This window comes from Candidatus Zixiibacteriota bacterium, assembly GCA_036397555.1.
Taxonomy (GTDB): Bacteria; Zixibacteria; MSB-5A5; order WJJR01; family WJJR01; genus DATKYL01.
Window position 1 is genome coordinate 1 of the sequence record DASWIS010000015.1, and the last position, 57671, is coordinate 57671.

Genomic DNA, 57671 nt, shown 5'->3' on the forward strand with positions numbered 1-57671 from the left:
TTCCCGGTCGCCATCGGTGAAGACGACGGCAGCGACTGGTTGTCGCCGCCGATGATTATGCCCGTTGAGGGCGAAGCGGCGTGGATGGCCGCCATCACGCGCAACGGCCGCGTGCATCGCTGGGAGATGATCGACCGTGACACTGATGGACTGTTTGATCTCTCGGAGGTCATCACGACATCGCGCGACCCGGTCGGCGCACCCATCATCTGGGACAACGCTGTTGTCGGTCCCAGCCGCATTTTGTTCGTGCCGTTGCAGGACGGGTCCTACGACCTGATCGGATTGCGCAGCACCTTCCACCAGTTCAACCTGACGGGCCGCGGCACGATTCGCGGCGCCGCCGGACGCAATCAGAACGAAGCGCGCGCCGTGTACCGTGACGGCGACGTCTGGCGCATCGGTAGCATCGGCGCGGGCGGACCGGTCGTTGATGTCACGGCCGACTCGCTGTTGATGCCGGTCTTGGGCGATCTGGATCGCCGTGACGATCCGGCGTCGCTCGAAGTGGTCGTCGCCGATGCCGGCGGACAACTCTTCGCGCTCGATCGCAATCTCGACCCGCTGGCGGGGTTTCCACAAGTCTTGCATTACCATCCGATCGCGCCGCCGATTTTAGCCGACATGGACCGCGATGGATACCTCGACATCATCGTTCTGGGCGACGACGGCATGACGTATGCCTATGCACACAATGGCGCCCTGGTCCCGAATTTCCCCATGCCGACCGGATTACCCTATCGGCCCGAGTTAGAATCGGTTTCACCGTTGGCGGTTGATTTTGGCGTCGAAGGATTCCTGTCGACCGTGACCGGAGGAGCCGAACGCCTGCTGTACAGTCGCGACGCTACGGGAGCCGAAACAGAGGGGATGCCGCGCGCCTTGGGAAACAGAGTGACCGGTTCAGCCGCCTGGGCGCAGAACACTGCAATAGATCAGTCCGGTGTTTTTGTGCGCTGTGCGGATGGGTTCCTCTACGGGTTTGCGGCGCCGACGCCGGGGCCATCGCCGTCGACGGCGACCTGGCCGATGTCGCGGCGCGACGCGCGCGCTGCCGCGACCGTCGATACCGATGATCTCGGGCCCATCGATTTGCCCGCCGGTTTCTTCCTGGAGGAACGCGCCTTCGTCTATCCCAATCCCGCGCGCGATGAGGCCATTGTGCGCTACTGGCTCGGCGACGATGCCCGGGTGACTATTTCGATCTACGACCTGGCGGGCAATCGCGTCAATGAGTGGAGCGGCAGCGGTTCCGGCGGCGTCTACAACGAATGGACCTGGGAATGTGCCGACGCCGCATCCGGAGTCTACTTCGCCCGATTGGAGGTCACGCCCAAAAACGGCGGCGCGGCCGAACAGGTGCTCTGCAAGTTGTCGGTGATCCAATAGTATGCAATGACAGGGGGCCGATCGAACGTGATGACAATGAGGAGGACATACGTGGGACATCGATTCTTTGTACGGCAACGCAGACTGATCATCGGCACGGCATGCGCCATCGGCATCATGCCCTGGGCCGACGGACACGGCGCGGCCGACGAGTCATCGGGAATCATGCTCGATGCGCTCGCCCCGCGCGTCACCATCAGGGACATGTTCGTCAATGGCCTGCCGTCCGACTCCGAACTGGCGGACGGTGGATTGCCCATGTATGCACAGGACGATCTCGGGCTGGGTGACGACGACGAAGCGATCGACGTCTTCGCCGTCCGGAAGAAATCCCCGCGCCGCGCCTTCCTGCAATCGTTCCTCATCCCCGGCTGGGGACAGTGGTACACCGGCAACCGCTGGAAACCATTCCTGTTTCTCGGACTGGAAGTCGCCGGCTGGTACGGCGTCAGCCACTTCCATGCCAACGGCAACGACATCGAAACCGAATACAAAGCGTTCGCCGATGAGCATTGGGACGACGAAAAGTATCTGTTCGGGCTCTACGAAGTCTATTATGACAACAATCCGTCCGTGATCGACCCCGACGATTCTCTCGATTATTACATGGATACGATCACCTACACCTTTGTCGATGAGGTCGGCGGCGACAGCGTGCTCATCAGCCAGGTATTCTCACACCACGCGTTCTTTAAGTCCGACGGCAGCAGTGTCGAGGAAGACGAGTACTACGAAAACATCGGCAAGTACCACCAATTTAACTTCGGGTGGGACGACTACCCGGACATCGGCGAGCCGGGATTCCCGGATGACTGGCAGGTGGACACCAGCGAAGTCCGCTACGAAAGTCCCAATCGCAAGGCCTACACGCAGCGTCGCGCCGATGCCAACCGCGAATTCGAAAAAGCGTCGAAATTTCTCATCGCCGTCGTGGGCAACCACCTCGTAGCGGGCATCGAGGCCGCGCTGTCGGCCCGACGGTACAACAGAACTGCCGACCATTTCGGCAGTCGGTTGGAGCCGAAGATGCGTTTGGTACGGTCGCCCGCGGACGGAAACTTCTACCCAAAATTCATTGTGACCTATAAATTCTGAGAGTGGGTATGCCGATCGCTCAGCGGACAAATCGCACCATAGCCGGAGTCTTGTGTGCCGTCCTCACTTTGGTCGTGTGCGGCCCGGCTTGGGCTGCCGGTACCAAGGAAGGGATTCGGGCGTCGGAGCCGCTCAGCGTCGCGCAATGGATGATGCAGATCCCCTCGGCCGACCGTTGGGCGCCCTCAGAACGCATGTGGGCGCAGAGCTTCGGAGAATTCGATGACGACTCCGACCGTGATGTCGTCAGCGTCTCCCGCGCCGTGCTCTATTCGGCGGTCCTTCCCGGGGCCGGGCAGTGGTATGTCGGCAGCAAACGGCGCGCGTCGATATTTCTGGCGACCGACGCTCTCGCGTGGACCATGTTCGGTTACTTCAAGACGGTCGAGGGCATCAAGGAGCGCGATCACCGGCGTCTGGCGCAGGTCCATGCGGGCGTCGATCCCTCCGGCAAAGACGACGAGTTCTACCGCACCATTACGTTTCATGCATCCCGCGATGAATTCAACGTCGATCGGGCGCCGTATCAGGATGCGCTGCCCACGACCGACGCATGGGATTGGCACTGGGACTCGGCGGAATCGATGAACCAGTACCGCACGTTGCGCAACCAAAGCAACGAGGCGAACAATCGCGCCACGTTTTCGCTCGGCGCGGCTCTGGTCACGCGCGTCGCCGCGGCGCTCGACGCCTGGCGTCTGGCGCGCAATGTCAACCGTCAGGCACGGATGGAACTCGGCTGGAAACTGCATGTCAAACCCAAGCCCAGTCTCGACGATCCCAGTCTCATCGTTCTGATCGGTCGAAAATTCTAAAGGCAGTTTCATAACCCGGAGATGCGGCGGCACCCGCCCTCGGGTGACGCCTCTTTTCGCCACGCGGGAGCACGCGGCAGGCACATACGAGTGCGGCGATACAGGGTTATGCAACTGTCTCCAATCTGTTCCGTCTGCGCTGTTCACTCCTGCGTCTCTCATCCTCCGACACTCAATACGTGATTTTCCCGGTTGCCAATCGGGCCGGCGGCAATTCACTTGGGGTGTCATGCCGCACCATCGGACCATCGCCGTCATGAGTTCGGCCTGCCTGATCGCCGCATGGGGGATGCTGTTGCACGGCTGCGCGACGACGGCGCCCGGTCAGGCCGGCGGCATCGGACCGCGCACCCAGTTGGCCGTGGTGACGATTATCGATGAACAGTACATACGTTCGCTCGCCGGCAGTGCCTCAACCGTCGGTAACGACTTAAGTCCGGACATGCGCCCGGTCTCGGTCGCGCCACACACCGACGGCGGCGCCGTGGTGTTAGATGCCGATGGACGCCTGCTGGTGGACATCCGCGATTCGGCATCCGCGCGCTCGACCGGCACTCCACTGCGGATCTCACCCGCGCAGAGTCGTGAGCCGGTCTGTGCGCGCATCGATGCGTTGGGTCATCTGTATCTCTGCGATGCCGCCGACCGCCGCATTCTGATCTTCGACTCACAACTGCGCCCCCTCGAACGCATGCCGGAACTTCCGTTCGATGCCCTCGGTCTGGCCGCTGGCCGTCTCGGCGGGCTGGCGCTGGGGCCGACGGGGGAGATGTACATCGCCGATCAGACCAATGGGCGCGTGTATGAACTGGATGCCGCCGGCGGCTTCGTCCGCACCCTCGGCGACGGCGAGCAATTGTGGGCGCGACTGCAGCGTCCGATCGGTCTGGCCGTCGGCCGACAGGATCGCGCCGTGTACGTCTGCGACGCCGCCCTGGGATGTATCGTTGTCTTCGAGTCGGATGGTTCGCCGCGCGCCGTGTTGGGGGGCGGTCACCTTAAGGAGCCGGTCGCCGTGACGATCGACGCGCGCGGCCGGTGCATCGTCGCCGACCGCAAGGCCATGACACTGGTTGTGCTCTCGCGTCATGGCGAGTTGGAGCGCACAATTGACGGCGCCGATCTGGATGTGTCCCCGTTCGGCGGCCCGACCGACGTTGTTCTGAGCGATTCGACCCTGTGGATTGCCGACCCGCCGACCGGACGCGTGCTGCAGGTCCGGCTGCGCGAACCGACCGGCGATTGAGACGCCGATGCAATTCATTCCCCGACGTCTGCGTGCACCGTTCTGGCGATGTCTTGTGCTGACGGTTGCCGCCTGCGCCGCCTCGTCGGCGGTGCGCGCTGCGATCGTGGACGACTCCGTGACGATTCACGGCAATGGCACCAGCGGCCCCTATTTGCTCAGCGGCTATTTCATCCTCGTCGGCAGCGACACAGTCCGGTCCGCCGATTCGATTCTGTCGCGCGATCGCGACTACGCCATCGACTACAATGCCGGCCGCATCACATTCGACCATCCCGTCAACGACACCGACTCGCTGCGGGTCGTGTTCCGGCGTCTGACATGGCGTGTCCCCACGCGGGTGCAGCTAAAACCGGACGAGCACAACGGCGCCGGAAACGTGCCGGTCAGCGCCGCACTCGCCTCCGCTTCCGATGTGCAATGGGCGGATCCTCCCGCTGCACGGCGAGCCGACAATCCGGCCGTACCGGGGGTGTCCCACATTGAGTGGGAGGGCTCCAAGTCGTTTGCCCTCAGCGCCGGAAGCAGCAATAACAACGGCATCCGGCAGGGACTTGAGCTCGCTGTCCGCGGTCAATTGACGCCCGGACTGCAATTGCGCGCCGGGCTCAGCGACCGCACGACCAGCGCGATCGGCCGATCCGGAACGAGCCGACGCGACACGCGCCTGGATGACCTGGAACAAATCTTCGTGGAAGCCCAATCGGAGCGATTCGAAGGGCGTTGGGGGGAACTGTCGTTACCGAGCCGCAACAACGGCCCCGGCGCCGGGCAACGTCGCGCGTCCGGCTTGCGCGCGTCGTACACGCCCGATTCGCATCGCATCGGCGGATACATCGCGCAGGCCCACGGTCGCCGCTCTGAGCACCGTCTCGCTTTGCGTTCCGGCGAATCGGGACCGTACCCTCTCTCCAGCCAGGTGTTCACTGGGCCCATCATCTCCGGCAGCGTCGTCGCGTGGCTCGATGGACGACGGCTGACCGAGGGACCCGGTGCAGACTTTGTCGTCGATCCGGAACGCGGCACACTCTCATTTTCACCGTTATTGGCCATCCGGTCGACTTCGATCGCGCTCGTCGAGTACGAGCAGGCGCTCGATGAGTATCAACGATTGCTGTCGGCGGCTGCCTGGGATTGGGAGGCGGGACGCAACCGACACTCACTTTCTGTTGCCTGGGAGGCGGAGAATGGCTCGCGCCCGCTGTTCGGTACGCTGAGCGATGCCGAGCGCCGAATGCTGGCCGAGAATCCCTCAGGCACCGTCACCAGCTCCGCCGCGCGCAACGTCGGCGCCAACGACGGCGACTACCGACTCGATGTGTCCGCCGGCGATTCGGTGTTCGTCTATGTCGGTCCCGAAAACGGCGACTGGACCGTTCAGTTCGAACGCGTCGGTCAGGGGACAGGACGGTATCGGCATGTTATCGGCGAAGTCTTTGAGTATGTCGGTCCCGGAGCGGGCTGGTACGAACCGACTGCGACTCGCTCCGCCCCGACCGGTCTGCTGCGTCTGGACGAATCGCTGTCCCTCTCCCTGAAGCAATGGGGTGCGGTTGCCTTCGATTGGCGCGGGGACGCGTTCGATCCGAATCGGTTCGCATCCGGCAACACGCAGTTTCGTTCCGATCATCGCCTCGCATGGACAGGAGGCGACACGCTCGGCCGATTTGGTGTTGCCGCCGAATGGCGGCATCGCGCCGATCACGCCGACGATGCCGAGTACACCGCCGGGGAGGCGCTGCGCCAGTCATCGGTCTGGCGGCTCGATCCGATGATCGGCCGCGCCGCCGGCGACGAGTATTCCGCCTCAACGACGATTCCGGTCGGGAAGCCGCTGCGTCTGGCCGGTGGCGGCGGACTTCTTGAGGGGCGAACAGTCGACGGCTGGCGCAGTTTTTTCAATCCACAACTCACACTCGGTACGGCGGTGACCGCCGACTATTCGGTTTCCGAGCGCCATCTCAGTGTGTCCAATCAGCAGCCGTCGGCTGACTGGGGACGCGATCAGCAGGCCGTGCTCAACCTGCGTCCCTCGGTCGCGCGCATCGAAGCCGGGTGGAAACAGCAGGATTACCGGACCGGCCGACAGCTCATGTTCCCCGGAGCCGACTACAGCGCGGCGCAGTGGGTCTCGCTGGCGCGCTGGGGAATCACCGCGACACGTCACTGGGACAAGACGCTCGACACCGTCGACGCATCCCCGCACTATGGCCGCGAGTGGCGCCTCAGTATGCCGCTGAACGTACTCGGCGCGGCCGCCGGAAGCGATCTGTCCGTCGCGCGCGGTTCCGAACAGAGTGGTGGGGAAGATGCGACGCCGTATTACCGCGGACGCATCCTGGGCCGATGGTCCGTGGCCGGCAATGCCGACATCCAAACCGACCTCGAGCTCAATCGCGGACGGGTCGGCACACAGCGCGAGGTGTTCATTCCCACGCGCCGGGGCGCAGGCGAGTACCGGCTCGAGCGCGGCGAATACATCCCCGATCCCAATGGCGATTACCGTCGTCTCATTGTCGAGGAGGAATCACAAACGCGGCGCGCCTATGAAAGCCGCCGCCGCTGGTCGGCGAATTGGCGCCCGCGAATCGGCACGGTCCGCCTCGATCTGCGCGCGCTCCGCGAAATCAACGCCCGCTACGCACCCAATCAGTTTCGTCCCGATGTCTGGCTGCTCCCGTGGCAGGAGATGTCCGACGCGGTCTTGCCCGGCGGATTCCGCTCGACGCTCGATCATCACGCGGTCACAGTCTATCCGGATGCGGCCAGTCAAATCGAGTGGCGGTTGTTGCGCGATCTGCGCACGACCGTCGCCGGCCCATCGGACAACGGGCCCGGATCACGAAGCCGCCGCACGACCGCGCAACTGGGTATGCGACGGCAGCTCGACCGCGCCTGGTACGCCGCGGGGCGAATAGAACTTGATAACACCCGTCGCTCCGGAAACGCCGGCCTCACGATCGATGCCGATGCCACGACCTTCGCGGCATCGCTCGGCTTGAAGCCCTCATTCTCATCCGCTCTCTCGATTGAAGGACGGCGACGGCTCGACAGCGACCATCACACAGAATCCGCAACCGGTTTGTGGGGCGTCATCCCCGAGGCGCGGCTGCGGTTTGGTCCATTCTCTGCGAATGCCATCGCCGATCTCACATGGGTCCGGGCGCGATCGGGCGACGCTCCCCTCTCGGCGCTGTTGGCACAGGGGCGTCCGTATGGATTTTCCGTAACGCACAATTGGGATGTTCGCTGCGAACTCCCGAAACGAGTAACGCTAAAATTGAAGGTCTACGGTGATCACCGTCCCCGCGATGCCGACCGCTGGGGCATGATGGTGGAATCAATCGCGCGCTTTTGAGCACCGGTGCCCGACTGAATGGCGGATGGCCGATGAAAGCAGTGTCGCAACATATTGTGGTGTTAGCTATTACAGCCGTCGTATCAACTGTTACTTTGATCGTGAACCCGGCGTTTGCCGGTACGATCTCCTCACGGCGAGCGTCGATTCACGACACGATGCGCGTGACAGAGATTCGATTGCTGTGGGATCGACCTGTGCATGAGTCCGTGCGGGATGACATCTCGGAGCTTGCGAGCGAAAGGATTCGTAAGCCGTTAACGAATGATGGCTTATCGGATCTCCTTCACGCAATCCTTTCATCACTCACTGACCGAGGATACCGTCGCGCTGCAATTGTCCCCCACGACTTTGTCGAGACAGGCGACGCGTTTGAGTTCTCCATGTCAATCAACCCGGGATCGATTCACACGATTGCCGCGTGGCGATTCAGCGGCTTGAACCGAACCGATACGACCTGGCTGGCGAAGGTGCTCGACCTGCCGTGTGGCGTGACATGGAGCAACTCCCTGCGCTCGCAAATCGAACGACGCATCCACCGCATCTCGCATCTGTATCTGTCCGGCGAGCCGGGAGTCATCGGCGACAGCGACGACACCTGCATCACCATCGAGCTTCCATTTGCCGAACGTGCGACGGCGCTGGCCGACGGCGCGCTCTCGCTCGGCAGTGGTTCGGCCAGTCAAGACCTCAATGGCAAACTCTCGCTTGAGATGCTGGGTCTTTTTGGGCGCGATCGTTCACTGGGACTCAACTATGAACATCCGCGGCCCGAGGAATCACTGTTGCGCTTCCGATTCTCCGAGCGCGGCATCTTCGGCTCACCCTGGTCATGGCGTCTGGCCCTTGAACAGCTCGACCGGCTTGATCACCGCCGCAGTATCGAACTGGGCGCCTCATACGGCGGAGTCGCCATGGACGGGTGGCGCATCGAAGGCGTCGGACGACTCGCCCAGATTACACCGGGGCGCACGGGTATCCGCGCGACCCGGACACAGGAAGCGACCTTCGGTTTGTCCAATCGTCCCGACCAGCGACTGCCGCTGATTTACGTCAGTCCCGGACTGTACGTCAGTGCTCATGCCACCTGGTCGCATGCCCGGAGCGGTTTGGGTGCCGGGACCCTCGATGAGCCGCAGTCGATCGCGCGGCTGCGCACCGATCTGCGGGCCGCCCAGGTCATCGCGCTCAATCGGAGATGGCGCCTGCGATTCGACGGCGTTGGCCGTTGGTGGCCCAGACACGAACAACTCGTTGCCGGCGACGAATGGTATCTTGGCGGCGAGGGATGGCTGCAGGGCTACAGCGACCGTGATGTCGTGGCCGCATCCGGTTGGGTGCTGGTCTCCGAGTTGATGTGCGACCTCGCGCGTGAGGTGGCCGCGGCCGCCTTCGCGGAGACGGGACTCCTGACCGGGTTCGCCGCACCGGACGGCAGGACCGTGCGCCCATCCTCCTATGGAATCGCGATCATGCTGCATTCGCGACAACGGTACGGTCGGCTCCAGGTCGCCTGGCGCGATGGCGCTGCCTGGGGCGACGGGCTCATCCGCTTGAATGTGTCCCACGGCTGGTGACAATGCCGACAGCCGATGCACGAATGTCACCCCGCAATACGGCAGCGGCCTGGTGGTCGCTCATTCGCGGCGGCAATGTCCTGATGGCGGGTGCGGCTTCACTGTTGGGTCTGGTTCTGGCTGCCCCCAATGACATTTGGCCCCAATCGCTCCCCGCCGTTCTCCCTCCCATGCTGATTTGTGCAGCAGGGTACATCGACAATGACATTTGCGATCGGGCCATCGACCGGCACATCAAGCCCGCGCGCGCGATTGTCAGTGGTCGTGTTCGGTTGTCCGCTGCACGCGCTGCAGCCGGAGCATTTACGATGGCCGGAGTGCTGTTGGCGTCGGTCGGAGGTTGGCCGGCGTTGGTCGCAGTGCTAGTCGTCGTCGCCTGCATCGCTTGGTACAATCGCGCGCTGTCGGCTCGGCCGCTCATCGGAAATGTGGCCGTTGCCGCCATCGGCGCATTCCCGATTATTTATGGCGCGCTGCATGCGCCCCTCATCCATTCCCTGTCGAGGAATGCGGTCCTGTTGGCGGCCCTGACGGCGTTTTGGCTGCATTGGGGGCGTGAGATTCTCAAAGATGTCGTCGATGTCGACGGCGACCGCGTCGTCGGACGGCGCACATTGCCGATCGTGCTGTCCCCCGATTCGGCAACCCGCCTCGCCGGGTTGCCGCTGTTGCTCGGCGCCGTGTCGGCGCTCTGGCTCGGGCTCGGCACGATTATGGCTCCGATTTATCTCTTCGGAGTCTGCGTCACGGTGATTCCGGCGGTATTGCTGGGCGCGGCGCAGTGTGCCTTGAATCCGTCCACGGCCACAGCGTCGCGCTGGGTGGCCGGCGCGAAACTCTCGCTGGCCGGAGGCCTGATCTGGATGTTTTTGGGCGCAACCTGAACGGATGGCCGGCGCTTCGAATCGCTTCGTTGACGCGCAGTATCGCATTCTCTTTCTTCAGCTTCCATGAGCGCCACTCTCCGAGCCGGATGGCCCCTCGCGGTCCTGACTCTCCTCGCCGGCACCCTGCTGTCTGGCGGCTGGCACGCACACGGTCAGAACGAAGACGTGGTCCGCGTGTTCTCTTCGCATGGACGAGTGAGTGTGGGAGATACCGTCGATATCACCATCGAAGCCGGCATTTCGCTGCTCCCCAAGGACGCCGTGTTCGTCGGCGCGGAAGTCTGGCCCGACGCTCACTGGAAACGTGGCGGACAGTCGGTCAGTACTGCCTATCTCCGTGCCATGCGAATGACCAAGTCCTGGACTTTCCGGCTGGTCGCGCAAAGCCCCGGGCTCACCCGCATGCGGCCGGTCGTCTATTACCGGCAGGAAGGCGCGGCGGCGGATCAGCCCCGCGATTCCATCGTGGCCGAATACCTGCGCGTCTCGATCGTCGAACGACCGTCCGGGGGCATCATCCCGTGGATGGCAGTCGGATTCGCAGCACTCATCCTCGCTGCAGCGGTCGGAGTGCTGGCCATGCGCAATCGCCGGGCCCGGACTCGGTCAAAGACCATCCTGACACCGCTGGAGGAGACGCGGCAAATGCTGACAACCGCCGCCGCCAACAGACGCGAAGACCGTGGCCCCCGATACATCGAAGACCTCGAACGAATCATCCTCGGGTATCTCTCGCGCCGTCTGGGGCACACAGTGACATCGGCCACGGCCTCGGATGTCGCCCGTTTGCTCTCAACAACCATCCGGGATCCGGCGCTGACGGCGCAACTCACCGCGCACCTGAAGCGATGCGGAGAACTCCGCTTCAGAGGCGCGCCTGTCGATCTGAATGAGATGGTCGACTTGGAGGAGCAGATCAGGGCCCTGTTGGAACAGCTCGATGCGGCCTGGGTATCATCTGGACCGACCCATGGTCCGTCCTGAGGGCCGGTTTCGTGCGTCACAACACACAGTAACAACCGAGGGTACTGCATGCATCCTGAGATCGAGAAGATTCAACGGGACGTCGAAGGGCAAAGCGCCTTCTGTCGGACGCTCAAGGACGCCATCGGGCAGGTCATTGTCGGCCAGAATCACCTGATCGACCGGCTGCTGATCGCGCTGCTGGCCGATGGTCACATTCTGCTGGAGGGGGTCCCCGGTCTGGCGAAAACACTGTCGGTTCGCACGCTGGCCGATGCCATCCGCGCCGACTTTCGCCGATTGCAATTCACCCCCGATCTGCTGCCCGCCGATTTGCTCGGCACCATGGTCTACCACCCCAACACCGGTGAATTCTCAGCGCGCAAAGGCCCGATCTTCGCCAACATCATCCTCGCCGATGAGATCAACCGCGCCCCGGCAAAAGTTCAGAGCGCCCTGTTGGAAGCGATGCAGGAACGGCAGGTGACGATTTCATCCAGCAGTTACCCGCTGCCGTCACCGTTTCTGGTATTGGCCACCCAAAACCCGATCGAGCAGGAAGGGACCTACCCCCTCCCCGAGGCGCAGGTCGACCGGTTCATGCTGAAGGTGATCGTCGGATACCCGTCGCGCGACGAAGAGCGCGCCATCATGGATCGCATGACCGGGGAACAGCTTCCGAAGGTCCGGCCGGTGGTCACGCCCGAAGAGATCATCGCCGCGCGCGCCGTCGTGCGACGCATCTACATCGACGACAAGGTGAAGGACTACATCGTCAACATCGTCCATGCCTCACGCAAGCCGGAAGCATACGGTCTCGACCTCACCGGGCTGATTGCCTACGGTGCGTCTCCGCGTGCGTCGATCTATCTGAATCTCGCCGCGCGCGCGCATGCCTTCGTCTCCGGACGCGCGTTCGTCACGCCCGAGGACATCAAGTCGGTCGGGCCGGACGTGTTGCGCCATCGCGTGATCGTCACCTACGAAGCCGAAGCCGAACAGGTGACATCCGCAACCGTCGTGCAGCGCTTGTTCGATCATGTCGAAGTGCCATAGGAAGTATCGGCCAGGATCGTGGATTTGATCGGATGATCGACTCTGTCAATCAAAAACCGGGAGGGCGAGGCTTCCGCCGAGCCTGTTCTTGAACCCATGAAGCCCGTTGGCTGGAACCAACCCCGCAAGCGGCCGGCGCACGGCGTGATTCATTCATCCGCCAAACCGACGGTTGTCTTCCTGACGGTTTGCACACGAGGCCGCGCAAAGTGGCTCGCAGACGACCAGGTTCACGATCACGTGCTCACGGCATGGGGCAGTGCGAGTGGCTGGCGCGTGGGACGGTACGTGTTGATGCCCGATCACGTTCACCTGTTCGCAGGATGGGTTGGCGGGAGGTGGACTCTGGAACAATGGACCAGATACTGGAAGGCCATATTCTCGAGAATTCATCGCAATCCCGATCATCGTTGGCAGACCGATCACTGGGACACGCGCATGAAGAGCCGCAATCAGTTTGAAGCGAAGTGGGAGTACGTCAGGAATAATCCGGTCCGCCACAATCTGATAGCACGGGCAGAAGAGTGGCCGTATAGCGGCATCGTGTGCGAGTTCGGACCGTGGTGAAAAGGCAGGCTCGGCAGAAGCCTCGCCCTCCCATGCGCAATCCATCGTCTATGTGTTACATTTGCATCCGACAGTTATTGGAGTCTCTCGATGTTACTTTGAGTCACGTTGCCTGAGGAGGAGAGGGAGAGGCACCCCCGCCTGAATCATGAATCGACATCCAACCATCGACCGGGAGGGCGGGGCTTCTGCCGAGCCTGCCCCACGAACCGCAATCACGCACGATCGGGAGGGCGAGGCTTCTGCCGAGCCTGCCCCACGAACCGCTATCGCGCACGATCGGGAGGGCGAGGCTTCTGCCGAGCCTGCCCCACGAACCGCAATCACGCACGATCGGGAGGGCGGGGCTTTCGCCGAGCCGGTCTTATGATTGGGAGACAAGACGACACTCGGGAGGGCGGGGCTTCTGCCGAGCCCGCCTTTCAATTGTCCGGTCGATAGCCATGCTCCCCAAGGAACTCATCGCCCAAATCCGACGGATCGAGATTCACACCAATCGTTTGGTCAACGATTTGTTCGGCGGCGAATACCATTCGGTCTTCAAGGGGCAGGGCATGGAATTCGAAGAAGTGCGCGAATACCTCCCCGGCGATGATGTCCGCCTCATCGACTGGAATGTCACCGCGCGCACGGGCACGCCCTTCATCAAGAAGTTCCGCGAGGAACGCGAGCTGCTGGTCATGCTGCTGGTCGATTTGTCGGCGTCCGGACGTTTCGGCACAATCAACCGTGCCAAAAACCAGGTGGCCGCCGAGACGGCGGCCGTCCTCGCGTTCTCCGCGATCAAGAACAACGACAAAGTCGGGATGATCGTGTTCACCGATCAAATCGAACTCTACATTCCGCCGAAGAAGGGCCGGTCGCACGTCCTGCGCCTGATTCGCGAGATTCTCTATTTCGAGCCGCAGGGAAGGGGGACTAATCTCACGGCCGCGCTGGAGTTCTTCGGACGCGTGACCCACCGCAAGTCGGTCGCCTTCCTGATTTCCGATTTTTTCGATGCCCACTATGAGCACCGGCTGATGGTGGCGCACCAACGCCACGATGTCATCGCGGTCGTTGTCGAAGACCCGCGCGAGCGCACCTGGGCCGATGTCGGGCTGATCGAGTTGGAAGACTTCGAAACCGGACGGCGTACCGTCGTCGATACGGCCGACCGCGCCGCGCGGATGGCCTTCGAGAACCAGGTCAACATGCGCGCCGCGCGCCGCCGCAAGCTCTTCGATTCGATCCGGCTCGACAATGTGGCGCTGTCGACCGACAGGCCGATAGCCGACGGATTGATCGCATTCTTCCGCCGCCGGGAACGGCGGCGTCGATAGGAAAGGCGGTCGCAATGCTGGGCACTCAAGAGTTGCTGCTCATCCTGGGCGCCGGAATCCTGCTCTTCGGAGCCAAACGCATTCCGGAGATCGCGCGCGGGCTGGGACGCAGCGTCCACGAATTCAAAAAGGGACTGCGCGAAGAGCCGGCGGAGGGGGACAAAGAGCGGAAGGTCGATCAGGAGGACCGCAAGGAACCGCAACCGTGACGTCTTCGGGCATGGGACATCCGCGGCGACGCGGATCCATTGGAGTCAAGCGTATCTCGACGAAACGGGGGCTTCCCCCGGGCTCGGCGGTCTATGTCGGTGAGAAGACCGATGCGCCGATCACCGTCTCGGTCATCGACTACGATGCCGACAACCTGCAGGAGCGCACCGAGATCGCAGCCGATCGGCCGGCAGCGTCGCGCGCGCCTGGAAACGTCACGTGGATCAACTGCGACGGGATCCACGATCCCGCGCTGATCACCCGCATCGGCGAATCGTTCGGCCTGCATCCGCTGGTGATCGAAGACATCCTCAACACCGATCAACGACCCAAGATCGACATCTCCGAGCACTATGTCTTTGTCGTCGTCAAAATGCTCTACCCGGCGCCCGACGACGGGCTGACGGTCGAGCAGGTGAGTCTCGTCTTCGGGGAGGGGTTTCTCCTGTCGTTCCAGGAACGGGCGGGCGATGTGTTCGATCCCGTGCGCAAGCGCCTGCGCGAGGGACCGCGCCGCCGATTCATCCACTCCGACTACCTCGCCTACGCGCTGATTGACGCCATCGTCGATGGTTATTTCCTCGTGCTGGAACAGATCGGCGATCGCGTCGAGTCGATCGAGCACAAGCTCGTTGCGCATCCGACCGCCGAGGACCTGGAAACCATCCACCGCCTCAAACGCGAGCTGGTGGTCCTGCGCAAACCGATCTGGCCGCTGCGCGAAGTCATCGGCGGCATGAGCCGCTCCGAGACGCCGCTGATCGATTCCGCCACCGGCGTCTACATTCGCGATCTCTATGAGCACGCCGTGCAGGTGCTCGATACGGTCGAGACCTACCGCGATATGGTATCGGGTCTGCTCGATGTCTACCTGACCAGCGTCAGCAACCGCATGAACGAGGTGATGAAGGTCCTCACCGTCATAGCGACCATCTTCATTCCGCTGACCTTCCTGGCGGGAGTCTACGGGATGAATTTTTCTCCTGAGGTCGGCGGCCTGAACATGCCGGAATTGCGCTGGCCGTATGGCTACGTAACTTTCTGGGGCGCATCCCTGGCACTGGGCATCGGACTGTTGGTCTTCTTCCGCCGCAAGGGATGGCTGTGATGGACGGCAATCGCACACGCACACGCGGCGTGTGTATAATCCCGTGAGGCCCTCGACAGCTCAATCTGCCGACCGGGTCTCGTTTTGTCGTATGCACCAGACCCTGAGAATGAAACCGTGTCGGCTGCCAATGGCGCTATCCCTGATGGTCGCCGTCCTCGGCCCCGCCGGCGGGGCCGCCGCAGACGCCGATCCGGTCGTCACCCTGTCGATCAGCCGCACCGAGGGCACTGTCGGCGACCAAATCGACCTGACCCTCAAAGTCCGCTATGATCCCGCGCTGCGCATCGTCTCCGTACCGACCGGCCCGTCGCTGGGCGGACTCGATGTGCTGCGCGATTCGCTGGTCTCCGAGGACCGGCTCGCAGACAGCAGCAAGCTCTACGAACGCCGCTGGCGGTTGGCGGCATTCGCCCTCGACACGTTCTGGATTCCGGCGTTGGCCGGAGAACTGGTCGACTCGTCGGGGCAGCGCCATCCGTGGCGTTCCGATTCGCTGCAAGTCGTTATTCACAGTGTGCTGCCTGCCGAAGCCAATCCCGACTCACTTGATATCAGCGGACTAAAGGGTCCCTATGAGGCGCCGGTCCCGATCAGCGCCTGGTGGTATGCCCTCGGCGGATTGCTCCTGACGGCGATGATGGCGTGGCTGGTGTGGCGCAAACTCAGGCGCCGCCCGTCGGAGGCAGATCAACCTGCCGCGCCGCCATGGGAGATCGCGTTTTCCCAATTGAAGGCGTTGCGCACCGGTGTCGACCCCGACGACGACGGTGGGCGCATTTGGTACTTTGGACTCTCCGAAATCCTGCGCCGATATATCGATGCGCGCTACGGCTGGAACACGATCGACCAAACGACGACCGAGATCGCGCGACGTCTCCCCGTGGCCCCCTTCAATGGTCAGCATCGCGAACGCGTCCAGGAATTCCTGCGCCACGCCGACCTGATTCGCTACGCGCGCACCCCCGCCCAACGCGGGCGACCCGAAATCGATTGGGAATGGATGCGCGAGTTTGTCGAGTACACGCGACCGCGAGCGGCCGCTGAGACGACTGTTTCCGGGGCCTCAAGCGAAGGGCAATCGGATGCGACCACCGATCAGCCGAGAGGGGGACCGGCGTGATCGGCATCGACCGCTTTGCCAGTCCCTGGTTTCTCACCGGCGGCGTCATCGTGCTGTTTCTGATCTGGTGGGAATGGCGAGCGTGGCGGCATCGCCCCGCGGCGGCATTCTCCGATCTCGGTCTGATCGAAGGCACGCGTCCGTCGCTGCGCGCACGACTGCGACCGTTGCCGTCGGTGTTGCGCGTCCTCGTCCTGCTGCTGCTCGTGGTGGCTCTGGCCCGGCCGCAGTCGGGGACCGCATCCCGTGAAATCACCTCCGAAGGGGTCGATATCGTGCTGGCGCTGGATGTCTCCGGCTCGATGAAGGCCGAAGATTTCCAGCCGCACAACCGTCTGCACGTGGCCAAAGAGGTCATTCGCGATTTCGTCGAGAATCGCGCCAACGACCGCATCGGATTGGTCGTGTTCGCGGCACAGGCATTCACGCAGTGCCCGTTGACCCTCGACTATGAGGTCCTGCTCAGCTTCCTCGATCAGATCGATTTCGGCATGATCGAGGACGGCACCGCGATCGGCACCGGCTTGGCGACCGCGGTCGCCCGCCTGCGCGATTCGGATGCCAAGAGCCGCATCATTATTCTGCTGACCGATGGGGTCAACAATCGCGGACAGATCGATCCGGTGACCGCCGCCGAAGTGGCCAAAGCGTTGAATGTGAAAGTGTACACCATCGGCGCGGGCAAACCCGGCTCGGCGCGATATCCCGTAGATGATCCGGTCTTCGGCAAACGCTATGTCACATTGCCGAACGAACTCGATGAGGACGTGCTGCAACAGATCGCCGACGCGACCGGCGGCAAGTACTATCGCGCACACTCCGAGCAGATGCTCGAGCGGGTCTATCAGGAGATCAGCACGCTGGAGAAAACCGAAGTGAAGATCAAGGAGTATATCCAGTATCATGACCTCTTCAGCCGGTTCGCCCTCGCGGCGCTGGCGGCCGCGTTCGTGGGAATCGTTCTGGGAGGAACCTGGCTGGGGTCGTTGCCGTAGCATGGATAGATGATCCGATGAGATTCGCCGCACAACATTGGCTGTGGGGTCTGATGGCCGTCCCGATCCTCGCTGTCATCCTGGCGTGGGCGTGGCGTATGCGCCGGCGTCTGGCGGCTCGGTTCGCCGAGAAAGCGCTCTGGACGCGCCTGGCGCCCGATGTCAATTACGCCGTCCGTGGCTGGAAGCTGACCTGCGGGCTGTTGGCGATTGCCCTGATGATCTTCGCCGTCGCCTCTCCGCAGTGGGGGGCCAGCGCGGTGATGTTGCAACGACGTGGTCTGGATATTGTCGTGGCGCTCGATGTCTCCCGTTCGATGCTCGCCTCCGATGTCAAGCCGAATCGTCTGGATCGGGCCAAACGCGAAATCGTCGAAATCTTCAATCGCCTTTCCGGAGATCGCATCGGGCTGGTCGTGTTCGCCGGCGACGCCTATGTCCAATTTCCGTTGACCATCGACGCCGCCGCGGCGCGCATGCTGCTGGACGCGGTCGACTCGCGGTCGGCCGGACGTCCCGGCACCATCCTGGATGTCGCCATCCGCAAGGCGGTCGCAATGTTTGAAACCGATGAACGCAAGTTCAAGGTGCTCGTGCTGATTTCCGACGGCGAAGGTCTGGAAGGCGATCCCCTGGCCGCCGCCCGGGAAGCGGCCCAAACCGGGGTGCGCATCTACACCGTCGGCATCGGCACGCCGGGAGGCGAGCCGATTCCCGAATTCGATGACAACGGCCGGCAGACCGGGTTCAAAAAGGATCAAAGCGGGCAGGTCGTGCTCTCGAAGCTCGACGAGGTGACTCTGCAAAAAATCGCGCTGGCGACCGAAGGGCGCTACTTCCGTGCCGGACCCGCGCAAATGGAGTTAGACGAGCTGTTCGCCGAGTTGGCCAAGCTGGAGAAGAAGGAACTCGAGGGGCGGCTGTTCACGGAATTCGAGGAACGCTACCAATACTTTTTGGTGCCGGCGTTCCTGCTGCTGGGCCTGGAAATGGCACTCGTCGAACGGCGCCGACGTCGCCGAACCGGGACGAACGCATGAGACTCCCGATGAACAATGCGACGCTTGCCGTCCTGCGCATCTGCGCATGCGCCGGATTGCTGCTTGTCCCGACATCGGCCAGAGCCGATCAATTCGCCGAGTTCATCAACACGGGAAACAGACTCTACGAACAGGGCCATCTTGACTCGGCGCTGGAACGATACCGCGCGGCCCAATTGGAACGGCCCGATGCGAAGGAGGCCGAGTACAACATCGGCAATGTCATGCACCACCGTGGCGCACTCGATTCCGCGCTGGCCGCGTATCAGGATGCCGCCCATGCGTCCGACAGCACGCTCCACCCACGCGCCCACTACAACATGGGCAACACGCTGTACCGCGGCAGCCAATACGCACCGGCGGTCGAGGCGTATCGCCAGGCGCTCATCGCCGATCCCGACGACCTTGATGCCAAGCACAATCTCGAATTGGCGCTCCGGCAGATGATCGATGACTCGACGCAAAAGAAACCGGAGCAACAGCCGGACGATCAGCAATCCGATTCGACACAACAGCAACAGCAGCAACAGCAGCCCGACTCGTCACAACAGGAACAGAATCAGCAGCAACAGCAGCAAAACACCGATCAACAGGACAACCGGCAGCAGGATGCCCCATCGACCGAGCAACAAGGCGACCAGCAGCAGCCCGCCGAGCAGAGGCAGTCGCAGGCGCAACAGGAAGGCATGACGCCGCAGGACGCGCAGCGGCTGCTCGATGCCCTCAAACAGGATGAGCTCAATCTCCAGAAGCAACGCACCCAACGCAGCGCCCGGGGCGTGCCGGTGCTGAAGGACTGGTAAAATGTCCCGTGCCCGCATCACCATCCTCGCATGCCTGCTGGCGGCACTGCCACCGGCGGCGCGGGCCGACATCCGTTTCACCGCGTCGGTCGACACCGACAGCATCCCGCGCGACGGCGTTGTCCACTTCACGCTGACGCTGCAGGCGCCCGAGCAGTCGCTGCCGAATCCGACGCTGCCGGATCTCGGCGCATTCGAGGTATTCTCTTCGGGACGAGCGCAGAACGTCTCGTACGTCGATGGGCGCGTCACGACATCGATTGCCTACAACTACGCTCTCGTGCCGCGGGGCCCGGGCAACTACACGATCGGCGAAGCGAAAGTCACGATCGACGGTAAAGAATACACCACCCAGCCGATCGCCATCGTCGTCACCAAGGAGGGTGCGGGCTCCGTCACGCAACAACAGCGTCAACAGCCGCCGCCTGAGACTCCGGACCGCGAAAAACCCGGCGGCAAACGCGAAGGAATCTTCATCACCACCTCGCTGGACAAGGACACCGCGTTGGTCAACGAGCCCGTGACCTTCATCTTTCGGTTCTACCGGGCGCAACGGCTGCTCTCCAGCCCGGAATACAATCGCCCCGAGTTCCCCGGATTCTGGGTCGAAGAGCTCTCGCCGCAGCGGCGATACCGCCGAACCATCGACGGCGTCGAATACGACGTCACCGAACTGCGGACGATGCTCTTTCCCACCGACGCCGGGGTCAAGACGATCGAACCGGCGCGCCTGAAGATCGCGATTCCGAATCGATCCCGCGGTTCCGCGCTCGATCCGTTCGGTCGCGACATCTTCGGGCTGATAGGCGGGGAGGACCGCGTCCTGCAGTCCGATCCGCTTTCACTGATTGTTCTCGCGCCGCCCGCGCGGGGACGTCCGGAGAACTGGTCGGGCCTGGTGGGACGCTTTCGAATGAAGTCGTCGGTCAGTGCACGTGAAGTCGCAGTGGGCGACCCGATCACCGTGACCGTGACGATTGAAGGAGAAGGGAACATCAAATCGATTGCCCGGCCGCAATTCGACTCGATTCCCGATTTCCGGACGTTCTCTGCGGGCACATCCGAGACCGTTTCGAAAGAGGGCTACCGAATCGGGGGGATGAAATCCTTCGAGGAAGTGTTCGTTCCGCAGCGCGCCGGTGTCTATGCGCTCCCGGTCTTCTCCCTGTGCTATTATGATTTGAACAGTCAGCGCTACGCAACCCTCACAAGCGACACGATCACCGTCACCGTGACCGGCGCGTCGACTGACTTCTCTCTGCCGTCGCTGCGGCTCCAGCCCGATGAGCTCTCCGACCTCGCCGCCGATGTGCGCTTTCTGAAGACCGATGGAACCGATCTGCGCACGGTCGCCGGACCCGGCCTGTTCGGTCCGGCATTCTGGGCCGGGCATCTCGTGCCGCTCTGCGGCCTTCTGGCATTCGTCGGATGGCGGCGACGGATTCTCAGGGACCAGGCCAACCCGGCGTCGCGCCGACGCCGACTGGCGTATCGCTCGGCCCTGCAGCGTCTCCGCAACGGCGAGTCGGCGCGCGTCTCGACCGCGGATGTCGCATCGGCGCTCGAACAGTTCTTTTCCGACCGCTACAACTGCGCCGCGCGCGGGCTGCGTCGCAATGACATGCGCGACCTGCTCGCCAAAGACCGTGTGCCCGAATCGACTTTGAATGAGTACATGGACCTGTTGGATTGGTGCGACCGCAGCCGCTACGTTCCGGCCGATTCCGACGGCGCCCCGTCGGAGTTGATCACGCGTGCCATATCGCTTCTCGCCGAATTCGAGCAGTCACGATGATCCGACCGACGATCAACCCGCGCCGCGCCGGGCATTGGACTATCGCCGCCTGGGCGCTGGCGAGCATCGGGCTGTTGTCCGAATCGGCGCACGCGCAGACGCCCGAAGTCATCTTCGATGCCGCCGTGTCGGCGTATCAGCGGGGCAGGTTCGACTCGGCGGCAGTGGGATTTCTTTCACTGGCGCGCGCCGGAATCGATGACGCGCGCGTCTGGTACAACCTCGGCAATTCGCACTTTAAGGCCGGGCGCATCGGCTCGGCGCTGGTTGCGTACCGGCGCGGACTGCGATTGCATCCGCGCGATGCCGATTTGCAGGCCAATCTGCGCTACGTCAGTCTCTTCGCCGTCGACAAGATCGAGCCGGTCGGCGTATTCTTCCTGGAAGAATGGTGGCGCGCCGTGGCCGACCGCATCTCCTTCAGCGAGGCCCGTACACTTGCCGCGCTGGCCATGTGGTGCGCGGTTTTGCTGACAGTCGGTCGGCTCTGGCCCGGCCCGCGACCGCGCGTGGCCCTCTGGTTGGTGATTGCCGGCTGGGGTCTCTGGCTGAGCGCAACCGGCGCCGCAGCATCGCGCTATGCGCGTGATGTTCAGCGACGCGACGGCGTGATCGTGGTCGCGCGCGCCGATGTCCGCAGCGGTCCCGGCGACAGCTACGCGCTCCAGTTTACCGCCCATGACGGGCTTTCCGGCACGATTCAGCGTACCGATTCGGCGTGGCACTTCGTGCTGTTCCCCAATGGGCTGAAGGGATGGATCGCCGCCGCGGATTTTGAGCTCATCTGAGCGCCTGGGCCGCCCGCTGATAGTGGTTGATTCCTGTGCAAACGGCCTCGATTTTCACAGCAGGCATGTCATGGCTGTTGGTCGCGCGCGACATGTCGCGCGACGGCGCTGAGCGATGAATCCGCGTACGCGACGCACCAGGTTGCTCCGCATCGCACTGTTTGTGGCGGCGCTGGCGGCGCTCGTCTACATCCTGCGCGACATCGATCCTGCCGCGGTCTGGCACACGCTCCTGAGGATGAATCCGTGGCTCTTGCTGCCGGTGGCGATCGGCGTTCTGGTCATGCCGCTGGTTCGGGCCATGCGGCTGCGGCTGATTATGGAGCCGCAACAGGCCCTGGCGCCGATGCGTGTCTTTTCCGCCTACAACATCGGGCAACTGCTCAATGTCATGCTGCCCGCGCTGACCGGACAGGTCGCGCGGGTGCTGTTTTTCTCCCGGACATTCCCCATCACCAAGACCTTCGCGTTCGCCTCGGTCATGCTTGAAGTGCTATTCGACGGGCTGGTGCTGGTGGTGATGATCTTTGCGGCATCGTTTCTGGTCGTCATGCCCGACTGGATGGTCAAAGGCGAAGTGGTCGTCTTCATCGCCTGCCTGCTGCTGTTGGGATTTTTCTACCGCATTCTCCACCGACACCGCAATCCGAACCGTCGCCCCAGTCTGCTGCGCAAGAAACTCCCCGCCGGGGTGTTGCGCCGCTGGGACAACATGAAAGAATCGTTTCTGGCGGGGCTGGATATGCTCACGTCGCGCCGCCATCTGACGCTCGTCGTGCTGTTGTCGATCCTGTCGTGGGTGTCCCATGCTCTGATCGTCATGTTCCTGCTGCAGGCGTTCGGATTCTCGGTGCCGTTTTGGGGCGCCATCGTCATCCTTATCGTCAACACATTGGCGATCATGATTCCGGTCAGTCCCGGCAATCTGGGTGTGTTTCAAGTGGCGTCGGTGGTCGGGTTGGCGTTTTTTCATGTGCCCAAGGATGAGGCGCTGGCGTTTTCGATCGTCCTGCATGTCGCCGAACTGGGACCGATCTTCGCGCTCGGGGCGGTGTCGTCGCTGACCGGCCACGTACGCATCCGTGAGTACACCGACGCCGATCTGCTCAGCGAAGAAGAGCGACTCAAAGAATCGCTTGACGACTCCCGCTTGCAGCCCACGCCTCAGACGGCACAAGATGAATCAGTTATTGCTCCCGGGACGGAGCCGCAATCCGGCGCTCCGTAGTTTCACTGTGTGCGATACCCGGCACATTCCTCACGATGAATGACGATTCCCGACAGCTTCAGGGCCGGGTGATCCAAAGCTACGGAAATCGCTATGTCGTCCAGTCCGTTGCCGGAACCTACGATTGCGGGCTGCGCGGACGGCTGCGCCTCAGCGATCAACCGACCCGGACGCCCGTGGCCGTCGGTGATCATGTGATCTTTGCGACCGAAGGTCCGGGTATCGGAATGATCGAGGAGGTCGAGGAACGCCGCAATCGCATCTCCCGCCCCGATGTCATTAAGCCGGGACAAGAACAGGTCCTGGTGGCCAATTGCGACCAGCTCGTCGTCGTCGCCTCGGTCAGCCGCCCGAAGCTCAAGCTCGGCGCCATCGACCGCTTCCTGCTCATTGCCGAGCGGGAGAGGATGACCGGCGTGGTCGTCATCAATAAGTCGGATCTGGCATCAAAGGCCGAACTCGATCACGCGCTCGGCGTGTACAACTCCGCAGGGTATCCCGCGCTGGCGACATCGGCCGTGACCGGAGATGGGCTCGAAGAATTGCGCCGGATGTTGACCCTGAAGACCTCGATTCTCGCCGGACATTCCGGTGTCGGAAAGTCGTCGCTCGTCATGGCCCTTGATCCCACCTTGAATCTGCGCACCGCCGCGGTCTCCGAGGCGACCGGGAAGGGCTCGCACACGACGACCACTGTGCGCCTGTTCCCGTTGCGCGCCGGCGGTTACATTGCCGACATGCCGGGTCTGCGCGTCATCGGGCTGTGGGGGCTGACCCCCGAGGAACTGCCGGGCTTGTTCCCCGAGTTTGCCTCCCGCGCTCATGGGTGCAAGTTTCATAATTGCATGCACATCGGCGAGCCGCAATGCGCCGTGGCCGCAGCGCTGGCGTCGGGCGAAATCAGGCCCGAACGTCACCAGGGGTATCTTCGCATTCGGGAGTCGCTCATAATGAAGGGCTGAGCCGGGCGTGAATGACCCTCACACAAAACCCCCGCAACAGTGGACGACTCCACCGGGGATGACGGCAATACTCATGGCGGTGCTGTTCGCCGTCTTCGGCTGTCGTTCCGCTCCGACTGACCCCATCGAGGAAGTCAAGGCCATGATCCCGAAGATCGAGTCGGCACTGAATCGGCGCCTCATCGGGGATTTGCAGCGGATGGGAACCGGAGAGTTTGAGGCCAACAGTTTCATCATGGACATGGTTGGCCAGCGGGTGGACGCCCAAGCGACCCTGTCATTGCGGCGCGCCCAGCTCACTGGGAATGAGATTCACATGGCGCTCGATGCGAAAATGGTTGATAACGCCGGGACATGGACGCAACGTCTATTCCTGACGATGCTTCAGGACGGACGCTGGAAGATCGCCGCTTATGAGATCGGGACGCCTGATGACGAACTGCCGCCTCTTGACGGCGGGATCGACTCACTGTAAACGCTCAACCGCGAGGATTCCGGACTTATGAAGCAGTCAACATCCAGGCAGATTCTGTTTTTGCTGAGTGCGGCCGTGGTGCTCGGGCTGCTGCGCAATGCCGTCGCGCCCGGGAGCATCCCCTGGCGCGGACAATGGGGGCCGCCCCAGGTCGCGCCCGGCGATTCAACCGGCGTACCGCAGTCCGCCCAGCCCGATGATCCGCCCTTCATCACTCTGCAAAAGGCGGCCGAAATGCACGCAGATCCCAACGTGGTCTTCATCGATGCCCGCGATCCCGAGGATTTCGAGATGGGCTGTATCCCCGGCTCGATTCTGTTGCCGTTTGAGATGTTCGATGACTATTGGCCCGCGGTGAGCGAACGACTCTCGCAAGATCGTCCGATCGTCGCCTACTGTTCCGGTTCCGAGTGCGAAGCGTCGCTGATGCTGGCCCGTCTGCTGGTTCAGGAGCACGGATACGAGCATGTCTACGTCTTCTTCGGCGGCGCGACGATGTGGGAGGATGCGGGTATGCCGATGGACACCATCCCGGCGCCGCCGCCGGGGGTGTAAAGCGTCACACAACAACGAGGGAACGATGAGTATACTGAGAAATGATGCCGTGGCGCTGTTGGTCCGACTCCTCGTCGGGGGGGTCTTCGTCTATGCCTCGCTCGACAAAATCATCCACCCGGCAGGATTCGCCAAGGCGGTCAACAACTACCACATCCTACCCAACGATCTCATCAGCATCTTCGCCCTGATTCTGCCATGGCTGGAGCTGCTCTGCGGTATGGCGCTGATCATGGGCACAAAAGTGTCCGGGGCGGCGCTGATCCTGCTGGGGATGAACTTCATGTTCGTGATCGCGATCGCCAGCGCGCTCGTTCGCGGGCTCAATATCGACTGCGGATGCTTTTCGACGTCCACACGCGCGCGCACGATCGGTCTGACGACACTCTTGCTGGATATCGGACTGGTTGTTTTAATTTTCTATACGGTGCGTTTCGGTGCGGGACGCTGGTCGCTGGATCGCCGGACCGTCGCGGCCTGAAACCGATCCTACCGAATCGTTGCGACCGCTCGGATCATCCGCCCGCAATCAAAAGGACCCTCTCCCCGCAGAGGGCCCTTTCCGCACTGACCGCGCTGAGCGCAGTCAACGTGTGACTGCTTGCGACGGGCGTCATCGAGACGCCCGCCTGTATCACGTCAGTAGTGCGAGTAGTCGTTGGGATTGGTGCGCGTCCATGATGGGATGCCGTCGATTCTTGGCCATGGCATGCGTCCGTGCAATTCGCTTGTGGTGAGCGCAACCGAACCGCTCACCGCTGGTGCTGTGTCGCCCCAATCCCAGTGTCACGACGAGAGTCGCTCAGGTCCTACCACAAAAGCAACAATTCCCATGCCAATTCGTGATCACGATTCCGCGGGCCGTAAGTGTCTGATTCTCAACGCACCTGATCCTCACCACGGTCGGCGTGGCCATGATTCAGGGGCTCGTCGCGCAGCGTCTGCGCCGCCGCGGATTCGATGACGGCCGATTCCATCGCGCATCTGCTTTAATCTCACTCAGATGCGCCAACCCGCAATTCCTGCGCAGACGTTGCGGGTCCTTTAACTGCCGGGAAATGAGAATGGGATCGGAGTGAAGCAGATGATGAATACGACGAACGAAATGCAGCCGAGAACAAATCGCGATCGTCCGACTGGAAGCTCATCTACGATCGTCGGCGGATGGTGCGGCCTCAGAAAAAATCCGATGCCGGCCCACACGATCCACCACGGCCACCAGAACGCGGCGATCAGCAAACCGGCGATTGTCGCCAGCGCGATCGGGCGCTGCGCGCGCCGCCATAGCGCGTACGCGATATGCCCGCCGTCCAACTGCCCCATCGGCAGCATATTAAACATCGTCACCAGCAGTCCCGCCCATCCCGCGAACGCCACCGGGTGCAATATGATCGTTTGTTCGTCCGTCACCCCCGGCAAGACCACCGCCGCCACGGCGCGAAACAACAGCGATTCGCCGAGCAAGAGCCCGTCGCCCGCCGCATCGCTTGGTGCGACGTCCGACCCGGCCAGCCCGACGGCCAGCGCCACGACCGAAACGACAAATCCCGCCAGCGGTCCCGCGACCGCCATATCGAACAGCCCGCGCCGGTCGCGGATCGGCGAACGCAGTTGGATGAAGGCCCCGAACGTTCCCAGGATGTTCGGCGCCGGAATGAAATACGGCCAGCTCACATCCATGCGCCGCAGCCGCGCAAAGATGAAATGCCCAAACTCATGAAACAGCAGGATCGCCAAAAACCACGCGGCAAAGCTCGGCCCGCCGAATAACACCGTCGTCATGACCGTCGCCGCAAACAGCGCGATGTTCACCAGCGGAATGGCATGCCCCGCCCGTTCGGTCAATGGCACGCTGACGATGGCCGTTTCCGCAGGGCTGCCCGGCGGCGCCAGCGTTTCAACTTCGACCGTCAGTCCCGCCGCGCGAAAGCGCGCGTCGATCACCGCGCGAAAGTCATCGGCCGGGAGTCTCGGCGTGCCGCGCACGACGATCGTCGACCGCGTTGTCAGCACCGTCTCGATGGCGAGCACGTCTTCGATCAGCCCGTGCACCACGCGTGCCTTATCGACAATTTCGTCGCGCTTCATGCGTCTCTGAGTCAGTCTAACCCGCCGCAGCGCCCCGGACAAATGTGTTCTCAAAAAAAGGGAGGAAGGCGAAATGCCTTCCTCCCTTAAGGTGCGTTGGATACGTCACCCGATTACAGTGGGAACCTCCAGGCGCCGACCGGCTGTGCCGCGAGATTGCCGGACACATAGTCGACCAACTGGACCACATCGAGGTTGTCAACGTTGCCGTCGTTGTTGACGTCACCCGAGTACGTATCGGGATAGATGAAATTCCCCACGTCGATCCACAACGCGTCGCCAAGGTCCACGAAGCCGTCATCGTTGACGTCGCCGCGGGCAAAACCGCCCCAGCGCGCCGCGCGAGCCGCCAACGCGGTCGCATCGGCGTCGATCAGAGCCACATCGGGAGCGCCGTTGTATCCATCGACCGCAAATAGCGCCTGATGGACCGCATGCGAACCCAACGGATCCAGCGTGAACGGCTGATGGACAAGGACCGCGGCACGATCGATGAGGAAGCCGATGCCGCCGTCGATCAGACGCGTCGGTAGTTCGTTGACGATGTCGTTGTAGATCAACGCGTCGTCTTCGATGAATCCACGGTTCCAGCCGCGTGTCGTCTGACGGTCCGAGTTGTTGTAGACCATGATGCGATACGGCGAATTGGCCGACGGATCGACACCGCTGTAAACCGACGGCTGATCGGGATCCAGCATGCCGAACGCGTTGCGCGGACTGGCTGCTGCGTCATCCCAAATCGCATACCCGTTGTAGTTATCCGACGGGCTGCCGGTATTGGTGGCGTAGCCGGACCCACCGCCAACGTCCCAGTCAAAATACGTACCGGCATAGATCGGTCCGTTCGGGGCGTTGTTACGGTTGATCAGCTCCCAACGAATCAGCTTGAAGTCTCCATACAGCGGGTCGAAGGCGCCGACCTCGGTCTGGAGAACGTTCACGCCGATTGCCGCGGCCGCACTGGCACTGACAACCTCAAAGTTGGTGTCAGAATAGTGCGACTGAATCCACTGGCCGTTGATCGCTTCGGGAACTCCCACGCCTGCCCCGGTGCGCTTGTAACCCAGGACGATATCGTCCATGCGTTCGAAGCCGCACAAACCATCAGACAGCTTGGGGTTCGGCACATAGTCGGCCGGGACGTGTCCGAACAGTTCGAAGCGCGCATTCGCTGCGTTGGGAATCGCTTCGCCCGTTCCGGAGTCGCCGACCAGAACCAATGTTCCGTCATAGATGTTGTCGTCACTGTTGTGTGGATCATCCGGCCAGTGCAACGCCGTATTGGATGCGCCCAGCGTGCCCCAGTTCCACATCGTCTCGGAGCGCTCGCTGCCGCCGCCCGGGGTGTCGTTGAACACCAACGTCGCGGTGTCTCGCGAGCAGCCGCCAACGTAGGTGATCTCGAGGGTTGCCTGTTGCGGATCGCCTGCCTGGAATGCCAGCACGTCAAAGTCGGGATCGTCGTGATCGAAGATCAGATACTCGACTTCGGTGTTGCGCTCCAGCCCGGCGCCGTTGAAGTCCCAGGCCACTTCGCCCAGATCATCCGGAGCCAGTGTGACCGGCAGACCGGACGCGTTGATCGTGACGCTCGCCGCAATCGTCCGTCCGACCGCGGAACCGGCCGCACGGATGATCTGATTGCGCACGCTGTTGCCGTAACGAGCATCTTCCTGTTCCAACGGCAGCATGTAGCGATTGTAATACCGCTCGCTCCACTCGCCATTGAGAACCTTGCGGTCGGCTGCGCCGATGCCGCGGACCATATCATCTTTCGATATGTCTCCGTCGGCATAACGCGCAAAACGATCCGCGGCCTGAGCCACGCTCGGCAATTCGCGCTGGAAGCGGCGAACCGTCGGCGAGGTCGAGGCCAATGCGCTCGGACCCGCATCCACGGCAACAACCGCCGTGAAGTTAAGGTCTTCGCAACCGTCGTTACGGAACACATCGGGCTCCGAATGCGATAGAGGACCGGAACCCAGGGGCACGATGACCTGCACTTCGTCGATCAGTTGCGTCAGACGCGGACGGGTACCGGCATTCAGCTTGTAAGCCGAAACGATGCCCTGATTCAACAGCGCACCGCCGCCGAGGCGGGAGGATACGACCGCGAATTGGTCGCCGCTGGAATGCTGAACGAGCGCCGTGCCGTTGACGACCTGCCCGACGAGCACCGGGTACTGCCTGTACCACTCGACATCGAGCGTGTTCGCATTCAGCACCCACCAACGCGCTGAACGCGTCCCGGCAAACAGGTAGTTGTCGCAGGTGAGCGTGACATTGCTGGTCACGAAATCTACGCCGTTGAGACCGAAGTTGTGCACGCCCAGACCGATGACCTTGTCGACCATGACGATGCCGCCGGCGTTCCCATCCTGGCCCATGTACAGGAAATTGCGGCCGATGGTCGGCGCGCCATAGAGACTGGCCTCTTGCGCCGCATCCCAGGCGATGTCCGGGGCGCCGCTGGAGACATCGAGAGCATAACGACGCCCGGCAACGTCCCCATTGTGTGCCGCGGCATAGACAAAGTCACCCTCGGCCGAGACACCGCCGGGGAAGCCGAGCAGAGGATCGGCCGGCACAAACTGCCAGTTGGCCGAACCATCAGATGGGTCGATCGACCAAATCGAGCCCGAACCCAGATCCGAATCGGCAGTACCGACCAACAACTCGGTACCGTTCCACGTCGGCCCGTGACGAGCCGCTTTGTCGAGCGTGATCGGGTTGGTCGTCCAGGGGCCGTACAAGCACCCCGTCGCCGCCTCATACGCATGCACCTGGCCCAACTGGCCGGGGGAGGCGATCGGCTCGGTCAGGACAAAAAGCACGTCCGTGCCACCGACGTCGACAACCACCGATGCATTAAAGCGGTTCTGGGCGCCCAGAATGCCCGGAGGCGCTCCGCACGCAGGACCGGTATGGCCCAACGACGTGTTCGACCAGATCGGCGAACTTAAGTCGTGCGGGTACTTGTTGATCGAACGGAACGTGCCGCCGGTGACATAGACCCCATCCGGACCGATCGTCGTGTTGCCACGATTCGATCCGCCCATGATCAGGTTGACGACCGAGGAGGTGATCGAATCGACGATCGCGCCGGTCAGCAGATTGCGCGCCATCAGTGACGACGACGCCGACTGGTACACGATGTCGTTGGCCGCTGTCGGGTTGCAGAAGTCCGCCGTTTGCGGCACCAACTCCGACCATTCGAGATTCACCTGGCAAGGATCGCCGATGTTCATGTTGGAGGCCGAGGTACGGCGCTCATCGCGCCCGTACTCGTTCCACACATCTGCGCCGGGAACCGCGCAGACGTCCTCAACGACCGGCACGACTTCCTTGCAGATCAACGCGTCCATGAACATCTCGGCGTGATGGAACCCGGCGCCGATGTCGGTGGCGTACTCGCCTACGTAGCGCCATGTCGGCAAGCCGGCGTTGGGTACGTACGCGTCAAAGAACACAATCGAGCGCGGGTAGTCCGGCGGGACACAGCCCGGATTGGGCCACAAGAGGGGCTCGCCGCAGCTTCCACCGCCGTACACGCCCGCGAAGGACGTGCCAACTAGCGGCGATGCGGCGCTACGTTCGACTGTGACAAAGAAGTGCTCCGGAATTCCCCCGTTGAGTGTCCCAAATGTCAAATCCGGGATGGGAACAACCGTCTCCATAGGATAGAAACTCCCGGGGACGTCCACCGAGTAGAGCGGCGCCGCGCCCGGAGTCGGTTCTCCGCAAATACTGGAGGGCGGACCACTCGCATCCCAAACTGATACGGTCATGATAATTCCCGGCGCCGAGACAATCAGCAGGAACCGGACCTCTTTGAGAGTGTCCAGCCCGACTGCGGAGTAGCGGACTCCGAACTTCGTGCGCGGCCCCGTCGAAGGGGGGGCAGCCGGAAGTCCGAAGTGGATGTCCCAGTCGTCGTTGCCGTCAGCATAGCGCACCGGCTGCCCGTAATTAAAGAAGGTTGTCCCATCCAGATGTGACGGGTAACACCCGGTCGCCAAGTACCAGAAATCGTACACGCAATCACCCGCGGTGCAGTGCGTGGCGACATCGTCGGGAGTGTAGCCCTCCGACCACAGCAGGTAATTCAGCATCACCGAGCTGTACCCAGTCGCCGGGTAGATCCCAAACGCACCGTCCAGGTCGGCTTCAAAGTAGTTGGCCATGTCGTCCCAGCCGAACCCGTAATCGTTGAGAACGGCGCAGTCCGGGCCGCCGCCAGCCGCATCAGGGGCAGTGTCCTGGCTTCCGTCGTCCACAAAGAGACGCAGGGCGCCGACCGCAATGAAGTTCGGGGCGTAGTAGCCCGCGAAATACGGACCGGTCACGCAGCATTCGATCGGGAACGCCAGGTTAAACAGAAAGCTGCCGCCCGGGCTGGGGAGATTGAAGGCATTCAGGTTTCCGACGCAGAGAATGCCGCCGGGCAAGTGGCCCGTACCCGAGGGGCTGCTGCCGCAAAGCACCTCAACGTCAGCGTCCCACACGACCGGTTGCAACACCAGCGGGTTGTTGGCGGGCCAGAAGGCGGCCGCCGGCCCCGTGTTGTTCAGGATCGTGTTGACCGCTGTAACGTCGAAGGTGTAGTTCGACGGGGCGCCGCAGACATCATGCCAGTCCGGGTCGTCGAAATCCTGGTAGGCCGCGTAAAACTCGCCGCCGGCCCACCAGCCGCCGAACACAAGATTAATTCCGAAGTCGGTCGACTGCTGCCAGAGACCGTCGCAGAAAGTCCCGGGGACTGTACGAGTCTGACCGCCCTGCATTAAGACGGTCGGATCGCCCCAGACCTCCGCTTGCGAGGCATTCGGCGACACACCCGACTTGTCGTGCTGACCCGTCTGAATTCGCGGGTAAGCCTCGTTCGTCAAGGCGTCGTCGTACGCCAAGGCCGCAGTTGACCCCATCAAGAACAGCAGTCCCGAACAGAGAACTGCAATGAAGGGTTTTTTGTGCATTTAGATACTCCTCCTAAACAGTTGAAGAATTCGGACTCGCCGCAGGCAACTCAGATTGCCGGTTCTTTGCTGTCGTATTGCCCATGACGTTCCTTGATCTTCTTTCATCAAGCTCCAGGATTGACTCTCTCTTGCTTAACTTCGGCACAACCGCCTCTCCGTGGAGCCCGCTTTGTAACGATGTCTTAGACAGACGGTTGACACTTGTTTCGCGAGGACGAAGGCGCGTTCCGATGCGGGCTCGGAGGAAAGATAAAACCAACCCGCCCGGTCTCTGCCTTCCCTCTTGAAAGGGAGTACCGTTGAGTGGATATCTAAACTTGAAGAGTCACAGTCGCTTTCTGCAAAGCGACCTTTGAAACGCTCGACAGTGAAAATACAATCTTTTCCGCCCCTGTCAACATTTTTCGCAGAAATTTTGACCGCAACGCCAACAGGTTCGGTGATGAGCCGCTCCCATCGGCGCCGGTATCGCACACCGAAAGCTTGCCTCGGAAATCCTTAAAGAATGTCACCCCGAGTCCCGACCCGACCGCCGCAGGCGGGTGAGGGAGGGCGAGGGGTCTCTGTGCGCACCGGATTGCCCACAGCCCCAACACCCCGGTGGAATTACGACTTGGTAAGAATCTTGAGCAACTTCCGCAAATCCCCCATCGCATTTTCCGCCCCGATTGCATATAAGAGATTGAACCACCCCGTCGATCTGTCCGACTATGGCGCTCCTTCCCCTAATCGCACTCATCACGGCGCTGCTCGCCCAGGTCGCGCCGCCCAAGGGTGTTCCCCTGGGAATCCGTTGGTTGCCTTCCGCAACGGTGGAAACCGGACTGACCAATCTGGCCGGGATCGCGATCTGCCCGACCCCCGATCGCACCGGCCCGCAAATGGTGGCCGTCGACAGCGCCGGCAACGCGGTCGAGCTCCTGTTTTCCGAAGGCAACTGGAAGACCGCCAGGAAGTTTCGTGTCCCCGGGCCGGTGGCGATAGTGACCGGCGCGCACACCGCCGGGGCGCAGACAGACGCACGCCTGATTGTCGGGACTTTGGATGGACGACTGTTGGCAGCCCGGCGCGGCCCGCTCGGCTGGACCCATAACGACATCGCCGAGCTTCCCGGGCCGATTCGCGCCATCCAGGCAACTGCCGCCGCCTGGGGAGGGGCTTCCTCCAGTGTTTTTGTGGCGGATGGCGCCGGTTCGGTCACGGAGTTCGTTGAAGATGAGCACGGGGAGTGGCGGTCCGGACGGCTGCCGACAATCCCGGGCGGCGCCCGCTTTATAACCTTCGATTACGATCAACGTGGTCTGCGGGTCGGCCTCGTCAGCCCAGCGGGCGCAATCTACCGCGTGACCACCGACTCGCTGGGCAATTGGGGCGCCGCCGAATGGGCGGTCATGCAGGCGCCGCCCAAGGATGTGGTCGCATCCGCCGATCCCACCATGCGCGACATGGCGTTCTTCTACTCCGGCGAAGATGGCTATCTGCGTTACCTGTTCCTGGGCAGTACGATCGACACGCTCTCCCGTCTCGTGGTCGGGGGAGGAGCCACGCACCTGATCGGAAAAGGGGACCAGCGACGCTTCAACGAGTTCTTCGGGATGCGCAAGGGGACCTTCAGTCTGTTCGAATATGACGCCGTGTTGCTCGACTGGCAGGAGATCCCTATCACAAAGATTGAAGGGACCACAGTTGCCACTTGTTTTGGACCGGGGCGCGGTGAATTGTTACATCAGATTTACGTGGTGACCCTCGAGGGCCGGGCTTACGAGTTTGTTCGCGGACCCTACGAGGGCGAGCATTAGACAACTTGATGCGGGGGCAGCTCTTAGGGCCACATGCGCCTCCGCTTACTCACGCTGACTCTCCTCACATTCGCAGCCGCCGGTCACAGCGCCCAAGCGGTTTGCCCAATTCTGTTCTGGGTTGACGCGCAACCGACTCCCGGCTCAGGCGCATTAGTCCAATGGACCTCGGCACAGCCCTCCGGCGAGACACACGCGGCTTATGGTGGTCTGACCTCCGGCAAGTTCTTCATCGGTTTCGGCTTGGAAAGTCAGCGCGTCGGACTCCAACTCCCGGGAGTCGTGGAGGGCGGCGATCACCTGTTGGTTCGCGCCAGGTTCATCGGAGACAGCTCGGTTAACTCGGAACAATGGCAGGATTTGGCCGGCTTCACTTGGTCGATCTGGACAGACATAAGCGGCTCTCCGGGGACGCCGCTTTGCGATGAAGTCGAGGTTCCCCTCGCCGAGGATCCACAAGGGTATCAGGGGCAATGGTTTGAGACGCTCGTCCCATGCTCCTTGTCGTCCGCGTCGACCGCTCTATGGCTAATAGGCCGCTGGCCGGATGACGCGGTCCCGGTGGTTCGTTTATCCTCAGCCAACGCCAACGGCCTGATCCCCACAGTCGCCGGGTTTGAGTCGCAGCCCGGAGTGCCTGAATGGCAAGCGCTGTCAAACTACCAGCTTGCGGTCGAGGCCACTTTCCTGACTCACGCATTCAACTGTGAATCCGGCAGCGGCTTATCGCGATTGCCCGTGACCCCGTCGCCAGCCTTCGCGTCAACTCTGAGCTATGAAGTCCTGCGACGGGTGGTACTGTCGACTCCTTCCGCCGAAGTACTGACCGAGCTCGGACCATTCTCGGATCTCAATTGCCTCGAAGACACGTCATGCCCGGTCGGCGTCAACGTCAGCTACGGCATCACACCCATAGGGTCTGATCCCTGTCCGCAGGTGTGGACCGGGACTTTTACCTTGGCCGCCGCCAACAACGTGGATGTCAGTCCGATCTCAATCGACCAAGCCGTTAATCCGCTTGATATTGAGCCGATTGTAGTTTTGGTCTTCAATCACCACCTGACCGATACCATGAAAGTTTGCACGGATCCCGCGACCGTGTTGAGCCCCGATGTGTCCCTGCGGCGATACGCAGAGGAGGGCCTGACCCTGTCGGCGCAAACGACCGAAGTGCTCATACCACCGGCACATTGGCAGTCATTGACGTTCTCGCCAGTCGTCGGCGCCGGTGGTCCCTTGGGGTGGTTTGCCGGCACTGTTCCGTTGACTGTGGAGTCGATGTCGACCGGCAGCAGGGACGTTCATCTGATTCATATGCACCTGCAAGTCGATATCTCGCTGGACGTTGCCGATGGGTCGACGCAATCAGCTCCAGATCGGCAACGCCTGCGTGTCAGCCCATCTTCCGGCAGCAACGACGGCGACTTCGCTGTGCGCATCGATATCGCCCCGCTCTCAACCGGCGCCTCCACTGAACCCGCTGTCAGTGACTGCCTTGGTCGGTGTGACAGAATCGAGATCGTCATCGTCAATGCCTTGGGTCAGATATGCTCGCAGCGATCAATCGACGGATACGAGGGTCTGTCAGCATCGCTGACGATTCCCGGGAGCAGAAGCTGGCCCTCAGGCGTATACTTCTGTCGGGTGAATTGGGCCGGGCAAGTTGCCGCTACCAAACTGATGCGCCTCAAGTGACAATGCGATCACACAGCGAATCCCGAATCCGGATGTCGACGATCCCGCGACAGATCGCCCTGACGCTTATCGTCATACATCTCATTGCTGGATTGTCAGTTGCCGGAGAGCCCAAAATTCGGCTTCCCGAGGTGACCTTTGATTTCGGCTATACGCCGTCCGGATTGAAGGCCTACCACCGCTACTGGCTGGTCAACGACGGCGACGACACGCTCAAAATTCAGCGCGTCAAGCCGGGATGCGGTTGCACGACTGTCCCGCTTCCCAGCAATGTCATCAGCCCCGGAGATTCAGTTCCACTCGATCTGGAATTCGACACCCAGAAATTCAAGGGGAAGGTCCACAAGTCTGTTTCCATCTACAGCAATGAAATGGTCCGTGTCGACACCGCCACCACCAACGTGCGCAAGATTTACTTCACGGGGATGATTGAGGATTCCTATGGCCCCGTGAAGGTTACGCCGACAACCGCTTACCTGGATACGCTCGGAAAAACCGAACAAGTTATCACGATCGCCAATTCATCAGCCGATCCCCTCACGCTGAGTGTGACATCGCCCCCGCCCGATTACCTGCTTCTGCAGATCCCCAACGCCGAAGTTCCGGCCGCTGGCAAGGCGCAGCTTGTTCTAAAGCCGGGACCGCAGACCCCGATCGGTGCCTACAACGGGTCTTTGACCCTTCGCCTCGAGGGGAAAGAGACATTCTCGCTGACCATCCCGATTTATGGGATGGGGTACTTCCAATAGCATTCTGAGCCCGACGACAGCAGATTGTCATCGATGTCCCTGCTCCGACATTCGGAGGGCCGCACAGGGGAGGGCAGGTGCCTTACTCATATAAGTTTCTGGAAGATGTCGCTTTGGCAGACTCGGCCTTTGAGGTCGAGGCCGACAGTTGGGGCGAGTTGTTCTCCGGCGCGGCCGCGGCTTTAACGGCCGTTATGGTTGATGGCGGCGGTCTTGCCCCCAGCACTCAGCGTCACCTGGATCTCTCTGCCGGCTCAGTCGAGGACCTGCTCTACGACTGGCTCTCCGAGATCGTATATCTGAAAGACACAGAAAGTCTAATCGTCGCGTCGGCGCACGCCGACGTGGCCTCGGCTCCGCTTTGGGGAGTTCTCGGGACACTGGAGTGCGACCGGATCGACCCCAAACGGCACCAGATGGGCCAGGATGTCAAAGCGGTGACGTACCATTTGTTCTCAGTGGAGCAGATTGGCAACAAGTACAAGGCCCGCATCGTATTGGACATCTGAAATGTCGATCCGCGAATCGGCGGTCCAAGTCAAGCCCTACGTCTGGGAGATCCCCCCCGATGCCAAACCGGGTATGCGTGTCCCCGCGCGCATTCTCGCATCACCGGTGCTCTTTGAATCGATGGATGATGGTGTCTTTGAGCAGGTTACCAATGTCGCGACCCTGCCCGGCATTCGCCGCCACGCGCTTTGCATGCCGGATGGACATTGGGGATATGGCTTCCCGATCGGCGGTGTGGCGGCTTTTGATCTCAAAGAAGGTGTCATCTCACCCGGTGGAATTGGCTTTGACATCAATTGCGGGATGCGTCTGCTGCGCACAAATCTCACGCTCGACGAAGTCCGACCGAAGCTCACGTCGCTGATGGACACTCTCTACGCTCTGGTCCCCTGCGGAGTCGGCTCAAAAGGGGTTTTAAGGCTCTCTGACGCCGAGTACAAGGAGATGACGACGTTGGGTGCGGGTTGGTGCGTTCGCCGCGGTATGGGACGCCCTGACGATCTCACGCACATCGAAGAAAACGGCTGTATCCCCGGAGCCGACCCGGATGCGTGTTCGGAGAAGGCGATTACACGCGGGCTGTCCCAACTGGGCACTCTCGGGTCAGGGAATCACTATCTCGAAGTCCAGGTGGTCACCCCGGACAATGTCTTCGACCCGGCTGTTGCCCAACAGCTTGGCATTGATCGCCCCAATCAGATCTGCGTGATGGTCCACTGCGGTTCTCGCGGCTTCGGCCATCAGGTCGGGACCGATTATCTGCGGATCTTCGCCCCAGCGATGCGTCGCCACGGAATCACGACCGCCGACCGTGAACTTGCCTGCGCCCCATTCGACAGCGATGAAGGGAGAAGTTACTACAAGGCAATGATTTGCGCGGCAAACTCGGCCTTCGCCAATCGACAGATGATTACCCATAAGATTCGTGAGGGCTTCGCAAAGACCTTTGACAAGCCCGATTCCGCGCTCGGATTGGAACTTGTCTACGACGTTGCGCACAATATCGCCAAGATTGAACGTTATGACATTGATGGACAACCAGTTGAACTCCTAATACACCGTAAGGGTTCAACCCGCTCTTTCGAGCCGGGCCATCCCGAAGTCCCGGAGGTATATCGTTCTGTTGGGCAGCCCGTTATCGTCGGCGGATCGATGGAGACAGGGTCATATCTCCTCGTTGGTACACGCACGGCGATGCAGGAAACATTTGGATCGACACTGCATGGCTCCGGCCGCACCATGTCACGCACCAAAGCCAAGAAGCTTGTTCAGGGCGAAAAACTCCGTAAGAGCATGCTTGACAGAGGGATAGTCATCCGAGCCGCTTCGCTGAGCGGGCTGGCCGAAGAAGCCGGATTTGCCTATAAAGACATCTCCGAAGTGGTCGAAACAGTCCACGCCTTGGATATATCTCGCCGCGTTGTTCGCCTGTTGCCGATCGGCAACATCAAGGGCTAAATCCGCTCTTCAGAAGCGATGGATCACAAAGACTCAGCCCCTCCGGTCGACTGACCGGAGGGGCTGAGGTGTTTCGCGTGGTGCTGAAGCGTGGGACTACTTCATCAACGTCATCTTGCGGCTGGCGACAAATTCGCCGGCATTGACGCGATAAAGGTACACACCTGACGCAACGGAATTGCCGTTTTCATCAAGTCCATCCCAGGAGACTTGCTGCGGACCGACGCCGTTGCCCGCAAATGTGCGGACGGTCTGGCCGGCGACGTTGTACACCCGCAAGGTCCAGTCACCCTCGTTGACCAGGTCGAACGGAATCACCGTGCCCGCGTTGAACGGGTTCGGGTAGTTCTGGTGCAACGAGTATTCGGTGGGACGATTGATGGCCGCCGCCGAGGTCGACAGCAGTTGGCCTTCCGCATCCGAGACCTGGTTGTCCACCAGCTCGATGCGTCCGGTGCCCTCGAGGGGCACGCTAAACAGCGCCTGTGTGCCGGAGGCAACGCTGGTCGGGTTGTTCGCGTCGGGAGAAACCAACACGCGCAACTCGCCATTGCGTGCCGATGAACTGATGTTCATCCCCTGGGTCGCGGCGGTGAGCACGGGCTCGCCGATCGCGACTCCGGAATAGCGGAAGACGAACATCGCGCCGCCCAAGCCGTCCGGCGTGGTGGCGGATACGTTCATGGCACTGTTGTCCACAGAATAGGACACGCTGCCGGCACTGGCATACGGCGACATTCTCGGATTGCCGCCCGGCGGGAACGGCTGCGCATCACCGGTGATGATGCGAATCAGGTACACCAGGTCCGCGACCGTCAGGACGACACCGTCGTCGTTGACGTCGGAGGCCAATAGCTGCACCGCCCGCAGGTTGGCATCGGAGTGGAAGACGTCGATGCCATAGATGAAGTACCGTGAATACAGAACCGCATCACCGATCTCGTTGGCGATCGCATTCAGGTTCAGGTCGCCGCGGTCATCCGGCGGCTCCTGCACACAGACACGGCCGTTGCAGAGGTTGATGATGTCGCGCGGGAACGTCTTGCCCTGGTCGATGCACGAGATGTCCGAACCGATCGGCAGGAACGTCGTGTCGCCCGATCTGCTGGAGAGCGCGTTGTCGCCGCAATCCAGGGTGCAGAAGCCCACCAGCAGGCAGGACCCGATGAAGTTGCGATCGGAGGTGACCAGGAAGCTCAACGCGATGATCTCGCCGTCCAGAAGGAATTCGGCATCGTCGGGATGATTCGCCGGCCCGTTATCCAGATCGGCGATGGCGACCACGCGCAGGTAACCGGTCGGGCATCCGCCCGGGCAGTTCGACTGCGGGCTGTGACGCCACGTGAAGTACTCCCATGCGGCCAGGTTGCCGACCGCCTCGGCGCCTAAGAACGACAAACCGGTTTGATCGTAGCACAGCAGCAGGTCCAGACCGCCGAGCGCGTATCCGTCGGCAATCTTGACATACACAGTGACGATCTCACCGTTGAAGGCGTCGATGATCGAGTCGGTCACTTCGCCGGAGTCGCCCGCGCAGAGCGTGAACGCCAGCACGTCGATGGTGAAGCAGCATTGATCGCTGCCGCCGCAACCGTCGGCGACATCAAGGCACACTTCCCACAAGCCCTCGTCGTTGTTGTCCGACGATTCGGTCTGCCACGAGAATTCACCCGTGTTCGGATCGATGCTGGGGGCATTGTGCGGAACACGTCCCGGATCCTGGAGGTGCTCAATCGAGATCAGCGAGAACGTCAGGTCGTCGCCGTAAGCATCGCTGGCGTCCGCGTCCGTTTCGATCAGGTCGCCCAGGATCGCCAAGTCGATGTTGTCCGGACAATCGATGACCGGATCCGGATTGATGACTTCGATCGTAAAGTCGCAGTCATCAGTCTTGCCGGTCGCATCGGTGACTCGCACGGTGATCGTGTAGACCTGTCCCAAGTCCGCGCAGTCGGCGTCGAAGCTGTAAGTCGCGCCGTTGATGCTGCCCGCATTGGTCGGGGCCGGCACTTCACTGACGATCGACCAGGAGACCGGACCGCAATCGACGAACGATGTGGTCAACGCCTTGTCGAACGAGTCGTCCCAGTTGACCTGATGTGCGCCGGAGACATTGCACACCGGCGGATTCGAGGTGATCGTCACGTCGAACGAGCAGTCGATCGAATCGCAGTCGTCGGACCCACGGAAATTGATCGTGTGCAAGCCGACGTCGCTGCAATCGGTGCCGTCCAGATTGAACAACCCGTCGGACGATACCGACACGCTCGCGCCGCCGTTAAACGGCGGAACCACGCTCACCAGCGAGTAGGTGATCGCATCGCCGTCCGCATCATCGACATCCAACTGCTTGTCCACGATGCTGGCGGAATGATGGATCGACTCGTTGTTGTTCGTGCCGCAGGTCGGCTGGGTGTTGGTGACCTCAACGTCGAAGCTGCACTGTGCGGTCGCGCCGCACTGGTCTTCGACTTCCGCGGTGAGCGTGTGGGGGCCCTTGTCCGCGCAGACCGCGTCATACTCGAACAACCCGTCCGAGGACAACGTGGCGCCCGTCAGCCCGCCGTCATCAACCAACGTCCAGCTCAGCGACGCGATGTCGCACGCGTCCGGATCGGACGCGTCCAGCTGCTGGCTGAGCGAACCGTTCCACGGCGTGCTCTGGTCCGGGCACGAGGTCGTGTACGGATCCTCGTTGACCAGATCCCACTCGCCCTTGGACCAGCCCAAGGCAAGCGGCAGGGCGAAGCAATCGAGGGTGACCCATGCTCCGGCCGGTGGATAAAATGCTGTGTCTAGCTCGAGATGCCCTATGCAGTCGTCCGGTGTGGTAATCGTAACGGTCCAGAAGTCCGGGTAGTTGCCGTCCGGAACGCAACCAACGAAGTTGGCGACGCCCTGGTTGCCGGAAACCCCGGTCCCGATCGTCAATCCACCCGGCTGATCTACGCCGGGTACGATTGCATCAATCGTACCGCCACCGGTGAGAATCAGGGGCAATCCCCATGCACCCATGTCTGTTCCCGCCAGACTCAAGAAAATCGGGATATCGACCTGGGCACAGCGGGGCAATGTCTGCGATTGCAGACCGCCCTGATCCACTCCGCCTGCTGATTGGGCAAAGGCGAGACTGGTTGAAAGAAGCAAGGCCATGCTCACGCAGGCCAAGACTATAAGTTTATGCTTCATTCTCCATTGCTCCTTTACCTTCGTTTCCAAGAAATCAGCGTCAGATAATCCTGACACCGTCGCGCTCTCGCTGCAGTTTTCCATGATGCAGTGCATCAGGCGTAACCGCCTAAAGCGCTTTAGAATAGGAACACGAAAGGAAATCTATTGGTGACAGGAAACCCTATGGAACGCAGGGCACCCTCGCGGTCTTGATCTTTCGCGATTCAAAACCAAAGAGTGGTTGATCAATGAGGCTATGTCACTTACAAGCAGCGTGAACTGCTCAGCACGATGATGAAGGTAAAGAAAAATGTGAGATTGTCAACTGAATTCACGCAAGTTTCTCAGGGCGGCCTACCGATCCGGCCTACGACAAACCCTCCCGCGCCATCCAGGTATCGCTCAGAAACTTCGATAAATAGCGCATGCCGCTGTCCGGGAGTATGGTCACCACCCGCAACGGCTCAGACTGCGCCTCCAGCCACTTGCACATTCCGGCGACTGCGTAGCCGGATGACCCCCCGACGATCATGCCCTCCTCACGGACAATCCGTCTGGCCATGCTAAACCCCTCTTTATCAGTAACTTGCACAACCTCGTCGACAACACTGAAATCCATCGCCTTCGTCGGGGTATCAGTGCCGATACCTTCGACCTTATACCGCCCCGGCTCTCCTATGATGTTGTCATGGAATATGTTATGGAAAATCGACCCGACCGGATCCACCGCGATGACCTTTATCGACGGATGCATCGTCTTCAGAAATCGGCCAACTCCCGAAAGAGTGCCCCCTGTCCCGATCCCAGCCACCAAGACGTCAATCTCCCCATCCGTCTGCTCCCAGATCTCAGGCCCGGTTGTCTCCGCGTGGCAGTCGATATTCCACGGGTTGTGATATTGATCGATCAAGTATGCCCCCTTCGCTTTAGCGAGACGGCGGGCTGTCGAGTAGTACGAATCCGGGTGGGCGGCTGGCACATCCGTCGGGCACACAACCACTTCGGCGCCGACTGCACGAATCAGATCGATCTTCTCCGTGGACGTCTTGTCCGGGACCGTAAACAGCGAGCGATACCCCTTGACCGCGGCGACCATGGCGACGGCAACCGCCGTGTTGCCGGAGGAATTGTCGATCAACAGCTCGCCCGGCTTAATCAACCCCTCTCGCTCGGCGCGTTCAATGATGTACAGCGCCATGCGGTCCTTGATCGAGCCGGACGGGTTCAGGTACTCGAGTTTTGCCAATACTTCGTGCGGCAATTCCGTCGTGACATGACGTAACGGAACCAGAGGCGTGTGGCCGATGCAGGAGAGCAAGTCGTTTCGATGAGTACGATTCATCAGCCGTCTCCGCTAATAGATTATACGCCAACCGGTTCCGCCGGAACCCGTGGACCACGAAGCATGTATCCGCATGTCAATTAAAGCTTTAGATGATACGGAAGTAGTCCACGAGCGTGCAGCGGCGAGGCCGGGTAAAGGTCGATGCCCTAGTGATTCCTTCTCCGGTCGTGCCCGCGATCGACATGCTGGCGAATCCTTCACCGCCCAACCCCAGTCCGGCGAGATTCGGACCATTCTTGACGAAGATGTTACCGTTACAACGCTGCGCCATCGCCGATAGGTTTGCGACATTGGTCGAGTGCATGACGAAGGTGTGCTGATAGTCATGCTCCGCAACGACCGCGTGCTCTATCGCCTCCTCGAATGTCCGGCAACGGACGATGGGGATGACTGGCATCAACTGCTCGGCCATCACCAGTGGGTGATCCCAATTGACCTCAATGATCGCGAGTTTGGCATCAATGGGCGGTTTCAAGTCGATCTCGCGGCAGATCTGATCTAAGTCTCTGCCCACCATATCCTTATTCGGCCGTACATGTCGATGCCCGCGCCCAATTTTGTCCTCTTCAATGACCAATCGCGTCAGACGGTCGGCATCGTTGCCGGTCACTTCAAACGCGCCGTTCGCGATCATCTCACGCTTCAGTGCATTGGCGACCTTGTCGACGACAAAGACTTCCTTTTCATCGGTACACAAGATGTTGTTGTCGAAGCTCGCCCCACGGACAATGTCACGCCCTGCCTGCGCGATGTCCGCTGTCTCATCGACCACTACCGGGGGGTTGCCGGGTCCCGCGCAGATCGCGCGATTGCCCGAGGTCATCGCCAACTTGACAACCACGCTGCCGCCCGTCACGAGAATCAGATTGATTCCCCTGTGTTTCATCAGCTTGACAGCGGATTCCTGCGTTGGCTCGGCGACAATCGTGACGGCATTCTCCGGGCCCCCCGCATCGACAATCGCCTGGTTCAGTGCCACCGCGACCGCAGTACAGACATGCTTGGCCGCCGGATGCGGATTGAAGACACAGGTATTGCCTGAAGAAACGAGCGAGATCGCATTGTTGACCACGGTGGCAGGCGGATTTGTCGACGGCGTAATGACCCCGACCACCCCGAATGGCGCCGGCTCGACCAGAGTGATCCCATGATCACCGGTGAACGTCTGCGGTGAGAGGTCTTCAGGGCCCGGGGTCTTGCGCGCCGACAGCAGGATTTTGTCGAGCTTATCTCCGGGTCGTCCCATGCCGGTCTCTTCGACCGCCATTTTGCCCCACAACTCAGCATTCGCCTCGGAGACACGTCGCATCCGGTCTACCAGGGCAAACCGTTTGGCCAGCCCGAGATCCAGCAACTGTTTTTGGGCGATTCGCGCCGCATCGATCGCCTGATCACAATCCACAAATACCGCTCGACCGGGCAAAGAGGCGCCGCTCTCGCGTTGCCGAGGAGGGATAGGCGAGTGCGACAGACCGCGCCCGGCATGCTTCAGGTCGGCGATGACCTTTGCCGCCAGATCGGAAACTTCGCTATCCGTGAGAGACAAATCCTATCTCTTTGTATCACTGCGGCTTAACTTCGAAAAAGACGCTCTGGAAGGAAACAAGCGACTGCCATGCTTCCCGCTCGACCCTCCCGGGCGCAAAGCATGGCAGAATCATCACCACGCCTCGGGCATTCCCGAGGTGGGTCCAGTCGACTACGGTTTAAGTTCCGTCGGGCAGCTTCGTCGGGAAGATATCGTGGACGTTGGTGTGGGGACGCGGGATCACGTGTACCGTCACCAACTCACCGACTCTCTGCGCTGCGGCAGCTCCGGCATCGGTCGCGGCCTTGCAGGCCGCCACATCGCCGCGAACCAACGCAGTGACATATCCGCCGCCGATCTTCTCGTACCCGACCAGAGTGACTTTTGCTGCTTTGACCATGGCATCGGCGGCCTCAATGAGCGCCACCAAGCCCTTGGTTTCGATCATTCCCAGTGCTTCCATAAGTTGGTCCCCGGTCGCCAGTTATAGGGACGTCGACACGACCCCCCGTCCGACCGAAGTTGGAGCATGGTAGACCCCCCTTGTGACACTGTCAACGAAAAAAGAAGACCGAAGTCAAATTCGCACAACTCTGATTCTTTGCCCTTGGGGCGAGCGATGCCTTGCAGTGGCACGTCGTGCGCGAACGATAGGACCGGGCCGTCGTAGAGCTGTCGCCAATCCCGGACTCCGAGCCGAGTGCGGCTCTGTCATCTCGTGTTCAGCGCGACTCAGTGTTTGTCGGGGCCGGATTCCACTGCTATAATGCGCGTTCGGATCGGCGGTAAACAGCTATGCGCAAGATTCGGGTACTGATCATCGGGGGTGGCGGGCGTGAACATGCGCTGTGCTGGGCGGTCGCCCAGTCCCGGCAGGTCGAGCAAGTGTTCTGCGCTCCGGGGAACGCCGGCATCCGTGACGTGGCGCAGATCATCGACATCAGCGCGACCGATATTCCCTCGCTGATCTCATTGGCCGAACGCGAGACAATCGACCTGACCATCGTTGGCCCCGAAGCGCCATTGGCCGCAGGGATTGTCGATGACTTCCGACGTCACGGCCTGCGCATCTTCGGTCCCACTATGGCGGCGGCGCGCCTGGAGAGCTCAAAGGTATTCGCCAAGGAGTTCATGCGCCGCCATTTCATCCCGACAGCACCGTTCCAGGTCTTCGACAATCCCGATGAGGCGTTGAAGTTCATCGCAGCAGCCGAGCGATCGCTGGTGGTGAAGGCCGACGGCCTGGCGGCCGGCAAGGGTGTCTTCGTCTGCAGAGACTCAGGCGAAGCCCGCGCCGCCGTCGAAACGATCATGGTCAAACGTGCATTCGGCGATGCCGGTAATCGCATTGTCATCGAGCGCGTCCTCGATGGCGAAGAGATGAGTGTGATGGCAATAACCGATGGCGAGCGCCTGGAACTGCTCGTCCCCGCGCGTGACTATAAACGCCTCTACGACGGCGACCGCGGTCCCAACACGGGGGGCATGGGAAGCTATGCGCCATCACGTCCGCTCGATGATGAGCTGCTGGCCGAGGTGAAGGAGACGATTCTGGAGCCGACGCTGGCTGCATTGAAGGCCGAAGGTTTCCCGTATTCCGGCGTTCTCTATGCCGGGTTGATGGTCTCCGAGGCCGGTCCCCGCGTGCTCGAGTTCAACTGCCGCTTCGGCGATCCGGAAGCGCAGGCCGTGCTGCCCTTATTGAAAACCGATATCGTCGATGTGATCGGCGCGGCGATGGCGGGACGATTGGACGCCGAACCGCTGGCGTGGCGCGATGAGTATTGCGTCTGCGTTGTTCTGGCGGCACGCGGCTATCCGGGGGCGCCTGACAAGGGGGTGCCGATCGAGGGAAAGGTATCGACACAAAACGGCGGCAGTTCATTCTGCTTTCATGCCGGCACAGTGCGCGACGCCAACGGGATGCTCGTCACGGACGGCGGTCGCCTCCTGGGGATGGTTGCGCGCTCCGACACGCACGAAGCGGCCGTTGCCGCTGCTTATGCGGCATTGGAGGGTGTGCGGGTCAAAGGCGGGCACTTCCGCACGGACATCGGTGTCCGTTCCGGCACGTTCGCGGCACGCCGTCGTCCGGACGCGCGTCGGCGTCGGCGGTGAATGACTGGATCGACGGATGGCTACGACGCCCATGACCAAGGTGTTGATTCTACTGGGATCCGAATCGGATCGTCCGGTCATGGAGAAAACCGTGGCGACGCTGCAGGAGTTCGAGGTTCCCTGCCGTCTCGAAGTCGCCTCGGCGCACCGTCATCCGGAACGCGTGCGGCAGTTGGTTTCCGACGGGAATCGTGACGGGGTCGCCGTTTTCATCTGCGGCGCGGGCATGGCGGCGCATCTGGCGGGTATGGTTGCCGCGCACACGGTGCGTCCGGTGATCGGCGTGCCGTTGGAGGGCTCCGCCCTGCACGGATGGGACTCGTTGTTATCGACCGCGCAGATGCCGCGCGGCGTGCCGGTGGCCACTGTCGCCATCGGCAGCCACGGGGCGGTCAATGCGGCGCTGTTGGCTGTGCAAATTCTCGCGTTATCCGACGCGCGGCTTGCGGAGATGCTCCAGAAGCGCCGCGATCAGGGTTGATCTTCCGGAAAAACCGGGAAATTCGATCGGGACACCAGGCAGCATCAGGAATGTATAAGGTAGTAGTCGACGTCAATGGGCTGTGATGACAGTCCGTACTCCAGGAGGCCAGAGAATGCGCTACAGTCGTGCGCGTGCACACGGTTGGGTCGGTATCGGCATCATGACGGCGTTGGCCGTGGCGGTGTCCGTGGCCGGCGTTTCGGCCGACATCAGCGACGATGCCAAACGGAAATTCAACAGCGGCGTCGAACACGAGAGCGCCGGACACACCGATTCGGCCATCGCCGCCTACGAGGGCGCGGTCACGCTGGCGCCGGAATACCTTGATGCGCACATCAATGTCGGCGCGCTCTACTATGAGAAGGGCGAGCTGCCCAAGGCGGCCGAACACCTTCAGAAGGCGATTGCCATCGACTCGACCAGTGCCAGCGCCTACAAGAATCTGGCCCTGGTGCGCCAGAAGGCCAGCGACCACACAGCGGCCATCGCCACCTTCAGCCAATACCTATCACGCGAAGCCGGTGATGCCAAGGGCTGGGCTTCGCTGGGGCAGAGCCAGTTGGAGTTGCGCGACAGCAGCGCCGCGCTGGCGTCGTATGAAAAGTCGCTGACGCTCGATCCCTCGGACTATCGCACCGCATTTAACATTGGAAACATTCATCAAAACCGTGGTGAGTTTCACAAGGCCATCGCCGCCTATGACAAGGCCATCGCGAAGAATTCGAAATATGTGCCCGCCTATTTCAACCGGGCGGTGTCCTCGCAGCAGTTGGACATGGCCGGATGCGTCAAGCACTACGAATCGTTCATCGCCGTGGCCGGATCGTCCAAAGAGTGGACGTCGAAAGTCACCCAGGCGAAGGACATCGTCAAGCAGATCAAAGATTGGCTCGATGCACAAGGCGAGTAGCGCGCGCCACTGACCGACGTTTCGATGCCCCGTGTCCGGCATGGACACGGGGCATCATTGTGATGTCATCCCGCTGACAAATTCGTGTTGCACCAAATCCCGGCCGATGACAGAATAGAGCCATCGCACAGAATCGGAATCGGAGTGGACACGATCGAAATGCCCGGCGATCCAAACCGAAGCTGCCTGCGGCGGGGGCTGTTCAGCAACATCCTGCTGGTGGCCATCAAGCTGACGGCGGGCATCGTCGGGTCGTCCCAGGCGCTACTCGCCGATGGCATCAACTCGCTTTTGGACGTCGTCGCCGGCGGCGCCTCGCTGTTCGGGTATCGCGTGTCGCTGCGCCCGCCCGATCGCAATCACCACTTTGGGCATCATCGCGCCGAGTCGATTGCGGCATTGGTGGTGGGGATGGCGATTCTGGCGACCGGCGGGATCATCATCCGCGACGCGGTCGCGACTTTGATCCGAGGGACCGACCATGTCCCGACGCTGTGGACCGTACCGGTGGCAGCGGCCGTCGCCTTGCTCAAGGTGGGGCTGGCGGCGCAGGCGCGACGTGTGGCAAAGTCGACCGGGAGCCCCTCGGTGAGCGCTCTGGCCGCCGACCACGGCGCCGACGTCTGGGCGAGCACCGGGGCCCTGATCGGTGTTTCCGCCGCGCGCCTGGGGTGGCCGTTTATGGACCCGCTGGCGGCGTTCTGGGTGGCGGGGGTCATCCTGATGCATGCGCTGCGCGTGCTGCGTCAGAACATGTTTGCCCTCTCCGGCGCCGCACCGCCTGAGCCGTTGACTCAATCGATCATCGATTCACTGCATTCCGTCCCCGGCGTCCTCGGTTTGCACCGGCTGAAGGTGCAGACCAGCGGCATTCGGCTGCTGGTGGACACCGAGATCCTCGTCAGCGGCGAGTTATCGGTCGATCAGGCGCATGCGATTGCCACGCAGGCAAAGGATGCGGTCAAAGGGAATCACCCCAGCGTGCTGCATGTCAGCATTCATGTGGAGCCATACTCGGCGCGGCGTGCCGCCGAGGGCGCCGACCCGTTGCGTCCGCAGGACGCCGTCACATCGAACGTGAGCGCCGCACCGTGACGCGGCACCTGATCTTCGGACAACGGCGCCACGGATATTTTTATCCGTTCGATTTGGTGCGACCGACGTTTCTGTTGCGAGATGGCGCCTGGAGCATCGCCGACCGATGGATCATGGCGCTGTCACCGGTGTCGGTTGCGGCGGTCGTCCCGGAACCGTTGGCCGCGGTCACGGCCGCAGAGACCGGCTGGGGCGCGCCGCCGTCGCATGTGGACGACCGCGACGATGTCTGGCTCATCGTCGGCGCGACCAACCCGTCCGACTCCGGTGTCAACATCGCAGATTCTCATAATACGCAGTTTCATTTCTCCGACTCCTGCGGCGATGTCTTCCGAATACCCGGCGCCGAATGGAATAAACGCAGCGCTGACCTGATCGACTGGATCAGGGCCACCAACGGCGATGGTTGTGCGGTTCCCGCGACGGATTCCGCCGGGGCCGATTCCTTCATCACCGCCAAGGGGATTTGGCGTCTGATCGAACGGCTTGATGCCCGTTTGCGCGCCGACTGCGAGTTGTGGCGTCACGCTCACGGGGCCACATCACAACCTGAGACACACGCGACAACCGCCGTCATCAACCGTTCCGATCTTTGGGTCGGACGCGGTGTGCGCATCGGGCCGCAGACAGTGATCGAGGCCACATCCGGCCCGATCATTCTCGACGATGGCGTCACGGTCGAACCGTTCACGCATCTCGCCGGCCCGGCGTATATCGGCAAACACACGTCGCTGTTGGGCGGCAAGTTTTCCGGCGGTACCGCGATCGGCCCCGGCTGCAAGATCGCCGGCGAGTGGGAGCAGTCGATCGCGCAGGGGTTCTCCAACAAGGCCCATGCGGGATTCTTCGGCCACGGCATCCTCGGCGAGTGGGTCAACCTCGGCGCCATGACAACCAACAGCGATCTGAAGAACAACTACGGCAGCGTGCGCGTTGCCCAACGCGGAGAGATGGTGGACACGGGGCAGATGAAGATCGGCTCCTTTATCGGCGATCACACCAAAACCGGCATCGGCACACTGATCCCGACCGGCGCGACGATCGGTATCGGCTCCAATATCTTCAACGGCGGCCTGTGCCCCAGGGATGTGCCGTCGTTCGTCTGGTGCGGCCCCGAGGGAAATCTCGAGCACCGGCTCGACAAGATGCTCGCCACCGCGAACGCCGCGGTCGCCCGGCGTGCCCAGGTTCTCAGAGCAATCGGACGCAGCGAGGAGCTGACGCCGGCGTCCATCGAACTCCTGCGTCGCATATTTGCCGAGACGGCCCCGGCGCGCCGCGGATTCGTATCGCCGCCCCGGAGTTGACAACGGCCCCCGGGCCGAATGTCCAAGCCGGTTGACACGATCAGGTTTTCGGTTCATCAATACAGTCTGAGCGGGCGGCATCCGGCCCGCTGGCTCTCAGTCACGGATCCGCTATGGCGATTGCCGACTACATCTACCTGACGCCCGACGGCAAACGGAAGCTACAGGATGAACTGAAGCATCTGAAAACCGTCGAGCGCCCCCGTATCATCGGCGAGATTTCGCGTGCGCGCGATCTGGGCGATTTGTCTGAGAACGCCGAATACCACGCCGCCAAGGAACGGCAGGTCTTCATCGAACGGAAGATTTCCGACCTGGAAGACAAGCTGATGCGCGTGCGGCTGATCGACGGAAGCGCCGTCGATGGCGACCGGGCGCGACTGTTGTCCTTCGTCACGGTCCGCGATCCCAATTCCGGCGAGAAAATCCGCTACCAACTGGTCTCCGAAGAGGAGGCCGATTTCGAGGAGGATCGCATCGCGATCCAATCCCCGGTCGGCAAGGGACTGCTCGGCAAAGCCGTGGGGGAGACAGTCAGAATCAAGGTCCCCGCCGGGGAGATCACCTACGAGATCCTCGCGATCGATCGGCCCTGACCCCGACGCCGGGTGTGACTCACACGGCGCTATTCGCCTGTAGCGAATGAAAAACCCCCTGACGCTCTCACATCAGGGGGCTTGCTGTTGCTGCGAATTCAGAGTTCTACTTCAGCAGCGTCATCTTGCGCGTGGCGGTGAAGCTGCCGGCGCTGACACGGTAGAAGTAGATGCCCGATGCCAGCGGGTCGTGGCGGTTATCCGTTCCATCCCAGTTGACCTGGATGTTTCTGGCGTCATCGGAACCGCTGAACGTCCGCACCGCCTGCCCGGCGACGTTGTAGATCCTCAGGTTCCACGCACTGGGCTCGGCCAGGTCGAATGTGATGACCGTGCCGGCGTTGAACGGATTTGGATAATTCTGATTGAGCGCGAAGTGTTCCGGACGCTGCACCGCCGCAGTCGAGACGGACATCAGACCGCCCTGGGCATCGGAGAGCTGCGACCCGACCAGTTCGACGGTTCCCTGTCCATCGACGGGTATACGGAACAGTTCGCGCGGACCCGACGCCATCGAGCCGGGCGATTCCGGATCGGGTGCGATGAGAACGCGCATCTCCCCGTTGTTGGCGCTCGCCCGCACGGACATTCCCGGATAATGGCCCGTCAATTCCGGCTCGCCCAGCGTGACGCCCGAGTAGCGGAACACGAACGCCGCCGCGCCCAGGTCGACCGGTGTTGCCGTGGAGACACTCAGCACGCCGTCGCTGACAGCATAGCGGACCGTGGCGTCATTCACATACGGTGACATCTTCGGGTGTCCGCCCGGCGGGAACGGCTGCTCATCGCCGGTGATGATGCGGATCAGGTAGACTAAGTCCGCAACCGTCAGGACGATACCGTCGTCGTTGATGTCCGATGCCAGCGTTTGCACCGCACGCAACTCCGGATCGGAATGGAACACGCTGACCCCATAGATGAAGTAGCGCGAATACAAAACGGCATCGCCGACTTCGTTGGCAATCGCATTCAGGTTCAGATCGCCACGGTCATCGATCGGCTCTCTGACGCAGACAAAGCCGTCGGAGACGCACAATCCGGGGATCGGATCGCCCTTCGGATTGCTCTGGCACGTGTCGAACAAGATTGACGTTTCAAGGAAGGTCGTGTCGCCCGAGCGGCTCGCCACTGTGTTGTCGCCGCAATCGATCCAGCAGAACCGAATCGGCAGGCACTGATTGATGAAATTGCGGTCTTCGGTAACCTGGAACACGAGTTCTGCAATCGTGCCCATCGGCTGGAAGGCCGGTTCGGAGGGATGCTGCGGGCCGTTGTCCAGATCGGCGATCGCAATGATGCGAATCAGGCCGGTGGGACAACCCAAACCGCAATTGGAACGGCTCCCGAGCCGATAGGTGAAGTACTCCCATTCGTCCAGTTCCGACCCAGCGCTGACAGCGATCGCCGCCAAGCCCGTCTGGTCGTAGCAGAACAGCAGGTCGAAGCCGCCGATCGGCACGTCCAGTTCGTGAATGATGATCGGTACGGTCACCTGCGTGCCGTTGAGGGCCTGAATCACCCCGCCGGATTTGCCCTGTCCCGCTTCGGGGCCGACGCTGATGCGTATGTTGCACTCAGTCTCGCCGCACGAGTAGTAGATCGTGCGCTCACACTCCGATGTGTTGCCGCACTCATCGGTGGCCGTGTAGGTGTCGACGATGAGGATCGGGTCGCCGAGTTGCCCGCTGCCGCTGCTGTCGGTGCGCAAGCAGACGACGTCGACCGGGCCCCCGCAATTGTCGGACACGTCGGCATCGGACTCATCGCATACGGGAATCGTGTCGCCGCAGCCCAGGAACAGATTGGCCGGGCAGACGATGACCGGCGGAACATTATCGTCGATGGTGAATATCTGCTGGCAATAGTCAACGTTTCCGCAGTCATCGGTCGCGCTGTACGTGCGCGTGACCGAGCCGCCGCACGGTCCGCCGGGCAACGGCGAGTCGCCGACCCACGTGATCGTCACCGTGTCGTCGCAGTTGTCGCTCGCGATCACCAATCCCGTGTTCGCGGCGGGAATGTCGTCGACGCACCCGACGGTCGCATTGGCCGGGCACTGCGTAATCACCGGCGCTGTGGTGTCATCGACGGTGAACACTTGCAGGCACGTATCCGCGTTGCCGCAGAGATCGGCGGCGATGTAGCGCCGTGTGACCGTGCCGCCGCAGGGACCGCCTGTCAACGGGCCGTCGCCGTCATGCGTAATGGTCACGCTGTCGCAGTTGTCGGTGGCGCTGACCAGACTGGTATTGGCCACGGGTATCGCGTCGGCGCATTCGACCGTGGCCGGATCCGGGCAATCGGTAATCACCGGCGGGGTGTCGTCCAGCACCGTAATGGTCTGCCACTGGTTGGCCAGGTTTCCGCACGAGTCGACGATGCGGTAGTAACGCGAGATCGTCGCGCCGCACGCCGAGCTGTCTGTGTAGGTGTCGCTGTCGTGGAAGGCATACGACGGCCCGCAGTTGTCCGTCGAGGTGATCAGCGAGGGATTCGGCAAGGGCACGTCGTCGAAGCACTGCACCGTCGTGTCGTTCGGGAACGATGTCACGACCGGCGGGATATTGTCGCGGACGATGATGTATTGCTCGCACTGCGCGGCGTTGCCGCACTCGTCGGTCGCTTCATAAGTCCGCAGGACCGTAAATCTGTGCTGACAGCCGTAGTTGATGATCTGATCGCTGACAAAGTCGATGTCGACCGGGCCGCCGCAGTTGTCGGTTGCAGCCACCAATCCCGGATCCGGGATCGGGATGTCGCCCGCGCAATCCACCGTATCGTCATCCGGACAGTCGGAAATGACCGGCGGCGTGTCGTCGATCACGGTGAAAACCACCAGGCAGGTGTCCTCGTTGCCGCAATCGTCGCCTGCAATGTAGCGGTCGGTGATGACCAGCGGGCTGGCCGCGCATCCGGCGCCGCCATTGTCGGAACGCTCGCAGCGTTTCTCGACGTCGTTATCGCAATTGTCGGTCGCCGATGCCGCCGACGTGTCACAGTCAGGTACATCGTCGGCGCACTGGAAGTTGAGAGTCGGATACACAGGGCAGGTAATGTCCGGCGGCGTATCGTCGATGACCGTGAAAACCACCAGGCAGGTGTCTTCGTTGCCGCAATCGTCGGTCGCGATGTAGCGGTCGGTGATGACCAGCGGGCTGGCCGCGCATCCGGCGCCGCCATTGTCGGAGCGCTCGCAGCGTTTCTCGACGTCGTTATCGCAATTGTCGGTCGCCGATGCCGCCGACGTGTCACAGTCAGGTACATCGTCGGCGCACTGGAAGTTGAGGGTCGGATACACAGGGCAGGTAATGTCCGGCGGCGTGTCGTCGATGACCGTGAAGACGACCTCACAGGTATCCTCATTGCTGCAATCGTCGGTTGCAATGTAACGGTCGGTGATGAGCAGCGGGCTGGCCGCACATCCGTCACCGCCGTTATCGGAACGCTCGCAGCGGATCGCGACAGCAGTATCGCAGTTGTCGGTCGCCGATGCCGAGGCGGTATCGCAGTCGGGGACTTCTGAGGCGCACTGGAACAGGACCGTCGGATAGGCCGGACAAGTGACCACCGGCGGCGTCGTGTCGTTGACGGTGATGACCTGTTGACAGTCGGTCGAGTTGCCGCAATCATCCGTTGCGCGGTAGGTGCGCGTGATCGTGCCGCCGCACGGGCCGCCCGTCAACGGCGAATCCCCGACATGACTGATTGTCACGGTGCCGCAATTGTCGGTCGCACTCACCAGTCCGATGTCTGGAGCCGGGATATTGCTCTCGCATTCGACCGTCAAACCGGCAGGGCACTGAACCGGTGTCGGCGGCGTGGTATCATCAACCGTAATAATCTGTACGCAGTCGGCGGTGTTGCCGCAATCATCCTCGGCCCGATATGTGCGAGTAATTGTCCCGCCGCACGCTCCGCCCGTCAACGGCGAGTCCCCGATGTGGCTGATCGTCACATTGCCGCAGTTGTCGGTCGCGGAGACCAGGCCGGTGTCGGCCGCCGGCACATCGGCGTCACATTGGACCGTGATCGCCGGCGGGCACAGCGTGATGACCGGATCGGTGTCGTCAATGACCGTAATCGTCCGCGAACAGGTATCCGCATCACCGCATGAATCGGACGCTATATATGTATAGGTCAGGATCAACGGATCCCCGGGGCAACCCAGGCCGCCATTGTCGGTGCTGCTGCACGTGACGACGACCGGCGGTGTACCGCCCGTGACTGTCGCATCGTTGGGATCGCACGCCGGGATATCGGCGATACACTGGACTGTTTCATTGCCGGGGCAAGTAATCGACGGTGGCATGCCGATCATGAATGTGACTTCAAATGATGCCGTGCACGTGTCGCAGACGCCCGCGCACTCAATCGTAACGTTGACTGTTTCATCACCAGCCGGTGTATAGCACCAGTTCGTGCCGACCAGCGTGCCGGGCCCGCCGCCGACGATGGTGCAAGTCGCGCCGGTCGCAAACGCCGGGAGGCACACTTGCGTCGGAGCGCATTGGAAAATCGTTGTGTCGTTCGGCACCTCGCAGATCGGCGGCGCCGGATTCGGGAACTGAATATCGACGAACAGCGTGCAGCACTCGCCGCACGGGTCGCAGCAGGTGATGGTGTCGACGACGTGCTCACCCGGAGTGGGGGAATACTGCCACGTTCCGGCGCCCAGCGTGGCGTTGGGATTTGTGTTGCCGCACGTCAGCGTATCGCCGTCCGGATCCGTCGAACTGAACAGAATCGTGTGCACCGGCGGCGTGCACTGCGGCGGTGGCGGAGGTCCGCCGCCCTCAAGCTCGCAGGTAGGCCCCTCGTTGATTTCAAAGGTAATCGAGAAATTTCCGAAGCACGAATCACCGCAGGCGTCGACGCACTTGATCGTCACATCGACTGTCTCATCACCGGTCGGAGTGTAGCACCAGTTGCCGCCCGCCAGTGCGCCGGGTCCGCTGACGATGCTGCAGCCGACAAGGTTGCCATCAGCATCGGTCGCCGAGACCGGCAGGCAGACTTCGGTCGGATCACACTGCTCGAATGTCTGGTTCGACGGCAGATTGCAGGCCGGCGGCTCATTGAACTCAAACGTGACCTTGAATGAATCGACGCAGGTCGCGCTGCAGGAATCGACACATTCGACGATGACCGTGACCGTGCCCTCAGAAACAGGCGTGTAGCACCAATTAGCGCCCGACAGCGCGCCGGGGCCGCTGAGGATGGCGCAACTGTCGAGATTGCCGTCGACATCGGTCGCCCCCACGGGAAGACAGACTTGCGCCGGGTCGCACTGAAAGATCGTCGTATCGCCGGGCAGGACACACACAGGCGCCGTATTCGTGTCGCATGGGTCGGTGCAATCGCCGCTTATGACATTCGACACGCCGACCATCATATCATCATGATCGCCGTTCCCGCCGGTGTGATCGTCGTCGATGAAGATCAGATAGTCGAAATCACCGGAGAACGCGTTGGCGTCCCCGTCACCGTCATACCACACATAGTTCTGGAATCCGGACCCGCTGACATCATAGACGATGAACCACTGGTAACTCTGATTGGCCGGGGGCTCGGAGAGGGCCATCTCTCGGAACAGCCAGGCGTCATTGGGCGGATCGTACACGCCGTTGGTGACACCGACGCCGAGGTTGATATCGTTGAGCAGGTTCAGCCCGAAGACCCCGCTGATTGGGACCGATGCGGTCGCGCCGGTGGCGGCCGTCGGGCTGAAGATCACGTTCATCCCCTGAACGCCCGAAGCAGCCCACGACAGCCAGTTGTTGTCGTCCCACGGGGTGTTCTCACCGAGAATTTTGAAATCGATGTCCGGCCCCGTCGGCGTGAAGCAGGGATCGGAGACCGAGTCTCCGATCAGGCAATCCTCGTCGGTCGTGAGCACCAGCTCAAACGACGACGGCGTGTTGCCGTTGCAGAGATCACACGCGCTGGAATCGACCACGATCGGTTCGCAATCGTTGGATGACGAGAGCTCCACGCAACGCTTTGAGGACGACGAATGCGTGGGATTGCAGGCGCTGTTGCCCGGATTGGGGCAGGGGTTCGGTTTGTCCTCACCACGGAACTTGGCGCGGATCGTGTAATTCCCCGGCGTCGTCGGAAACGTGAGGACGGCGCACGCATCGCCGCTGGAGTTGGTCAGGGCGCTGTCGTTGGCGGTTTGCCCGACGTTGGCGCCGCAATTGCCGGGATTGATGAAGAACAAGATCTCGCGTCCCGCCAATGGCGCCGTCGAGGAGCCGCCGCAGTTCTGTACCAGCTCGGCGCAGACGGTCAGCGTGTCACCGGGACAAATCGAATCGGGGATCGCCGACGTTATCGTCAGGATCGTATTGTGATCCCAGAAGGTTGTTTCGGCATGCAGTCCCGAGGTGAGGCCGTCGGCTGTCAGCAGCAACTCTTCGCCGACATTGTCGTCATAATCGACGATCCAATACGCCTCAAAGCCGCCCCCGGCATCCGCCGTC

41 protein-coding genes (1 of these 41 running past the window's edge) are annotated in these 57671 nt (G+C 61.7%); 34 read left to right on the plus strand and 7 right to left on the minus strand.

Features of this window, described 5'->3' with window-relative positions; genetic code table 11:
* The 23 genes from VGB22_05895 to VGB22_06005 all read left to right on the plus strand — a co-directional run.
* Positions 1–1389, plus strand: a 1389-nt coding sequence (locus VGB22_05895) for a T9SS type A sorting domain-containing protein (protein ID HEX9750798.1), incomplete at its 5' end; no start/stop codon positions are given.
* A gap of 51 nt (positions 1390–1440) precedes the next feature.
* Positions 1441–2484, plus strand: a complete 1044-nt coding sequence (locus tag VGB22_05900) for a DUF5683 domain-containing protein (protein HEX9750799.1) — start codon at positions 1441–1443, stop codon at positions 2482–2484.
* A gap of 8 nt (positions 2485–2492) precedes the next feature.
* Positions 2493–3299, plus strand: a complete 807-nt coding sequence (locus VGB22_05905) for a hypothetical protein (GenBank protein HEX9750800.1) — start codon at positions 2493–2495, stop codon at positions 3297–3299.
* A gap of 256 nt (positions 3300–3555) precedes the next feature.
* Complete coding sequence (locus VGB22_05910; protein HEX9750801.1) at positions 3556–4545, plus strand: NHL repeat-containing protein; 990 nt, start codon at positions 3556–3558, stop codon at positions 4543–4545.
* Between the two features lie 7 nt (positions 4546–4552).
* The gene (locus tag VGB22_05915) at positions 4553–7903 is read left to right on the plus strand and encodes a hypothetical protein (GenBank protein HEX9750802.1); all 3351 of its coding nucleotides are present in this window, start codon (positions 4553–4555) and stop codon (positions 7901–7903) included.
* A 383-nt stretch (positions 7904–8286) separates the two neighbouring features.
* Positions 8287–9480 carry a hypothetical protein gene (locus tag VGB22_05920; protein ID HEX9750803.1) on the plus strand — a complete coding sequence of 398 codons (1194 nt, stop codon included), beginning with the start codon at positions 8287–8289 and terminating at the stop codon, positions 9478–9480.
* Between the two features lie 2 nt (positions 9481–9482).
* A complete protein-coding gene (locus tag VGB22_05925; protein ID HEX9750804.1) occupies positions 9483–10364 on the plus strand; it encodes a UbiA family prenyltransferase in 882 nt (293 codons plus the stop codon).
* Between the two features lie 66 nt (positions 10365–10430).
* Positions 10431–11351, plus strand: a complete 921-nt coding sequence (locus VGB22_05930; GenBank protein ID HEX9750805.1) for a hypothetical protein — start codon at positions 10431–10433, stop codon at positions 11349–11351.
* Between the two features lie 48 nt (positions 11352–11399).
* Positions 11400–12386, plus strand: coding sequence for a MoxR family ATPase (locus VGB22_05935; protein ID HEX9750806.1), 987 nt, complete (start codon positions 11400–11402; stop codon positions 12384–12386).
* A 1010-nt stretch (positions 12387–13396) separates the two neighbouring features.
* Entirely contained in the window at positions 13397–14275 is an 879-nt protein-coding gene (locus tag VGB22_05940) for a DUF58 domain-containing protein (GenBank protein HEX9750807.1), read from the plus strand.
* 14 nt (positions 14276–14289) lie between these two features.
* Positions 14290–14484, plus strand: coding sequence for a twin-arginine translocase TatA/TatE family subunit (locus VGB22_05945; protein ID HEX9750808.1), 195 nt, complete (start codon positions 14290–14292; stop codon positions 14482–14484).
* 11 nt (positions 14485–14495) lie between these two features.
* Entirely contained in the window at positions 14496–15593 is a 1098-nt protein-coding gene (gene corA / locus VGB22_05950) for a magnesium/cobalt transporter CorA (protein ID HEX9750809.1), read from the plus strand.
* A gap of 130 nt (positions 15594–15723) precedes the next feature.
* On the plus strand, positions 15724–16716 hold the full coding sequence (locus VGB22_05955; protein ID HEX9750810.1) for a hypothetical protein: 993 nt from the start codon (positions 15724–15726) through the stop codon (positions 16714–16716).
* The gene (locus VGB22_05960; protein ID HEX9750811.1) at positions 16713–17711 is read left to right on the plus strand and encodes a VWA domain-containing protein; all 999 of its coding nucleotides are present in this window, start codon (positions 16713–16715) and stop codon (positions 17709–17711) included. The genes VGB22_05955 and VGB22_05960 overlap by 4 nt, the downstream gene beginning before the upstream one ends.
* A 17-nt stretch (positions 17712–17728) precedes the next feature.
* Positions 17729–18751 (plus strand): VWA domain-containing protein, encoded by a 1023-nt coding sequence (locus VGB22_05965; GenBank protein HEX9750812.1) that lies wholly within the window; start codon positions 17729–17731, stop codon positions 18749–18751.
* Entirely contained in the window at positions 18748–19554 is an 807-nt protein-coding gene (locus VGB22_05970; protein HEX9750813.1) for a tetratricopeptide repeat protein, read from the plus strand. The genes VGB22_05965 and VGB22_05970 overlap by 4 nt, the downstream gene beginning before the upstream one ends.
* 1 nt (position 19555) lies before the next feature.
* Positions 19556–21349, plus strand: a complete 1794-nt coding sequence (locus tag VGB22_05975; protein HEX9750814.1) for a BatD family protein — start codon at positions 19556–19558, stop codon at positions 21347–21349.
* The gene (locus VGB22_05980) at positions 21346–22137 is read left to right on the plus strand and encodes a tetratricopeptide repeat protein (protein ID HEX9750815.1); all 792 of its coding nucleotides are present in this window, start codon (positions 21346–21348) and stop codon (positions 22135–22137) included. The genes VGB22_05975 and VGB22_05980 overlap by 4 nt, the downstream gene beginning before the upstream one ends.
* Before the next feature lie 115 nt (positions 22138–22252).
* Complete coding sequence (locus tag VGB22_05985) at positions 22253–23365, plus strand: lysylphosphatidylglycerol synthase transmembrane domain-containing protein (protein ID HEX9750816.1); 1113 nt, start codon at positions 22253–22255, stop codon at positions 23363–23365.
* A gap of 35 nt (positions 23366–23400) precedes the next feature.
* Entirely contained in the window at positions 23401–24327 is a 927-nt protein-coding gene (gene rsgA / locus VGB22_05990; protein HEX9750817.1) for a ribosome small subunit-dependent GTPase A, read from the plus strand.
* A gap of 58 nt (positions 24328–24385) precedes the next feature.
* Positions 24386–24802, plus strand: a complete 417-nt coding sequence (locus VGB22_05995; protein ID HEX9750818.1) for a hypothetical protein — start codon at positions 24386–24388, stop codon at positions 24800–24802.
* A 27-nt stretch (positions 24803–24829) separates the two neighbouring features.
* Positions 24830–25357, plus strand: coding sequence for a rhodanese-like domain-containing protein (locus tag VGB22_06000; protein ID HEX9750819.1), 528 nt, complete (start codon positions 24830–24832; stop codon positions 25355–25357).
* A 25-nt stretch (positions 25358–25382) separates the two neighbouring features.
* Positions 25383–25838, plus strand: a complete 456-nt coding sequence (locus VGB22_06005) for a MauE/DoxX family redox-associated membrane protein (GenBank protein HEX9750820.1) — start codon at positions 25383–25385, stop codon at positions 25836–25838.
* Positions 25839–26401: 563 nt separating this feature from the next.
* Here VGB22_06005 and VGB22_06010 read toward each other — a convergent pair.
* Positions 26402–27445 carry a site-2 protease family protein gene (locus VGB22_06010; protein HEX9750821.1) on the minus strand — a complete coding sequence of 348 codons (1044 nt, stop codon included), beginning with the start codon at positions 27443–27445 and terminating at the stop codon, positions 26402–26404.
* 113 nt (positions 27446–27558) lie between these two features.
* Positions 27559–32421, minus strand: a complete 4863-nt coding sequence (locus tag VGB22_06015) for a hypothetical protein (protein HEX9750822.1) — start codon at positions 32419–32421, stop codon at positions 27559–27561.
* A 713-nt stretch (positions 32422–33134) separates the two neighbouring features.
* On the opposite strand from VGB22_06015, the gene VGB22_06020 reads away from it, so the two are divergent.
* The 5 genes from VGB22_06020 (at position 33135) to VGB22_06040 (ending at position 38635) form a co-directional block, all read left to right on the plus strand.
* Positions 33135–34223: a hypothetical protein gene (locus VGB22_06020; GenBank protein HEX9750823.1), complete on the plus strand. Its 1089-nt coding sequence runs from the start codon at positions 33135–33137 to the stop codon at positions 34221–34223.
* A gap of 33 nt (positions 34224–34256) precedes the next feature.
* Positions 34257–35918 carry a T9SS type A sorting domain-containing protein gene (locus VGB22_06025; GenBank protein ID HEX9750824.1) on the plus strand — a complete coding sequence of 554 codons (1662 nt, stop codon included), beginning with the start codon at positions 34257–34259 and terminating at the stop codon, positions 35916–35918.
* 131 nt (positions 35919–36049) lie between these two features.
* On the plus strand, positions 36050–36667 hold the full coding sequence (locus VGB22_06030; GenBank protein ID HEX9750825.1) for a DUF1573 domain-containing protein: 618 nt from the start codon (positions 36050–36052) through the stop codon (positions 36665–36667).
* A gap of 77 nt (positions 36668–36744) precedes the next feature.
* Complete coding sequence (locus tag VGB22_06035) at positions 36745–37176, plus strand: archease (protein HEX9750826.1); 432 nt, start codon at positions 36745–36747, stop codon at positions 37174–37176.
* A 1-nt stretch (position 37177) separates the two neighbouring features.
* On the plus strand, positions 37178–38635 hold the full coding sequence (locus VGB22_06040; GenBank protein ID HEX9750827.1) for an RtcB family protein: 1458 nt from the start codon (positions 37178–37180) through the stop codon (positions 38633–38635).
* 96 nt (positions 38636–38731) lie between these two features.
* On the opposite strand, the gene VGB22_06045 is transcribed toward VGB22_06040, so the two are convergent.
* The 4 genes from VGB22_06045 to eutM form a co-directional block, all read right to left on the minus strand.
* The gene (locus VGB22_06045) at positions 38732–41824 is read right to left on the minus strand and encodes a T9SS type A sorting domain-containing protein (GenBank protein HEX9750828.1); all 3093 of its coding nucleotides are present in this window, start codon (positions 41822–41824) and stop codon (positions 38732–38734) included.
* A 349-nt stretch (positions 41825–42173) separates the two neighbouring features.
* Positions 42174–43148: a cysteine synthase family protein gene (locus tag VGB22_06050; protein ID HEX9750829.1), complete on the minus strand. Its 975-nt coding sequence runs from the start codon at positions 43146–43148 to the stop codon at positions 42174–42176.
* An 88-nt stretch (positions 43149–43236) separates the two neighbouring features.
* Entirely contained in the window at positions 43237–44697 is a 1461-nt protein-coding gene (locus VGB22_06055; GenBank protein HEX9750830.1) for an aldehyde dehydrogenase, read from the minus strand.
* Between the two features lie 160 nt (positions 44698–44857).
* A complete protein-coding gene (gene eutM, locus VGB22_06060; GenBank protein HEX9750831.1) occupies positions 44858–45142 on the minus strand; it encodes an ethanolamine utilization microcompartment protein EutM in 285 nt (94 codons plus the stop codon).
* A 332-nt stretch (positions 45143–45474) separates the two neighbouring features.
* On the opposite strand from eutM, the gene purD reads away from it, so the two are divergent.
* The 6 genes from purD to greA all read left to right on the plus strand — a co-directional run bounded on the left by purD (position 45475) and on the right by greA (position 51189).
* A complete protein-coding gene (purD, locus tag VGB22_06065) occupies positions 45475–46797 on the plus strand; it encodes a phosphoribosylamine--glycine ligase (protein HEX9750832.1) in 1323 nt (440 codons plus the stop codon).
* Positions 46798–46813: 16 nt separating this feature from the next.
* Entirely contained in the window at positions 46814–47278 is a 465-nt protein-coding gene (gene purE / locus VGB22_06070) for a 5-(carboxyamino)imidazole ribonucleotide mutase (protein HEX9750833.1), read from the plus strand.
* 115 nt (positions 47279–47393) lie between these two features.
* On the plus strand, positions 47394–48191 hold the full coding sequence (locus VGB22_06075) for a tetratricopeptide repeat protein (protein HEX9750834.1): 798 nt from the start codon (positions 47394–47396) through the stop codon (positions 48189–48191).
* A gap of 144 nt (positions 48192–48335) precedes the next feature.
* Complete coding sequence (locus VGB22_06080) at positions 48336–49286, plus strand: cation diffusion facilitator family transporter (protein ID HEX9750835.1); 951 nt, start codon at positions 48336–48338, stop codon at positions 49284–49286.
* Positions 49283–50593 carry a hypothetical protein gene (locus tag VGB22_06085; GenBank protein HEX9750836.1) on the plus strand — a complete coding sequence of 437 codons (1311 nt, stop codon included), beginning with the start codon at positions 49283–49285 and terminating at the stop codon, positions 50591–50593. Before VGB22_06080 ends, VGB22_06085 begins: the two co-directional genes overlap by 4 nt.
* 113 nt (positions 50594–50706) lie before the next feature.
* Positions 50707–51189 (plus strand): transcription elongation factor GreA, encoded by a 483-nt coding sequence (gene greA, locus VGB22_06090; GenBank protein HEX9750837.1) that lies wholly within the window; start codon positions 50707–50709, stop codon positions 51187–51189.
* A 106-nt stretch (positions 51190–51295) separates the two neighbouring features.
* Here greA and VGB22_06095 read toward each other — a convergent pair whose 3' ends face one another.
* Positions 51296–57671 carry the 3' portion of a T9SS type A sorting domain-containing protein gene (locus VGB22_06095; protein HEX9750838.1) on the minus strand. Its footprint extends 242 nt past the window's final position, so only the last 6376 of its 6618 coding nucleotides appear in the window; its start codon lies off the right edge, out of view — the gene reads right to left on this strand; it ends in the stop codon at positions 51296–51298.

Bases quoted from the DNA above. Each gene is read 5' to 3' on its own strand.
- VGB22_05905 (HEX9750800.1), top strand. From the start codon at position 2,493: ATGCCGATCGCTCAGCGGACAAATCGCACCATAGCCGGAGTCTTGTGT.
- VGB22_05910 (HEX9750801.1), top strand. From the start codon at position 3,556: ATGAGTTCGGCCTGCCTGATCGCCGCATGGGGGATGCTGTTGCACGGC.
- VGB22_05915 (HEX9750802.1), top strand. From the start codon at position 4,553: ATGCAATTCATTCCCCGACGTCTGCGTGCACCGTTCTGGCGATGTCTT.
- VGB22_05920 (HEX9750803.1), top strand. From the start codon at position 8,287: ATGTCAATCAACCCGGGATCGATTCACACGATTGCCGCGTGGCGATTC.
- VGB22_05925 (HEX9750804.1), top strand. From the start codon at position 9,483: ATGCCGACAGCCGATGCACGAATGTCACCCCGCAATACGGCAGCGGCC.
- VGB22_05930 (HEX9750805.1), top strand. From the start codon at position 10,431: ATGAGCGCCACTCTCCGAGCCGGATGGCCCCTCGCGGTCCTGACTCTC.
- VGB22_05935 (HEX9750806.1), top strand. From the start codon at position 11,400: ATGCATCCTGAGATCGAGAAGATTCAACGGGACGTCGAAGGGCAAAGC.
- VGB22_05940 (HEX9750807.1), top strand. From the start codon at position 13,397: ATGCTCCCCAAGGAACTCATCGCCCAAATCCGACGGATCGAGATTCAC.
- VGB22_05945 (HEX9750808.1), top strand. From the start codon at position 14,290: ATGCTGGGCACTCAAGAGTTGCTGCTCATCCTGGGCGCCGGAATCCTG.
- corA (HEX9750809.1), top strand. From the start codon at position 14,496: ATGGGACATCCGCGGCGACGCGGATCCATTGGAGTCAAGCGTATCTCG.
- VGB22_05955 (HEX9750810.1), top strand. From the start codon at position 15,724: ATGGCGCTATCCCTGATGGTCGCCGTCCTCGGCCCCGCCGGCGGGGCC.
- VGB22_05965 (HEX9750812.1), top strand. From the start codon at position 17,729: ATGAGATTCGCCGCACAACATTGGCTGTGGGGTCTGATGGCCGTCCCG.
- VGB22_05970 (HEX9750813.1), top strand. From the start codon at position 18,748: ATGAGACTCCCGATGAACAATGCGACGCTTGCCGTCCTGCGCATCTGC.
- VGB22_05975 (HEX9750814.1), top strand. From the start codon at position 19,556: ATGTCCCGTGCCCGCATCACCATCCTCGCATGCCTGCTGGCGGCACTG.
- VGB22_05980 (HEX9750815.1), top strand. From the start codon at position 21,346: ATGATCCGACCGACGATCAACCCGCGCCGCGCCGGGCATTGGACTATC.
- VGB22_05985 (HEX9750816.1), top strand. From the start codon at position 22,253: ATGAATCCGCGTACGCGACGCACCAGGTTGCTCCGCATCGCACTGTTT.
- rsgA (HEX9750817.1), top strand. From the start codon at position 23,401: ATGAATGACGATTCCCGACAGCTTCAGGGCCGGGTGATCCAAAGCTAC.
- VGB22_05995 (HEX9750818.1), top strand. From the start codon at position 24,386: ATGACGGCAATACTCATGGCGGTGCTGTTCGCCGTCTTCGGCTGTCGT.
- VGB22_06000 (HEX9750819.1), top strand. From the start codon at position 24,830: ATGAAGCAGTCAACATCCAGGCAGATTCTGTTTTTGCTGAGTGCGGCC.
- VGB22_06005 (HEX9750820.1), top strand. From the start codon at position 25,383: ATGAGTATACTGAGAAATGATGCCGTGGCGCTGTTGGTCCGACTCCTC.
- VGB22_06010 (HEX9750821.1), bottom strand. From the start codon at position 27,445: ATGAAGCGCGACGAAATTGTCGATAAGGCACGCGTGGTGCACGGGCTG.
- VGB22_06015 (HEX9750822.1), bottom strand. From the start codon at position 32,421: ATGCACAAAAAACCCTTCATTGCAGTTCTCTGTTCGGGACTGCTGTTC.
- VGB22_06020 (HEX9750823.1), top strand. From the start codon at position 33,135: ATGGCGCTCCTTCCCCTAATCGCACTCATCACGGCGCTGCTCGCCCAG.
- VGB22_06025 (HEX9750824.1), top strand. From the start codon at position 34,257: ATGCGCCTCCGCTTACTCACGCTGACTCTCCTCACATTCGCAGCCGCC.
- VGB22_06040 (HEX9750827.1), top strand. From the start codon at position 37,178: ATGTCGATCCGCGAATCGGCGGTCCAAGTCAAGCCCTACGTCTGGGAG.
- VGB22_06045 (HEX9750828.1), bottom strand. From the start codon at position 41,824: ATGAAGCATAAACTTATAGTCTTGGCCTGCGTGAGCATGGCCTTGCTT.
- VGB22_06050 (HEX9750829.1), bottom strand. From the start codon at position 43,148: ATGAATCGTACTCATCGAAACGACTTGCTCTCCTGCATCGGCCACACG.
- eutM (HEX9750831.1), bottom strand. From the start codon at position 45,142: ATGGAAGCACTGGGAATGATCGAAACCAAGGGCTTGGTGGCGCTCATT.
- purD (HEX9750832.1), top strand. From the start codon at position 45,475: ATGCGCAAGATTCGGGTACTGATCATCGGGGGTGGCGGGCGTGAACAT.
- purE (HEX9750833.1), top strand. From the start codon at position 46,814: ATGGCTACGACGCCCATGACCAAGGTGTTGATTCTACTGGGATCCGAA.
- VGB22_06075 (HEX9750834.1), top strand. From the start codon at position 47,394: ATGCGCTACAGTCGTGCGCGTGCACACGGTTGGGTCGGTATCGGCATC.
- greA (HEX9750837.1), top strand. From the start codon at position 50,707: ATGGCGATTGCCGACTACATCTACCTGACGCCCGACGGCAAACGGAAG.